This is a genomic window from Algoriphagus yeomjeoni (genome assembly GCF_049821175.1).
GTDB classification, from domain to species: Bacteria; Bacteroidota; Bacteroidia; order Cytophagales; family Cyclobacteriaceae; genus Algoriphagus; species Algoriphagus yeomjeoni_A.
The window spans coordinates 1-57,671 of sequence record NZ_CP187512.1; the positions used below are offsets into that span (position 1 = coordinate 1).

Genomic DNA, 57,671 nt, shown 5'->3' on the forward strand with positions numbered 1-57,671 from the left:
ATGAGTTCAGAAGCTAGCGCCGTTTGGAATGAATGTTTACGTGTTATCGAGCAACACGTCAATGAGCAGAGCTTTTCAACTTGGTTTAAACCTATCAATCCCGTAAAACTTGAAGGCACTTCGTTGACGATTCAAGTTCCTAGTCAATTTTTCTACGAATGGCTGGAGGATAATTATGTGCAAGAGCTGAAAATCGCTATTAAAACAACCCTGGGGCAAAGTGGGAGATTGGAATACGCAGTGGTTGTAGATCGAGGTAACTCTTCGAATCAACCTTATGTAGTTTCATTTCCCCAAGGGAATTCAGCAAGTAATAAGAAAGCGCAAGTTCAGACTGAGCCTGACAAGACTCCTTTTGAGATGAAATCGCTAAATGCAGAAGCATTGACGAATAGTAATCTAAATCCTACTTACACTTTTACCACCTATATAGAAGGGGATTGTAACCGGCTTGCACGATCTGCAGGATTTGCTGTTGCCACAAAGCCAGGAATCACTTCCTTTAATCCCCTGATGGTTTATGGTGGAGTAGGTTTGGGAAAAACGCACTTAGTACAGGCGATTGGGAATGAGATCAAAAACGGTCCGGATAATAAATTCGTGCTGTACGTTTCCTCTGAGAAATTTGTAAATCAATTCATGGACTCCATCAAGGATGGAAATGTGAAAAGTTTCACCAATTTCTACATGCAAGTGGACGTGTTGATCATTGATGATATTCAGTTTTTGGCTGGAAAAGATAGAACCCAAGAAATGTTCTTTCATATTTTCAATCATTTGCATCAAAGTAAGAAGCAAATTATCATGACTTCAGATTGTCCGCCTAGGGATTTGAAAGGATTGGAGGAACGATTACTTTCCAGATTCAAATGGGGTTTGACGGCAGATCTACAAATGCCTGATTTCGAAACGAGGGTTGCGATTATTAGAAGGAAGATGCAGTCTGAAGGAATTATTATTCCTGATGATGTAGTAGAATACCTGGCTTACACAGTAGATACCAATGTGAGAGAGCTCGAAGGGATTCTTATTTCATTGATTGCACATGCTTCACTGAACCGTGTTGAAATCAGTCTTGAACTCGGTAAAACCGTGATGAAAAACATCATCAAGGACATTGAAACTGAGGTGGGAGTGGATTTTATTCAGAAGACAGTTTCTGAATATTATGGAATTGCGCTGGATGACTTGAAAGCAAAAACAAGAAAAAAGGAAATTGTGACTGCTCGGCAAGTTGCGATGTATTTTTGCAAGGAATTCACCAATCATTCTTTGAAATCAATTGGCTATCACTTTGGAGGAAGAGATCATTCTACGGTCATCCATGCGGTGCAAACAGTGAATGATATCATGGAAACTGATACTTCTTTCCGAAATGCAGTGCTAGAGCTGAAGAAGAAATTCAAGATGCGGTCATATTAATCTGGACGTTTTTAGCTTTTAACTATTCGTTAAGCACTTTACCCATCGTATCTTCAAATCGCTGTAAAAGCCTAATGTAACGTTTCTGAATATTATCTATGAATTTCTCTTGCGTATCAATGTCATACACTGGGCTGTATTGAATTCTATCAATCACGATATCCAACCATGCTTTCCCATCATCGATTAATTCAGCGTGAAAAGCTTCCACTGTCAAATCCCTAGATCCGGAAAAAGGCCCTTTTCCTATTTGCTTGAAATAATGGGTAATCACATTCAGCGCCAACTCGTGCGTTGCTTCAAAATGACTTAGGAGATCTCTAGCTTGGGACTCGGTGAGTTTACCATTTTTTGCTCTCTTCCCGTAGTCGGTTAGGTCCACTAGTTCCGTACTAAATTCCTCTAAAAGAACTGCGCAGGATTTTGAGTTAGTTTTCATAATATGGGGCTATATTCTAATACTCTTAAAATAATAAAATATGATGAATATTATATATTATTTAGTGAATGTTATTTAAATGTTAAAGAAGAAAAGCAGGTTTTGTATTTTTGGCACGGAAGAAAAAAAATATTTTTTTATTAAAAACTGCAAAAGTAGGGGTGGCAATGAAAAGTCTGCTTTTTTGAATTTGAGCTTCAATTAGTGAAGAAAATTTAAATTTTATCAGCTAAAAAATTTGTTTGAGGGTCATAATCCATAGAAAAGTAATCTAAGAAAAGGCATTTTGCCAAATACTGGTAGTTCCTACAGTCTGATGAAATTTGTACGGTTTCCGAAATTACATATATTTGTTCTGTACGATTATGAAACATTAACGTTTCAACTAAATATTAATCAACCAAATTAAACAAAACCTTTATGAAGAAAATTTTACTATTTTCTTTCTTGATGGTCCTTACAGGTATTGCCTGGGCCCAGACCCGTACTATTGAAGGTACGGTGACGTCATCGACGGATGGAACCACATTACCCGGAGTAAGTGTCCTCGTGAAAGGAACTCAAAACGGAACGATTACCGATATCGACGGTAAGTACCAGCTCACTGTACCAAGTACAGGAGGAGTGTTGGTATTCTCTTTTGTAGGCATGACCTCAACAGAGATTGCGATTGGAAACCAATCAACCATTGACGCGCAGTTGGCAGATGATGTGACTCAACTAAACGAAGTGGTAGTAACCGCCTTGAACGTAGAGCGTGAGAAAAAGACCTTGGGTTATGCAACTCAGGAAGTAACTTCTGACAACTTACGTGTAGCTAGAGAGACAAACTTGAACGAAGCACTGGCAGGTAAAGTGTCAGGTGTACAAGTAATTTCTGGTTCAGGTGCTAAATTTGGTGAGGCAGCTGTCCGTATTCGTGGTGTAAGAGGATTTGGATCAAACTCTCCGCTATATGTAGTGGATGGTATTCCTACAGCAGATCCTGCTACTATCAACATGGACAACGTGCAGTCTATCAACGTATTGAAAGGTGCGAATGCATCCGCTCTTTACGGTTCTAGAGCTCGTGATGGTGTGATTTTGATCACCATGAAAAAAGCTAAGGCAGGTAGAATGAACATTGACTTCAACAACACTACTACGTTTGAGAATGTCTCTGTAATGCCTAAGTATCAGAACCAGTATGGTGGAGGTTACTCTCAGGAGTTTCAGACTTTTACCTTCAATCCGGCTACTGATGACCCAGCTTTGGCAGGTCTAAATGGAGCTTTGATTCCTGAATTTTATGCTGATGAGAGCTGGGGACCTAGAATGGACGGTCGTCAGGTAGCTCAGTGGGATGCTTTCACGCCAGGTACAGACACATATGGTCAGACTAGACCATGGTCTCCTAATCCTGACAATGTGAAAAACTTCTTTAACACGGGTGTAGCTCTTAACAACAGTTTGTCAGTAAGTAAAGCAGGTGAAGGTTATAACATCACAGCTACTCTTTCTAACGTAAACCGTACTGGTGTACTTCCTAACACTAAGCAAGAGAAAACTTTCTTGAACTTAAATGCAACTGTAGATCTTGCCAAAAACTTGACTTTGACTACACTTGCTAACTACAACAGAACTAATGTATTTGGTAGCCTTACTGAAGGTTATCAAGGAGGTAGTATTGGACAAAACTTCAACCAGTGGTTCCAGAGACAATTGGACATGGATTTGTTGAAGAAGTATTACAGAATGCCTGATGGAAGATACACTAGCTGGAACATCAACTCAGCAAGAAATTCTAGACCATTATACTGGAATAGCCCATACACTGAGCAGTATGCCAACTTCTCTGAAAACACTAAAGATACGTATAGCGGTAAGTTCGGATTGACTTATGAGTTGATTGATGGACTTTCTGTATCTGCTAATCTAAGTCGTTATTTTACTTCATATTTCTCTGACGGACGTACTGCTTCAGGAACATTAGATCTTGATTCTTATGGCCAAAGTAAATATCAACAAAAAGAGGATAATTATGAGTTTTTAGCTCAGTACAGTAAAGTGACTGAAAACTTCTCTGTATCAGCTTTGATTGGTGGAAACATTAGAATGGAAGAGTACAGTTCAAATAGTATTTCTACAGCTGGTGGACTTTCTGTTCCTAACTTGTATAATATCAGTGCATCTGTTGATAGACCTAATGCTTCTAACTACTTCAGTCAGCGTCAGGTAAATTCAATCTTTGCTCAAGCTAGCTTTGGTTGGAAGGAAATTGTTTTTGTGGATGGATCTATTCGTCGTGATTACGATTCTGTTCTACCTACGACAAGTAATGCATTTACTTATCCAGCGGTTTCTGCTTCATTCATTTTCTCTGAATTATTGCCAAACACCAACATCTTATCATTTGGTAAACTACGTGCTGGTTATGCTGAAGTAGGAGGAGAGCTTAGTCCATATCAATTGGATCCGGCGTTCTCATTAGGAACTCCTTATAATGGGAATCCAACGATGACTTATCCAAATTCTTTGATTGATCCTAATCTTCGTGCTTCCACTACAGGTGCACTTGAAGGTGGTATCGAATTAGCTTTCTTGCAAGGTAGAATTAGAACTGATTTCTCTTACTACTACTATGATAACTCTAATGAGATCTTAAGCACAGAGGTTCCTAGTACAACAGGTATTTCTTCTTACACAATCAACGCAGGTAAAACCTTTACTAAAGGATGGGATGCGACAATCGGAGGTACTCCAGTGCAAACTGCCAACTTCAATTGGGATGTTAACTTCAACATTGCAAGAAGTAGAAACGTAATCGAAGAAATTTATCCAGGTATCGATGCGATCCAACTTGTTAACGGTTTCCTTGGAAACCGTGTAGCTGGTGGTTGGGGATCAATTTCAGCCAGAGCTAAAGTAGGCGAAGAATGGGGAACTATCATCGGTGAAAAATTCCAAAGAGACGAAGCTGGAAACATCCTAATCGATGAAGATGGCTATCCAATGACTGAGCAAAACCAAGTTTTGGGTACAGTACTTCCTGATTATACCGGTGGTATTTTCAATAGAGTGACTTACAAAGGTTTTGAATTGAGTTTCACTATTGATTGGCAAATGGGTGGTAAAATCAACTCTATCACCAACATGTTTAACGCATACTCAGGTCTAGGTGAAATGACTGTAGGTAATAACGACAGAGGTACTCCAATGCGTGATCCAGTAGCAGATGGTGGTGGGTTGAGATTCGACGGTGTTTTTGCTGACGGTACTGAAAACAACATCTATCTAGAAGCATCTGAATACTTTAAATCTCAATTTGCACTTCATGAGGCTTGGGTTTATGACGCAAGTTATGTGAAGCTTCGTGAAATCAGATTGGGTTACAGCCTTCCACAGTCGCTTCTTCAGCGCACAAATTTTGTAAGAACTGCTTCCTTTGCAGTAGTTGCAAACAACCCTTGGTTGATTAAGACTAATGTACCTGGTTTGGATCCTTCTCAAGTGAGTGGTGATACTAGAAACTCCAGAAACAATGGTGCATGGGTAGATTCAGGTCAATTGCCTGCTACTCGTTCTATCGGTTTTGACATTCGTCTAGGATTCTAAATTAAAGAAACATGAAAAATTCAATTTCAAAATATATACTTGTAGGGATGATTGCCGTAGGGGTGACATCTTGTGATCTGGGAGATTTTGGTGATACCAACGTCAACCCAAATCAAACTACGACAGCTATCCCTTCTTCCCTTTTGACCAACTCAATCAACGGGCTGAAGGGTACTATAGATGATCCTACTGGATCTCTATATTCCCAATATCTGGCAAACTCTCAATACACCAGTGCTGATAACTATCAGACGATTATTTTCAATTACGGTGGGTATTATAGTGGAGTGTTGATGGATTTGGAGCAAATCATCATCATGAATAGTAATGAGGAAACTAAATCTGAAGCTTCCCTTTATGGTTCAAATGCGAATCAGATCGCTGTTGCTCAAATTCTTCAGTCTTACTATTTCAATTTCATTACTGACAGATGGGGTGATATTCCTTATTCTGAGGCTTTGAATATTGATGAGGGAATTCGTCAGCCTTCTTTTGATCCTCAATCAGAAGTTTATGCTGGGGTTTTGGCTACTTTGAAAACAGCTCAGGCTAATATTTCTTCTACTGCTCCTGTACAAGGTGATATCCTTTTTGATGGGGATATGGACATGTGGAGAAAGTTTGCTAATACCATCAGAATGAAAATGGCGTTGAGAATGTCTGAGGTGGATCCTACCACAGCAGCTGCCGAATTTGCTTCTGCTATCAATGATGGTGTGATTGCATTAGACAATAGCGAGAACATTTTCTATGCAAACTTGCCTGAAGCAGCTTTCCAGAATGCTTGGTATGCACGTTTCCTTACTCGTCGTGATTATGCTGTTGCCAATACTTTGGTGGACAGAATGCAGACTACTGCAAACGGTGGAGTACTTAACGTATCAATGGATCCTAGACTTCCTGAATATGCAGATCCTACTGACATTGGTGGTAAGTATGTTGGTATGCCTTACGGACTTAGTGAAGCTAGAGCTGGTGCTATTTCTAACTCAGATGTTTCTTTCTTGAATGCTGATTTAAGAGCACAAGCTGCCCCAAACTACATCTTTACATCTGCTCAGGTATTGTTTTCAATGGCTGAAGCTGTACAAAGAGGCTGGATTTCAGGTGATGCTGAAGCGCTTTACTACCAAGGTATTGAAGCTTCTCTTGAGCAATATGGTGTAGCAGATGGATATGCTGCTTACATTGCTAATACGTACGTGCAGTTTGATGCATCTAAAGCTGTCGAGCAAATTGTCACTCAGAAATGGATTGCTAACTACCTAAATGGTTACGAATCATGGGCTGAATGGAGAAGAACAGGTTATCCTGATTTGCAGCCAGGTGAGGATGCTTTGAATGATAGTAAGCAAATCCCAGTACGTCAAGCTTATCCTTTATTTGAGCTGAACCTTAATTCAACCAACTACGACGCTGTAGTTGCACGTCAAGGTGCTGATGGATTGGATACACCAGTATGGTGGGATAAATAATACTAACTAAATATCATAAAATGCCATCTACAATTTGTGGATGGCATTTTTATGCTTCATATTCTATATGAAAGAAAAACTACTTCCACTACTTGTATTTTTAGTACTTTTTAATACAACTTTTCTCTTGGGTCAATCAGTCGAAAAAACTATTGTCTTTGATAAAAATTATGTAGAAACACCACTTCCAGAAGTTTTGGAAGACCTTGAAAACCAATCCGAAATTCGTTTTTTCTATAAAGAAGAATGGGGGATAGATGCTTTCTTAGTCAATGGAATTAAGGGGCAAGATGCAGTTGAAACCATCAATAGCTTGCTGAGCACGTATGGTTTTAGTATAGTTGCCTATAAGGATCTCTTAGTCTTGGTAAACCAAGAAGGCCTTGATGCCTACCGATATGAGCAATGGGATGAAGATGATCTTAATCTTAAAGAATACCAATTAATAGGTACTGGCAAACCGGAGAATTCCAATTTGCCTGTGACCCTCACCGGTCAAATCACAGACGCAGGTGAAAATGAAGCATTAATAGGAGCTAGTATTCAAGTAGTAGATAGTTCCGAAGGAGTAGTGACGGATTTGGATGGTAACTATGAATTAACCATCATCCCGGGTAAATATAAATTACTTGTGCAATATGCTGGATATGAGCCAAAGTCTATTGATGTTCAGGTAATTAACTCCGGTGAATTAAATGTGGCACTTTTTAATGAAACATTGAAGCTGGAAGAATTCACGATCACTGCAAGGAGTCAGGATATTTCAGTTTCTGAGAAAATTGCTGGCAGGGAGATATTGGACATTGCAGTGATAAAGAGCTTACCTACGTTTATGGGAGAAGTAGATCCTATCAAAAGCCTGATTTCTCTACCAGGTGTCAGTTCTGTGGGTGAAGGCTCTTCGGGATTTAATGTGCGAGGTGGTGATCCTGGCCAAAATCTAGTGATGATGGACGGCGCAATAGTTTACAATAGCTCACATTTATTTGGCTTTTTTGGGGCTTTTAACTCTGATCTGATTAGAGATGTGGAAATTTACAAGGGTGGCGGTCCTGCCAATTATGGGGGAAGAGTTTCTTCTGTGCTTAATGTAAATCTCCGAAATGGGAATTCTCAGGGAATCGATGTACAAGGTGGTATAGGATTGATTTCATCCAGGCTCTTGGTAGAAGGTCCATTAAATAAGGATAAAACAACTTTTCTCCTCTCAGGAAGAACAGCATATCCTAACTGGATGCTGAAGCAAATGAAGGATCCTGATCTCTATCAAAGTGCAGCTGGATTTTATGATGTGAATTTCAAAATAAACCACACCATCGATGAAAATAATGTCCTCACTTTTTCCAGTTACCTAAGCGATGACAATTTCGAATTTGCTTCCGATACAGCATATGTATGGAAAACCAAGCTTGGAATTCTAAAATGGGCACATCGATTCAGCAACAAGTTCCTGATGCAAACGCAGGTGGTAGTAAGTGATTTTCAAAGCAATATTAGAAATACTCAAGAAAGCTACGACTTCGACTACACTTCGGGTATTGTAAATTATCAGGGGAAAGTCGATTTCTCATATGAATTGGGCACTGCTCATAAATTGGATTTTGGCATAAGTTCACTTTACTATTCCTTTAACAATGGGGATTTTAATCCGGGTTCAGAGAATACTACCTCTGATGAAATCCACATACCTGAAGAGTATGCTTTGGAAAGTGCTATCTATCTAAATGATGAATTTGTTATATCACCTAAGGCTTCGCTTGTCTATGGTATTCGTGTATCTAATTACCTGGCCCTCGGTGGAAGCTATTATGATTTTGATCCAAACCAGCCTAAGTCCTCTGCGACGATTACAGATACCTTGAGTTTCGGTCAAAATGAGGTAGCCAAAACCTACATTGGTTTCGAGCCTAGAGCATCTTTTCGCTGGCTCGTTACACCTTCCAGTTCTTTGAAGCTAAGCTACTACCGAACTAATCAGTACATTCATTTGATATCCAATACGGCTGCTATTTCTCCGGTGAATTATTGGAAATCCTCTGGCTACAATCTTTCGCCTTCAATTGCTGATCAATATACTATTGGCCTCTTTAAAAATTGGAAGGATAACCTTTTCGAAATATCAGTAGAGGGATATTATAAGAATATTCAGCAGGTAGTAGATTATAAAAATGCAGCTTCTATTTTGTTGAATGAGAACCTTGATGCTGACCTCATTCAGGGTGAAGGCCGTGCGTATGGTGCAGAGTTCTTATTACGGAAAAATCGCGGAAAGCTAACAGGATGGCTGGGATACACCTATTCGCGAAGCTTGAGGAAGTTTGATGAGTCCGCATTTGAAGAGGAAAAGATTAATGGAGGTGATTTCTTTGCTGCCAACTATGACAAGCCCCATGACATTTCCTTGGTAATGAATTACAAAGTAAGTAGAAGGTTTGCGATGAACTTAAACTTCGCCTATTCTACGGGAAGGCCGATCACAGTTCCAGTTTCTAAATTTCAATACGAAGACATTCTTTCTGTCTTGAATTTCTCAGACAGAAATCAATATCGTGTACCGGATTACCATAGACTAGACTTGTCTTTTACCCTGAAAAGTGGTCTGAAAAAGGAGAAAGCAATTGACGGTGAGTGGGTATTCTCTGTGTATAACGTCTATGGCCGGAAAAACCCGTTCTCAGTGTACTTCACGCAGCGAGGAAATGCATTTCAGCTTTCGGTTCTGGGTAGTGCATTCCCATCTATCTCTTACAATTTTAAATTATAAAGATGCGACAGAGTTATATTATTGCGCTTCTATTGATTCTGACGGCATGTATAGAGCCGATTTCTTTTGAAACAGGCAGTGAGCCCAGACGTCTGGTGGTGGATGGATTTATTTCTAATATTTCATTTGCCGATCAATCCCAAAAACCTGCTCCGCCGCGCCGTTTTTATGTGGCAGTAAGATGGAGTAGTGAGGTAAATAACGTGTTGGATGAGGTGATTTCGGATGCCACAGTGACTTTGATTTCATCTGATGGAGATAGTTTTGGATACTTCTGGGATGAAGCAGAACAGCGATATCTCATCAGAGACGTGGATTTTTCTGCAAAAGAAAATGTGGATTACAAGGTTCGTATTCAAACCTCTGAAGGAAAAGTGTATGAATCGGATACCGATAGGTTGCATCCCGCTCCAGCGATTCAGGAGATTAATATGGAGTACAAATCAATCTTGAAAAGTATATCAGTAGGGAATCAAACAGAGATTGTAGAACAGCGGGGTATCCAAGTTTCGGTTCCTTTGGAGGAACATGGTGGAGCGGAATACTATTACCGCTGGAAAATAGTCCCAAGTTGGATATTTGAAACATCTAGGCTTCCCGAAGAAAATATTAATAAGCGTTGCTATGTTACCAACCTCTATGAATATCAGTCAATTAGTGTTTGGGAAGATAAAACTGGCGGCCATAATCGTGATCTGTTTTTCTTGGAAACTGATGACAATGAACAGGTTCAATATGGTTATTCTAACTTGATAACTCAATACAGTCTTTCTCCTGAAGGCTATGAGTTTTGGGATCAACTGGCTACTCAGCAGCAGAGTGGAGGAGGGATTTTTGATCCTCCGCCATTTTCTTTGGTTACCAATATTCAGAATGTGGATAATCCAGAAGAAGCCGTGTCGGGGTTTTTCTATGTTGCTCATGAATCTTCCTACAGATGGAAGCTTACCCCGGAAGACCTACCTTATACACTTACTTTCATAGATCCGTGTGAGCCTGTTCCAGGTGTACCATTTATTCCTCCAGCGGGATGTACCAATTGCCTAGAATACAGGGGTTCATATACAGAAAATACCAACCAACAACCGATATGGTGGGATTAATAAAGAAAATATTACCGTTAGCATTGTGTTTTGCAATGTTAATTACAATCGCAGCTTTGGGACAATCAGCCTCATTTCAGGTGAGAATGCTGGTCTCTTCGTCTGTGTATGTGAGTGGGGATTTAGTTGCATTGCAATTACAGACGCTTGATTCCGAGGGAAGGCCAATTTTGGAAGGTAGCCTGATTAATTTGTACCTAGTTGACCATTCTGGAAGTACTGTTGCTATAGAACGCTTCAATTCGGCTAAGCAGGATGCTGATCAAGCTTTTTTGTTGCCTGAAGAATTGATTACGGGTAATTACAAATTAATAGCGCAGATCCAAGGCTCCAAGTTTCAGACAGAAGCTCTGATCCATGTCTATAGCCCAACGATTTTTTCCTCCACAGCTTTACCGGAAAATGCAAATCCAGAGCTAGGGGCTGAAGTAGTAAATGCAGCAACTGTGGATGAAAATATACAGTGGAAAGTAAATGAAGATAGTTTTAGTATTTCTTCTGAAACCTTAGATTTCGGGGTGTTGACAGTAAAGGTTTTTGACCCATTATTAGAGGGATACCCTGTTTCAGGCGTTGTTAAAAAGTTAGAATTAGCGGAGGCAAAAAAAGAGTCTTTTCAATTGATTCCACCTTCTAAAGATCCAAATTCCAGAATCTCAGTGTTTTTTCTGGATCAAGGAATGGTAGAAGAATATAATATGCGGGATAGTGCATCTATCGAAGAAAAATTAATGCAGCATCAAGGCTCTTCTGCTGTTTGGGCTTATCAGTTTGATAATTTGGGGGAACCAATAGGTGAAGTGACTGTGAATATTTCTGATTGGAAAAACAAGAAATTCAGCTCGTTTGATAATACAGTGCCCTTTGATGATGTGGTTGTGAATATCTTGGATCATAAAAGAAAGCGGAAATATATAGACCAGATCTATAGGACTGATTTTGATAATTATGAGCCATTCTGGCAAAAATCAGATCAAGTAGCTCCAGATCAGGTGTATTTGTCTGATGATTACCAAGGAATCGCAACCTTGAGAGAAGCATTTTCCGGGATTGTTTCCAAGGCATCAGTCAAGCGAAATAAAGACAGCTACGAACTCATTCTTTCACCGGCAAATTCTGGTTTTCGATATGAGAAAGGCCCATTGATTTTATTCAATGGATCGCCGATTTTTCAATTTGGCGATTTGATAGAAACACCTTGGCACCAGGTTTATTCGATTTCAGTATACAATTCATTTCAGTCACAAAATCGCTTTGGAATACTTGGAAGGTTTGGGGTTGTAAGTATAGAGATGAAGCCTGAATTCGACGATCCATTTGGCGCTAATAAGGCAGCCTACCCATTCTATTTGGGGATAAATGATTTGGTGCAAATCAACTCAGAGGAAACTGATCCCACAACTCCAGATCTGAGACCAGTGCTACTTTGGATCTCTGGCCAGTCTATCACATCTGAGAATTCCCAGACTTTTGAATGTGAAGCCTCAGATGTACAGACTAAGCATGTGATTTGGGCAGATCTACTACGTAAGGATGGGAAATCTATACAATGGACACAAACTCTTAAGGATCAATCCTCCAAGGAGTAAATTACCTTACGCTGTAACTTTGCATAAATGGCTGACCATTGGAGGCTACTCCCTCGAGTAATAATCTTCCACTGAATTTCTCCAAATATGCCCCGACTTTAGTAGGGTCCTTTGCTGGCTCATTGTTAATTTGAGTGATGACAAATCCCTCTCTCAGCCCAAGCTCTCGGAGATAGCCTCTGGTCAAACCAGAGATTTTGATACCGTATTCCACACCAAATTTATCTTTTTCTATCGTGTTGACAGCTTCCAGTCTTGCTCCAAGAATCCCTGAGCTATAAAACTCACGTTTGATCACTCCGTTGCCGCCTTCTAAATTTTGAAGTTTTAGATTGGCGGATTTCGGACTGCCATTTCTCAAATAGGTTACTGGAAGTTGCTCACCTGGATAATAATAAGAAAGTGTTTCTTCAAAGCTGCCTTTTCCTGTTATCGGTTGAGACCCAAGTTTGGTAATCACGTCATTTCGTTGAAGACCTGCTCTTTCTGCTGCGCCGTCTTTGATCACGTGAGTGACTATTACACCATCCAGCGTTTTGATATTCATTTCTTCCGCCAATTCTGGCGTGATTTCAACTGCTTCAATTCCAGGAATTGCTTTTTGGACTTCTCCGTATTGAATCAGGTCATTAGATACTTTCATTGCGATGTCCACTGGTACAGCAAAGCCATAACCAGTATATGAACCCGTTCTGGAAAGAATTGCAGTATTTATCCCGACTAGTTCTCCATTCACATTTACCAAAGCTCCACCGGAATTTCCAGGGTTAATCGGAGCATCAGTTTGAATGAAACTCTCTAAAGGAAAATCACCACCTAAAATATTGATTTGCCGCTCTTTGGCAGAAACTATTCCCGCAGTGACGGTGGAAGTTAGATTAAATGGATTACCGACAGCTAGCACCCATTCTCCGATTTTCAAGTCGCGACTACTCCCTCGTTTAATTGATGGGAGGTTTTCGCCTTCAATTTTCAGAACAGCTATATCTGTGTTTTTATCGGTACCGACTAGTGTAGCTTTATAAGTTCTTTTTTTATGCACCACCTCGATCGTCTCAGCTCTGTCGATTACGTGATTATTTGTTACGATATAGCCATCTCCAGAGATAATTACTCCCGAACCAGTACTGACTTGCTGCGAAGGGGCGCTGCCACCTCCGAAGAAGTAGTCAAACATGCTATATCTTCTTGGATCCGTTCCGGAAAAGTTCTTGATAAAGACGACTGACTCCGTGCTGTTTTCAGAAGCGTCCACAAAGGAGATTGGAGCATCAGCTGTAGAGCGGGAGGAAATAGGCTGATATTGAGAAGCGAAACTTACTTCTGTTTGATTAGTGTTTGGGAAATCAGAGAATTCCTCTGTTTCATTGAAATTGATAGTTGTCCAAACTGCAGCTCCGGCCAAGCCTGCCAGAAAGGAAACTCCGGTTGTTTTGAATAGACTGTTCATAAGGTGAATCTTTTATCAATTTGACGTCTGCGAAAATATTCCGTTGAATAAATTCACATTTTTTAAGTTCCTAAACAGGATAAACGCTGCATTTTATCCTTTAATATTATGCCATTCAGCAAAAACTGACGATTTGTACGAGGAAAAATGGGAGCATCTTGTAATTTTGTCAGCTATTGAGAAAACCCTTTTTACTTGACAGGGTTTTATTTCCTCAACAATTTCAAACTGAATGACAGAACCCAAACGCGTAGCCATCCTGGGCAGCACCGGAAGTATTGGTACTCAAACTCTCGAGGTAATTCGACAGCATCCTGCAGACTTTATCGTTGAGGTTCTTACAGCCCAGAACAACGCAGATTTACTAATTGCCCAAGCTTTGGAGTTTTCTCCAAACGTCGTAGTAATCGGGAATGAAAGCCTGTATGAAAAAGTTCGCGATGTCTTGCAACCAAAGGATATCAAGGTGTACGCTGGCAGCAAAGCAATCGCTCAGGTGGTGGAGATGGATACGATCGATGTAGTGTTGACTGCATTAGTGGGTTATTCAGGCCTGATTCCAACCGTAAATGCGATTAAAACAGGAAAGCAAATCGCCTTAGCCAATAAGGAGACTCTCGTAGTAGCCGGAGAAATTATCACTGCTCTCGCAAAAGAAAATCGGGTGAATATTTATCCTGTGGATTCAGAACATTCGGCAATTTTTCAATGTCTGATTGGCGAATTCCACAACCCAATTGAAAAGATCATTCTAACTGCTTCTGGAGGTCCTTTTAGAGGAAAAGATAGAAAATTCCTAGAGACAGTGACGCGTGAACAAGCTCTCAAGCACCCCAATTGGGATATGGGAGCAAAGATTACCATTGATTCAGCTTCTTTGATGAACAAAGGTCTAGAAGTGATTGAAGCAAAATGGCTTTTTGGGTTGAAAACCGAACAGATAGATGTAGTCGTACATCCACAGAGTATCATTCATTCTATGGTCCAATTTGAGGATGGTTCTATCAAAGCGCAACTCGGATTGCCGGATATGCGTATTCCAATTCAGTTTGCCTTAAGCTTCCCTGATCGATTGAAAAGTGATTTTGAGCGTTTTGACTTTATGAATTACCCTCAATTGACTTTCGAGCAGCCCGATCTAAAGACTTTTCAAAACCTTCAATTGGCTTATGACGCCCTTGCAAAAGGGGGAAATGCACCATGCGTGCTGAATGCTGCCAATGAAATTGCGGTAGCAGCCTTCTTGAATAAAGAAGTCGGTTTTCTGGAAATGTCTGATTTGATTGGCGAAACTCTCGAAAAAGCTGAGTTTATTGCACATCCAAATTTGGAAGATTATGTAGCGACGGATAGGCGGGCTAGAGAAATTACACAAGAACTAATAACGAATAAAGTATAATGGATACCTTAATTATGGTGGGCCAATTACTCCTGGGATTATCAATCCTTGTGGGGTTACATGAGTTGGGCCACTTGCTTACCGCCAAGATGTTTGGCATGAGAGTAGAGAAATTTTCTATAGGTTTTCCTCCGAAAATCGCTGGTTTCCAGTGGGGAGAAACTGAATATTCTATCGGTGCAATTCCGCTGGGAGGATTTGTAAAAATCTCCGGAATGGTGGATGAGTCCATGGATGCTGACCAAATGGCTGGTGAGCCTCAGCCTTGGGAATTTCGCTCCAAACCAGCATGGCAACGTCTTATCGTCATGCTGGGCGGGATCATAGTCAATGTCGTTACCGGTATCATCATTTTTGTGATCCTGGTTTACAATAATGGGGAAACTTACTTTTCCCGAGATCAAGTAGTTGAAAACGGTATCGAAGCATTGGAAATCGGTGAGTCTATTGGCTTGAAAACAGGGGATAAGATTTTGGATATTAATGGTGAACCTTACCAATCCATTAACGATTTGACTGCTGGTTCGGCTTTGCTTAGCGAAAATGGGTATTACACAGTTGACCGTGATGGAGAAATCATCAAAGTAGAAATACCTCGAGGTTTTATCAATTCCTTCAACAGTCAGGAAGCAATCAATAGCTTTGTTGAAATCCGTTACCCTTTCGAACTGAAGGTAATAGATGAAGGAGGAGCTGCTGATAAAGCTGGAATCACCACAGACGATAAGATCTTGTCAGTAAATGGTCAGCCTATCACTTACTTCGATGAACTGAAATCTGTTTTGGCAGATGCCAAAAGCCAAGAAGTAGATATTGAAATATTGACTAGTGCGAATGATACTGTACACAAGATGGTGGCAGTGACAGATCGAGGCACCATAGATATTGCTGTGACTCCTTTGATCGATATGGTTCAACGCAAATACGGTTTCGCCGAAGCGTTGAAAAAAGGAACTACTAAAGCATTTACTGTGGTAATAGTGAATGCAAAGGCGATGGGTAAGATGTTTACAGGTGAAGTTTCTACCAAAAATGTAAGCGGACCTATCGGAATGGCAAAAATCTACGGTGACACTTGGAACTGGACTAAATTCTGGACAATTACAGGGTTGATCTCCATGATTCTTGCTTTCATGAACTTACTTCCTATTCCAGCTTTGGATGGTGGGCATGTAATATTCTTACTATATGAAATGATTTCTGGCCGGGCACCATCCGATAGATTCTTGGAGAATGCGCAGAAAGTCGGAATGGTTATACTCCTCGCTTTGATGGTATTTGCGATCGGAAACGACGTGCTGAAGCTATTTACTGGAGAGGGATAAAATCTTAACCTGCCATTCTGACCACTTCGGTCTCTTGGCATGCACCTTGACCTTTTAGGAAGAACCTTCGTATTTTGAGGGTTCTTCTTTTATTTTAGCATAAAACCGACAGCTTAGCTGTCATTCTGTCTATATGAGCCAATTCGAAAATTCTGTGTTTCAAAACTTAATGGTCGGTGAATATGCCGGTGAGGGAGATCTGATCCAGCTGATAACCGACGAAGAGGATGATTCACAAGGAAAGGAAGTCCTTGAGGAAGAGATTCCAATACTTACGGTAAGAAACACAGTCCTTTTTCCTGGAGTAGTAATTCCCATAACAGTAGGAAGACAGCGGTCTATCCGCCTGGTGAAGAAAGCGCAAAAGGGAAATAAATTGATAGGAGTGTGCGCTCAGATCAATCCAAATATCGATGATCCGGGATGGGAAGATATCTACCAAGTAGGTACGCTTGCCAAAATCATCAAAATGATCGTGCTTCCTGATGGTAATACTACGATCATCATACAAGGTAAAAAGCGTTTCAAAGTCAGTGAGCAAATCACGGATGATCCGTATTTTATTGCGAAAGCAGAATACCTGGAGGAGAATTTCCCGAAAAGCTCCAAGAAAATTCAGGCACTTGAAGAATCTTTGAAGGAGTCTGCTACCCGAATACTTCACTTGAATCCAGAAATTCCCCGTGAGGCACAAGTAGCTTTAGATAATATCGATAATACCCCTTTCCTTACACATTTTCTTTCCTCCAATATCAATGCTCCGGTGGAAGCCAAGCAGCGATTATTAGAAATCAATGATGGCGTGGAGCGTGCAACGCTTTTGCTAGAATTTATGATGAAGGATATTCAGATGCTGGAATTGAAATCTGAAATTCAGAAGAAAGTACATACAGACATCGATCAGCAGCAACGGGATTATTTCTTACGTCAGCAGATGAAGGTGCTTCAAACCGAACTTGGGGATGAAGGTCCAGAAAAGGAAGTGGAAGATTTGCGTCTTCGAGGTGCCAAGAAAAACTGGCCTGCTGAAGTGAAAAAACACTTTGAAAAGGAACTTGATAAAATTCTTAGAATTAATCCTTCGGCAGCGGAATACCCAATCGCATTGAATTATGCTGAAACCATGGTGGAATTACCATGGAATGAGTTTACGCAGGATAATTTTGACCTGAACCATGCTAAGAAAGTCTTGGATGGAGATCACTTTGGACTGGAAAAAGTCAAAGAAAGAATCATAGAATACCTTGCTGTATTGAAGTTGAAGAATGACCTAAAGGGTCCAATTCTTTGTCTTTACGGCCCTCCAGGCGTGGGTAAAACTTCCCTAGGCAAATCAATCGCTGCGGCACTTGGCAGAAAATACATCAGAATGTCTCTTGGAGGCATGCATGACGAAGCTGAGATTCGCGGTCACCGTAAAACCTACGTGGGCGCTATGCCGGGTAAGATCATTCAGAACATGAAAAAGGTCAAAATCTCAAATCCGGTTTATGTGCTGGATGAGATTGATAAGCTTTCTTCAGATTTTCGTGGCGATCCCTCTTCAGCATTTTTGGAAGTGCTGGATCCAGAGCAAAACAATGCTTTCCTGGATAATTACCTTGAAGTAGAATATGACTTGAGTAAGGTCCTTTTCATAGCCACTGCCAATTCACTGGATACCATTCAACCTGCTTTGAGGGATAGAATGGAAATCATTGAAGTGACTGGCTATACGCAAGAGGAGAAGGTAGAAATAGCGAAGCGTCACTTAGTGCCAAAGCAGCGTAAAGAGCATGGGCTAAAAGCCAAGCAAATTTCATTTGATAAGGGCTCTTTAGTGAAATTGATTGAGGATTATACCCGAGAATCAGGTGTGAGAAGCTTGGAAAGAGCAATTGGAAAAGTGGTGAGAAATATTGCCAAATCAATTGCTATGGAAGAAGAGTACAATCCTAAAATCACAGCAGCGACAGTTAGAAAAATCTTGGGTTCTGAGATTTTTGACAAAGAGTCCTATACTGATAATAGCATTGCAGGAGTGGTGACAGGCTTGGCTTGGACCAGTGTGGGCGGTGAGATTTTATTCATCGAGACTAGCTTAAGTAGAGGTAAAGGGAAGCTTACCCTTTCGGGACAGTTGGGTGATGTGATGAAGGAATCCGCCATTACAGCTCTATCTTATTTGAAGTCTAAAGCTGATAAACTCGGCATTGACCATCGTGTTTTTGACCAGTATGATCTTCATATTCACGTGCCCGCCGGAGCTGTTCCTAAAGATGGACCATCTGCAGGTATCACCATGCTTACAGCGATGGCTTCTGTTTTCACCCAGAGAAAAGTAAAGGCTAAAGTAGCTATGACTGGCGAGATCAGCCTAATAGGTAAAGTTATGCCAGTGGGAGGAATCAAAGAAAAGATCTTAGCTGCTAAAAGAGCTGGAATCAAGGAGATTATCTTGTGCAGCAAAAACAAGCGTGATATCGAGGAAATCGATGAGCAATATGTGAAAGGAGTTGATTTTCACTTTGTAAATAGAGTTGAGGAAGTATTGGATATTGCTTTGCTTAAAACCAAAGTCGATCACCCACTTCATTTCAATTTGCAATCCGAAAGCGGAAAAGAAAACTAGTCTGGATGCGAATACTATCATTGATCGAGTATTCGCATTCTTTAAAGCAAACCTACAATAGGCTCAGATTAATACTTTAACCACTACGATCTGAGTACATTTTAAGCTAACAACATGGGAAAAATACTTTCACTTACTCCTAGACAAATAGTCGCAGAGTTGGATAAATATATCATTGGTCAGAAAGACGCCAAGCGTAATGTAGCAATTGCACTAAGAAACCGAATCCGTCGCTTGATGGTGAAGTCGGAAATCCAAAAGGATATTGTGCCAAATAACATCCTGATGATTGGTTCTACCGGTGTGGGTAAAACTGAGATTGCCAGAAGATTGGCAAAAGTCGCAAATGCACCATTTACCAAAGTGGAGGCTTCTAAGTTCACTGAGGTGGGCTATGTAGGTCGTGATGTGGAGAGCATGGTAAGAGACTTGGTGGAGCAATCTGTTGCTTTGGTCCGTGAGCAGAAAAATGAAGCTGTAAAAGCAAAAGCTGCGGATGCTGTAGAAGAAATTATCCTCGATATCCTGATACCTCCAGTGAAAAGTGCTGGTTTTACCCGGGCTATTCCAGTGGATGCAGAGGAGAATGCAGAGCCAAACAATGATGCCGAGTTGAACGAACGAACTCGGGAGCGATTCCGAGAGAAGCTTCGCGAGGGCGAATTGGATGAACGAAAAATCGAGATCAGTGTAAAAGCTGGTTCTCCGATGGGCGTAGGAATGATTGGAAATGGAATGATGGACGATGCCAGTATGGCAGGACTTCAGGATATGATTTCTAATATGATGCCTAAAAAAGTCAAAAAACGTAAGGTGAGTATTTCTGAAGCTCGCAAGATTTTGCTGGAAGAAGAAATGTCCAAGTTGGTTGACTTTGAAGAAGTGAAAGAGGAGGCAATCAAACTTGCAGAAAACAATGGGATTATCTTCATCGATGAGATTGATAAAATTGCTTCTAAGTCAGGCAAAAATGGAGGAGGACCAGACGTAAGCCGCGAAGGTGTGCAGCGTGATTTGCTGCCAATTGTGGAGGGATCGGCTGTAAATACCAAGTATGGAGTGATCAATACAGACCACGTGTTATTTATTGCAGCTGGTGCTTTTCACGTGGCTAAGCCATCTGATTTGATTCCAGAATTGCAGGGTAGATTCCCGATTCGAGTAGAATTGCAGAGTTTGACTCAAGAGGATTTCTCAAGAATTTTGCGCGAGCCCAAAAATGCACTCACAAAACAGTACCAAGCTCTATTTGAATCCGAGGAAGTTTATCTTGAGTTCAATGATGAATCAATCGAGGAGATTGCTAGATTGGCATTTCTAATTAATCAGGAAGTGGAAAATATTGGAGCCAGAAGACTGCACACAGTGATGAGTCATTTACTAAACGATTTCTTATTCGAAGTGCCGGATACCATTACCGCAAATTCTAAAATCATGGTAACCAAAGAAATGGTACAGGATAGATTGAGTTCTTTGGTACAGAATAGAGACTTGTCGCAGTATATCCTTTAATCCTGAAATAAAATAATCTCTTTATAATGAAGAAATCCCTGCTGATACTTACAGGTCATAGCAAAGGTCTAGGACGAGCTATTTTAGAAACTTACTTAAGTAAGGACAATTTTGAAGTGATAGCTATTTCTAGAACAAAACTGGGATTAAGTAATCCTAATCTATCCGAAATCAGCATAGATTTCGGGGATTTGGATGTGTTGGAAAATGAACTTTCCAATTTATTTCCATCCGATGAATTCGAAGAAATAATATTGATCAATAATGCAGGTTGGATAGGGGAGATCAAGCCTGTTGGTAGCCTGCAGGTGAAAAACCTGAGAAATAGTGTCAACATCAATCTGCTGGCGCCTATGTATCTCACGAATGCATTTGTCACCGCTTATAAAGATTCTCCTGCAAAAAAGATCATTTGTAATATCAGTTCTGGAGCAGCCTCCAAGCCTATGGAAAGTTGGGGAGAATACTGTAGCACCAAAGCTGCTATTGCCATGTTTACTATGGTTGCTGCAAAAGAAAACAGAAATTCTCATTTTAGATTTTTTAGCGTAGCTCCCGGTATCGTGGATACTCAGATGCAAGAAGAAATCAGGCAAGCAGATGAGTTGGATTTTCCACAGATTGACCGATTCAAAAGCTATAAGGAAAATGGGGATTTGTCCTCTCCAGAATTGGTCGCTTCCAAGATCACTTATCTATTGGCGAATGAAAATGAATTCCAGGATGTCATTCAGGATGTCAGGAATTTTGACTTGCCTTGATATCATTTCTTTGGATAATCAATAAACCATGTTTTGGTGTTTTCAGCGCGAACCTGAATCCAATGATCGGTATCAACTAGCCAGCCATATAATCCAGAAGTGGGCAGGTTATCAAAGTTTCCGCTGAAATAGTCTATAAAGTCATTCATTCCAGGATTGTGGCCTACCACAAAGATCAAATCATATTCATCATCTTGCCTCTGGATACATTTTAAAATCATAGCTGCAGACGCATGATATAGGTTCTTTTCGTAAACTATCTTCGAAGTGGAAATATCAAGTACTTCAGCAAGAATTTCAGCAGTTTGGGAAGCTCGGATCGCTGTTGAGCTGAGTATCAAATCGGGGAGTATCCCTTTTTCTTTAAGTCGTAGTCCCATTTCAGGCACATCATTTAATCCACGATCAGCTAAGGGTCTATCGTGATCGCTCAGTTTAGGGTTATCCCAAGCTGACTTTCCGTGTCTCACCAAAATTATTTTCTTCATTTCCTGAAAATAAGAATGATTATTTTGTTTTTTTTAATTGAATATTTACTTTTAACGCTCTTTCAATTCCAATTTATCACAAATTATTATGTTTACCGGAACAGTAAAATTTTACAATGAAGCCAAAGGGTTCGGATTTATCGTTGACGATGAGTCTCAAAGCGAAGTATTCGTACACGCTACTGGCCTTTTGGATCAAGTCGCACAGAATGACAAAGTAACTTATGACATCAAAGATGGCAAAAAGGGACCTAACGCTGTCAATGTCAAAAGAGCTTAATTATTATCTTTTTTGCTAGCGAAAAAACTATCCCCTGGAGTTTAATCTTCAGGGGATTTTTTGTTTTCATTAGCATCAGTTGAATCTTCTTTCGGCTCTATTTTGATGGAAGCTGGGCTGATGTCTTCTCCTGGTTTTGATATTTTTTCCTGCCAGTTTGAAGGAACAGATTTTAAATAAAGGTCTCTTTTTGGGAATGGGATTTCAATGCCATGCTCTGCGAATTTCTCAAAAATGGCACTCATTACTTCGCCTCGTACGTCGATCCAGATATCCATACTTTCTACCCAGAAAAGTACCCGGAAGTCTACAGAACTATCGTTAAAGGTCTGCATATATACCCGGGGAGTGGGTGCTTTCAGGATGCGATCTCCTTTCATTACCTCTTCTAGTACTGATTTTACTAGCTTCATATCTGATCCATAGCCCACTCCAATGATTAATTCTACTCTGCGTTTTTTGTCAGAAAGTGTCCAATTGATCAAACTTTGGGAGAGAAGGTCACCGTTTGGTACTACGATCTCGGAACCGTCATAAGCCTGAATTTTGCTAGCTCGGATACCTACATCTTTTACCGTCCCGGCATTCAAACCCACTTGGATTTCATCGCCGATCTGTATAGGGCGCTCGAAGGCTAAGATTATTCCAGATACCAGATTGTTGATAATCGTCTGCAAACCAAAGCCTATGCCTACCGATAAAGCACCTAGGACGATGGCTATTTTGTCAAAAGGAATTTTGGCAGCAGTCATGCCTATCAAAAAACCTATTGTCAAGACAGCTAGCCGAATCAGCAGTACAGAACTACCGAGTCGCTGTTTTCTTGATGCGCCTGTTTTTTGATCTTTGACGGACGCGAAATAGGCAATGTTATTTGCGAGGAAGGTAGAAACATACAGAACTACAGCGAATAGAAGAATGCTTCCATATTGAAATACAGTATCGCCTAGGGTTCTGTCTTTCAATAAGAATTCTGAAACGCTAGTATATGCCTCATCAAAAAAGCCCAAATGCCAAATTAATCCATATAGCCAAATAGCCGTAGCGCCAACGTAAAGAATTCCTTTCATTCGCCTTTGCAAATCTTGGAAATCAAAATACGAGGTGAATACGTCGCTCTCTTTTTTGCTATGCTCTATGAATAAATAGATAGCTTCCAGAAAAACATTTACAAATAGGAATAAGCCTATGCCACGATAAAATAATATTACGCCGGTGACAGAATAAGTTTTTGAAAGACTGAATCGTCCTAAAAGATTGCTGAAAAAGGCGAAAGTTTCGATAACGATAAGAAATATGGCGAGGTATTTTAAAAATGTATATCGCTTTTCGTTATTGGATAAGACTTGTTTCAAAACCAAAACTCCCATACCAACCAATACTAAAGATGAAAGCAAAATATACCATCGCTCCTGATAAACTACTATCCAGTTTAAATTGCTAATAGCCAATATTATATAGGGTAAGAGGAAGGTGAGCCATATTTTATTGATTCCTTGGCCAAACTGCTCTTTGATTAGAAAACTGGAGGCAATGACTAAAGACAAGGATAATATGGAGATGAAAACCAAAGGAGGCTTACTGAATATTATCAAAAAGATGGGTATAAGAATTATTAAAGTAGAAAAGAAGGTGTGTTTATTGAAATACTTTACCCGATCTAAAATGAGCGATGCAAAGTCTTTCTGACTGCTTATTTCTTGGATTGTTGATTTGATCTTCCAATACAGAAGACCAAAAAGTACAGCACAGATTAAAAAAGTATATACATTCCTCTCAATATAGGCTTTCATTAGATCAATATTGAGATCAAAGGATCTTAAAGCCATTGCATATAAATCTTTCGATATCGGATAGTTTATGGGTTCCCAAGCGTAGTTGATCTCTTTGGTCCAATATTGCCGGTCAAGATTTTTCTTGGTCTGATCTAGATATTGCTTCAGTGCTAAGAAAACCATTGCGTTTTCAGAAACTCTAGCCTGAAATCTCGCCACCAGAATTTCTTGTTCTAAGTAAACACTGTCTATAGTTTTCATTGCTTTTTTGAGCATGTTCAGCTCGGTATTGATAGCAGGAACTAAAGTGGTATCGCGGAGCGTCATAGCAAAGAGTGAGTCCGACTTCATGGAATTGAGTTTATCCCCAACGGTGGATAGTAAGTCTACTCTTTCTTGGATTTTCTTCTGAATTGCCTTGTTTTCATCAACTACAGTGGAAACCAGGTTCTCCATGCCAATCAAATATCGGTGGTTTAGATACCCGGAGTCTGATTCAGTTTTGGTTTTGACTCTCTTAGCTACAATATTGATAATAGCTAGCCTTTCAGACATATCTGTGGTGTCCATGGCCTCTGCCAGTTCTATATTGAGCTCGCTCAGATCGTAAGCATATCGCTGGGCCTTGTTGATCACCCGAGTTAAAATTGCCCCACTGGTTTTTGTTTGAGTGAGATTTACAGAATCAGAGAAAATAAAGAGGCTGTCAATCAGCTCTTTACCTGTACCTTCTTCTGATGAAATACTTTCCGTAGTGGAACCTTGAGCAGATACTAATTGAATCATCTGCATGTATAAAAGAAGTGTTATTAGTATTTTGTACATAGGGCTGAGTTTGAAAATTTAAGATAGAGAATAAAGAAGTAGCTACGCAGACCTAAAACAACATGAAGCTTGATTGAGTTAGTACACTACAAGTTATGAGATTAGAAATTCAAATCATGAAGAACCATGAGCACTGAATACACGTGTAATTTGATGTCAAAATTTCGGTATTCAGATTAATCTTTTCTGGGTTTTTCAGAATAGTCAAGCAAATAGTATGATAAAGTAGAATATTAATTAATATCTGTAAAAATTGGTTAATTCCTGTTAATTTGAATGTCCGGGCACTTTTTCAGGTGTAATATTTGGTTCTTACCGTGCATCACTCGAATAACATTTAATACTAAATTAAAACTTAATAAATATGAGCAAAAGACAATTCTTTCTGGGAATGCTTCTTGCCTCTTTGATCGGAGGCATAATTGCCTTAGCAGGCGTAAGCTTTCTAGTACAACCACCAAATGCGACAAGCTTCGACGATAAGCAGCCGGCAAGTTTTGTAAATCTACTTTCCGGAGAAAATTTTACAGTTCCTGATGGGATTAATTTTGTCGCATCCGCAGAAGCTGTCGTGCCTGCTGTCGTGCATGTTAAAAGTCAAGTTACAGTTGGAACCAGAGGCAGAAGCCAAAGGGATCCAATTCAAGAGTATTTTGGAATACCTCCAAGAGATGATCCGAGAAGAGGTGGCCCAGAAGGCCGGACAGTTATGAGTTCTGGTTCAGGAGTTATTATTTCCCCTGATGGCTATATCGTAACGAACAACCACGTAGTAGAAAATGCGGATAGGTTGGAGATTTCACTTGACAACAATAAGCGTTTTATCGCTAAAGTGATTGGAACAGACCCTACCACAGATTTGGCTCTTTTGAAAATAGATGCCGAAGGGCTGCCTTTCGTGAGATTTGGTGATTCGGACAAGACTAAAATTGGAGAATGGGTTCTTGCCGTTGGTAATCCTTTTGATTTGAACTCTACAGTTACCGCCGGTATTATCTCCGCAAAAGCCAGAAATATAGGTATCCTGAGTAATGTAGAAGATAACCTTTCAGTAGAAGCTTTCTTACAAACTGATGCTGTCGTAAATCCAGGAAATTCTGGAGGAGCATTAGTCAATCTTGCTGGTGAGTTGATCGGTATTAATACTGCGATTGCGAGTAGCACAGGTACATTTAGCGGTTATTCATTTGCTGTGCCAAGTACATTGGTGAAAAAAGTAATGGATGACTTGATGCAATATGGTACTGCTCAGCGCGCTTTACTTGGTGTTGGGATCTTAGACGTGAGTCAAGATTTAGCAGAAGGTCTTGGAGTTGATTTTCCTGTAGAGCAAGGTGTTTATATCAGAAGCGTAAACGAAAATAGTGGCGGTGAAGAAGCTGGACTTAAAACTGGAGATATCATTATAGGAGTAGATGGAAGACCTACAAATAACGTGGCTAATTTGCAGGAAATGGTTGCTAGAAAAAGACCAGGAGATAAAGTAGAAGTAGAATATATCCGTGATGGTGAAACGTATAAGACTAAAGCTACACTGAAGAATTTTGCTGGTACAACAGATATTGTTGAAAAAGTAATCCCTAAAACCTACGAGTTTCAAGGGGTGATGTTTGAAGAAGTATCGGATAAAGTCAAAAGTTCTTTAGAACTATCTGGCGGAGCATTGATTTCCAGAGTTAGCGGAGAGAAATGGAGAGACGCTGGAGCTAGACCTGGATTTATCATTACTTCTATTATCACAGAAAGTGGAAGAGTGAAAATATCCAGTGTAGATAATCTGTTAGAAATATTGAATGATACGGAAGGTGATCCTATAGTAGTCTTGGGTATGTTCCAAGATGGTACTGAGTATTATTTTGAAGTTGATTAAATGATTTTAAAATCATAAAATTAAACAGGCTGGTGATTATTCATCAGCCTGTTTTTTTGCTAGCTATGTGGTCGGGATAGTATATTGGTATAGATTTCCTATTTTACTTTTCAATCAAACCCACACAACCAATGAAAAAGTACCTCGGCATGCTTGCTAGTATGTTTTTTCTAGTAGTATTGAGCGTCACTGCGCTTGCTCAAAGTCCATCAACGATTCTTGCCCCAGTAGGGAAACAACCGCTCCAAGGTTTTTCGGCTTCTAGATTGGATAGAATTGACCAAATGCTGGATCAAACCATAGCTGATAATCAGGTCCCTGGCTTGGTGGCCTTGATTGTGAAGGATGGCAAGATTGTTTATCACGAAGCCAAAGGGTTGGCGGATGTTCCTTCTGGGACGAAGATGGCGAAAGATCAGATTTTTAGGATTGCTTCTCAGTCTAAAGCTATTACCTCGACGGCAGTTATGATGCTATGGGAAGAGGGAAAATTTAGGTTAGATGATCCCATTTCAAAGTACATTCCGGAGTTTGCTAATCCGAAAATCTTAGCTGGATTTCGCTATGCAGATTCTTCTTATTCTACCAAGCCTTCTCCCCGTGAGATCACAATCAGACATCTCATTACCCATACTTCAGGTTTAGGATACGGTGTGATTGATGGGAATGAGCAAATGAAAATGATCTACCAAAAAGCAGGAATAGTGGATTTGTTCACGACTGAGCCAGTGAAAATTGGAGATAATATAAAAAAGCTTGCGAAGTTGCCACTTCACCATGAGCCGGGTACAAAATATACCTATAGCGAAGGGCTAGATGTGTTGGGTTACTTTATTGAAGTTGTATCAGGAATGCCATTTGACCAGTTTTTGAAAACACGGATTTTTGATCCCATGGGAATGAATAATACGGGGTTTTATTTGACCGATGCACAAGGAGAGAAGCTGGTTACAATTCACAGAAAAGTAAACAACGAGTGGGAATCGTTTCCGGTGACTTTTTATGACCCTGATTATCCAAAAACTGGGGCAAAAACATTTTTCTCCGGTGGAGCAGGTCTCTCTTCTACAGCTGAAGATTACGCCAAATTCCTTCAGATGTACTTAAATGGAGGAGCTTATAACGGGACTAGATTCCTGAGTCCAACGACCATAAAAACCATTATGAGTAATCAAGTTGGGGATTTACTTGGAAATAGTGGCAAAGATTATGGCCTTGCTTTTGGATTGGTTGATGAAAACGGGGTTGCTCAGGGCGGAATCGGAAGTCTAGGAACCTTTGACTGGGGTGGATATTTCAATACCCAATATTTTGCCGATCCAGTCACAAATACCATCGGAATCTTAATGAAGCAAACTCAAGGTGGAACTGGAGATGAATCTGCCTGGAAATTCAGACAGATGGTTTTTTCTGCAGTTGAATAACAAGCTGGTAAGAAAATTAAGAACTAGTGTTAATAATCTAATCTTCCATTCGTGTGACATGAACGGAGGCACAGGAAGCAAAAAGGGAAGTCGCTAGACTTCCCTTTTTCTGTAACCGGAATGGTGTTGGGAAAGTCAATTTAGGCAGAACCCTTTGTGCTTTCTTTGTGTCTTTAGCGGCTAAAATTAAACCTTATCTACCGCCAATTTATACGTAGGGTCTTCGATTACATTGATATCGATCAGCTCATCTGCATTCGCAAGCAGCCTTCTGCAATCCGGGCTTAGATGCTTCAAGTGTACTTTTTTACCAACTTTTTGGTAGCGCTCGGTCAACTTGTTCAAAGCTTCAATCGCAGACATATCTACCACACGACTTTCTTGGAAATCAATAATCACTTCCTCGGGATCGTTTAGCACATCAAATTTCTCATTAAATGCTGCAATAGACCCAAAGAATAACGGTCCAAACATTTCGTAATGCTTAACTCCGTTTGCATCCACCTTCTTTCTAGCACGGATTCTTTTCGCATTATCCCAAGAAAAGAACAAGGCTGCTAGGATCACTCCAATCAATACGGCCAATGCCAAATTGTGAAGGAATGCTGTAATTAGCGTCACCAAAACCATCAAGAACACATCTGATTTTGGCATTTTAGTAAAGGTGCGAAGACTTGCCCATTCGAAGGTTCCGATAGAAACCATGATCATCAGTCCAGTCAATGCAGCCATTGGCACTTGCTCAATTAGGCTAGAACCGAACATGATGAATACTAAAAGCATCACTGCTGCTACAATTCCAGAAAGTCTTGCTCTTGCACCAGATGAAATATTGATCAAACTTTGACCGATCATTGCACAGCCACCCATTCCTGAGAAAACACCGGAAAGCATATTTGCGACCCCTTGAGCAACTGCTTCTTTATTACCTCTTCCTCTGGTTTCGGTGATTTCGTCAATGATATTTAGCGTCAGCAAACTTTCAATCAAACCTACACCTGCCACAATAGCTGCATAAGGGAAAATGATCTGTAAGGTTTCCCATGTCAATGGAACAGCAGGAAGATGAAAAGGAGGAAAGCCACCTTGAATGCTGGCAATATCTCCCACAGTTTTTGTGTCAAGGTTCAAAAGACTAACTACTCCAAATACTACTAAAATAGCTGTCAAGGAGGATGGTACCGCTTTGGTCAGCTTTGGTAAACCCCAGATGATCAACATCGTCAAAAGCACTAATCCTACTAGAATATACATGGTGTTGCCGGTAAGCCAGTTACCGTCTACATCTTTGAACTGATCTAATTGAGACATGAAAATGATGATAGCCAGACCATTTACAAATCCAAAAATCACTGGATGTGGAACAAGACGCATCAATTTCCCCAATCTCAAAGCTCCTGCAGAGACTTGTAAGATCCCTGCTAAAACTACCGCTGCAAATACATATTCTACGCCATGCGTGGCAGCTAAGGATACAATTACCACAGCAACTGCCCCAGTAGCCCCAGAGATCATGCCTGGCCTACCACCAAGAATAGACGTTACGAGCCCCATCATAAATGCCGCGTAAAGACCTGTAAGTGGGGAAAGTCCAGCGATAAAAGCAAAAGCTACTGCTTCTGGAATAAGTGCCATAGCAACGGTAAGTCCAGAAAGAACTTCCGTTTTATAATCTACTTTTTGGCTGAAATCGAAAAGGTTGAAGTATTGTTTCAAGGTGTGAATAGGTTTGGCGACTGAGGTCGTGTGTGTTGAAAACAAGCTGCAAAGATAGACAAAAACAGCAATTCGAAATATTATTTGGCGCGCCGCTTATTTAATAACTTCCTTAAGCCGATTAAAAAACAAAAAAGGATAGCCAATCTCGGCTATCCTTTTCACTTTGGTTTGATTAGACTTAATTGTTTCCTCTTGTTCTTGAAGTACTTCTAGAGGTAGAGCTACTCGAGGTCCTACTTGAACTCTTAGCAGGAGAAGAAGATCTTGCTGGAGCACTTTTTACCTGAGGAGATCTACTTGGTGCAGACTGTGTTCTTGATTGCGTAGATCTAGTTGGCGTAGTTGATTTTACCACAGGTCTGGAAGAGCTGCTAGGCTGTGTCCTAGATTGAGTCGAACGCTGAGTCGGAGCAGATTGAGTTCTTGGCTGACTTGAGCGCTGTGTTGGAGCTGGCTGAGTTCTAGATTCATTGGTCCTTTGAGTAGGAGCAGGGCTCTGCGTTCTCGTAGGAGCTGTTCTAGTCTGAGGCTGTCTACTAGTCGGAGCAGAAGTTCTTGTTTCACTGCTTCTAGAATTGCTAGGTGTTCCTGCACTTTGTCTAGATGGCGCAGAAGTTCTAGTTTGGCTTCCAGAATATGGCTCAGTTTTGAATTTCCCACCTCTTGAAGAAGGCGTGGTTGTTCTCACCCGAGTAGTCTCAGAGCTTCTAGTAGGACTTGTTCTTTCCGTAGCTCTGGATGATCCAGCAGAACTATTTGCCGATCTTCCAGATACAGTTTCAGTTCTACTATTTCCTCTAGATGGTGCCGTTGCAGGTTGAATTCTGCTTTGTCCATTAGAAAGTACTCTGGAAGGTCTTGCGGCTGTGGTCGTAGTTCTACCGTTATTCAGGTCTGGTCTGTATGCACTCACCGTATTTCTATCTACAGATACTCTTCCCGCAGAGCGAGCTGATTCCACTCTATGCACTGGATAATTTGTTCTGGTTACTCGCTGAATTTCTCTTCTTGAAGGTCCAGCGTAGTATCTATTGTTATTATAGACCACAGTATTATTGATGATCGTAGTGTTATTGTAGATTTTCACCCTTCTACCGTATGGTACATAGTAGTTGTACACATTGCGATATGCAAATCTATGCTGAGGTACAAACAACCAGTAAGATGCAGGGATGCCGATTCTGACATTTATGGAGAAACCAGGCCCCATGGGTGCCCAACCGTAATAGCCGCCACCAGATCTCCAGTCCACCCACGCTGGTCCCCAAGTGTAATCAGGGATCCATGCCCAGCTTTGGTAGTTGTTGTCGAAATACCATCTGCCGTAGTGAAATGTCGCCCAACCCCAATCGTAATCAGAGACCCAAGTGTTTCCATATTCCGTCATTACCCAGTGTCCATTGGACCCATAAGGGTGGAAATCATTTTGAACTGCGGGTAACCAAACGTAGCCATAGCGACCGTCTTTAACCCAATCACCATAAGGCATCAGTTCATCATAGAAGACTTGAAATGAGACACCGTTCATGTCATCTGCTGAGGCTTGAGATGGGCTAAGCCAAAGTAAAGCGACGAAGCCCATCATCAAGTTTCTCATCCATTGTGGTACTTGTAGCGTTTTCATAATGCGTGGTTTAAGTGATTAAATAATTGGTTAGGTACTTCTTTCAGGTAGTTGGTTTTTCAATGCTTCCTATTAGGTAGATGCAATTTTCCAATAAAAGGATGCATGCATACTAAAACCAAAATCAGGCCAACTTTTCAAGACTTATATCAAAAGAACTAGTACTTGGCTTGGTTTTACGTAAAAAAATGAGTGAATGGTTGCGTAAAATCTTAATTATATCTTAATATTAATGAAAAAAATTACTACTTAAATAAAATATTTGCTTAACCCTTTTTGAGCTTTTAAATATTTTTTTGGATAGATATAAGCTTTTGCCAGAAAAACCCGGGATTGTAGAATAGGTGCACTATGAAAACAAAAAGTATTTTTTCTTGAAATAGTATAGTCGGAAGTGAAATAGTTGTGATTTGGGAAAAAGTTGTTCACCTCAGAAGGTTGCTTTCTTCATTCTTAGAATAAAAAGTTATCCTCGGAAGGCGATTACCTATGTTCCGAGGATAAATGTTTCTCTTTTAAAGATGAGTAACTGACTGTGCTACACCCATCACGGTTGATAAAGCTTACCAGCAACCAACTTATCTCCTGAAAGGTCAATTTCAAATAAATGAGGGATTCGGATGGTTCGGCCATTTTCGCTCCTATGACTGTGAACGGACATCAGCATCTTTCCTTCCAACGTCTTAAATAACATGCCGTGACCGAAATTAGGCGGAGTAATAGGGTCCTTCTCCTGAATCCAAGGGCCATCTAGGGTGCCACTTTCCGAATAAGCTACTCCTTGGGTATAATCGCTGTAAACCCAACTGGTCCAAATCATTCCTAAGCGTCCGGTTTCTGTTTCAAACAAATAGGGACCATCGGTTACTTTGTTCGGTTTGTCGTTTCCGTTTTTATCTTTTTCCCGGCTCCAAGGCGAATCACTGGCACGGAACAGGATTTCGCCGGTACCAATCGAACCGCTTAAATCCGGTTTCAATTCCAGTTTTTCCATCGTCCCGTTTCCATTTTGTAGCCATTCATGGCAAAAAATCATGTAGGGCTTCCCGTCTTTGTCAACCCAAAAAGTCCCATCCAGCGTAGGCATGCTTGCTGGCAGGTAAGTAGGATCTTGCATGGGCACGTAGGGCCCATCCGGCTTGTCACTCACCAAAATATGGCTGGCACGACGTTCGATTATATTCTCACCTACTGTATCGATCTTTACCGCCCGGTTCGTAAAGGTGCCAAAATAGTAGAACTTGTCTTTGTAGGCATGAAGTTCTGCTGCCCAAATCATGGGATTGGGCCCCATCCATGAGTTTGGATCGGTTTCGGCGACTTTATAAGGACCATCCCAACTTTTCAAATCTTTGCTTTTCCAAAGCATTCCCCCAGTTCCGGTCATATAGTACATCTGCGTGCTGGAATCCGCCAGAATAGCTGGATCACTCAAAATAATAGAATCCAAGGGAACATTTTTTCTTACCTCACGAGTCCGCGGTTGTTGCGCCAGAGTTGCCAAAGGAAGGAACAGAATGATTACTAAAGCCAAGCAATGATTTTTCATGGGGTTACTAGGGTTATAAAAGGTTTGGGAAAAAGAAATTTCTACTTCAGGCAAAGTATAATTTTAAGATAGCAGGATTTCAGGAATTGCTGGGAAAGAATGTCAGAAAGCTGAAAAGTTGAGAAGGTAAAATTTTAGCTCAGATGGCTTACTTAAGTTTGTTCAGAGAAGTACTGCTTAGTAAAGATTTCATTTGAGTAATCGCCAGTTTGTTCAATTGTATCAATCGCTCATTTTGGGATAACCCTTGTTCTATGAATATGGCATTGATGCTTTCCATATTGCTTAAAATTACCAATTGCTCTATAGTTGCTAAGTCTCTGATATTTCTCTTTGCCTTTGGATTTTCGTCTCTCCACTGCTTTGCCGTTTTGCCGAAAAGTGCCATGTTTAGCATATCAGCTTCATTGGCGTAAACAAAGCCAGTTTGTGATTTAGTCAATTCCTTGGGAAGGAGATTGGCTTTGATAGCATCTGTATGAATCACATAATTAACTTTAGCCAAGGTTCGCTGCAAATTCCAATCGAGTTTTAATCTATCGTTTTCATCTGCTTTGAGGCGTTGGAATTCTTTGATTAGGTAAATTTTGAATTGCGGGCTAATCCACATTCCAAACTCAAAAGCTATGTCGGGATGGGCGTAAGTTCCGCCATATCTACCAGCTGTAGCTTTCAATCCGATTGCATTGGTTTTCTCAACCCATTCTTTCACACTCAGTTTGTAGCTATTCAGCCCGGCCTGACTTTTAATTATGGCGAATTCGCCATAATTAAAATCGGGATTGTACACTGACTCCCATATTCCGAGATATTCTACGGTATTCCTATTACGTAGCCAATCAGAAATAAAAAAGTCACCGTCTTTGGCTTTAAGCATATCGGTCAGGGAAATAAATTCCTTTTCACCATCAATAAGTATAGATATTTCCTTGCCTTCAACCTGTATCTTCTTATTCTTTGCCATATTCATTGTAAGATACAAAATCATGAAAAGAATTTAGTGATTGCTTTTCTGAGTAAACTCGTCTGATAGATAGTTAGAAACATACATAGACCAATTTCAAACTGATAAGGATAGAAAGGTGTAATTACAAATTACACCTAGAGCAACGCCTAGTAAACGCTCAGTGTGGGAAGGAGAATAAGAACTACAAAAGCCAGATAAAGGGTTTTAATGGGTTTACTAGGGTTATAATAGGTTTGGAAAAAAGAAATTTCTACTTAAAGGCAGAGTATAATTTTAAGATAGCAGGATTTTAGGAATTGCTGGGAAAGATTCTTGAAAAAGGCAGAAGTACTGAATAGGTGGGGTTACTGCTTTAAGCTTATATTAATTCAATTTCAAATTCATAAGGATAGAAAGATAGGATCGAGCGTTTAATCTTTACCGAAGATATAGGTCACACAAGGTGTCCTTGATTTAAAAACACCTTTCTCAAATGCTTCCTGATGTCGTTTATTTAATTTTCTGAATCTTTTATATCGTTTCCTATTAACTGTCTTCATTGTCATGAAGTCATAGGAACTTGCCAACATCATAATAATCTCCAGGTTGTCGCAGTTGTCTAGAACCTGAACCGTTGTCAACTCGAAACCTATAAAGCTGAATAGCAATTGTTCTGTCCCAATGGGGAGTTCTATTTTAAAATTCCCGTTCATGTCAGTTGTCCCAAGTTGTACGCTGTCGCGATTCTGAATTCTCACCTGTGGAATGGTCGTCAGTTCGAATTCGTCAATGACTTTTCCAGTAATTGTTCGTGTCTGTCCAGTTGAAATAAATGGAATTAAATAGATTGTCAGAAGTATTAAAAGCCTCATTCCTAGTCTTGGGTAAATTGTACACCGCCTTGCGCCCAACGGTTTGTAGCTATAATGGCTGGGTGAAGTTTGTGACTCACTCTTTAATAAAAATCAATTTCAAATTTGATTAAGATATTAAGGTGTAATTACAAATTACACCTAGTGACCTCAGCGCCTAGACTACGCTCAGAGGGGTGGGGGGGACTTCAACGCTTAGTCTACGCTCAGTGAGGGATAAATTGAATACAGCAAGTTCGTCAAAGTCCACCCAATAGTAATTGAGAAAAACCCAAGTGTCTGATTGATATTTTTAATCTTGTCTGTCGTCATAGCATTGGGCATAACGGTTTGCAGCTAAGAAACGTGGTGCTTTTCGGAGCGATTCCCTGTCCGCCCGTTACTAAGATAGCCACGAAGAACAAACCTTGCTGAAACCACCGACCGCCCCATGTTTTCTTAGGTGCTGTGTGTGCCTTGAATGGTGAATATAGACCAAAAAGATGGTCGTTCCAACGGGTGAAAGTCCCTTAAGCGCGGGAGTCGTTACCCGAAGCTAAGCAAGTGGCAAGGTGGTTTATTGCGAGGTATGCACTGAAGTAAGCCAGACTGCGGTGTCTGTACTGACGAACAGGAACTCTATACTGAGGCTATGAGGCTGGATGAGGTAGCACATCATGCCGAAGTCCCAAGCTCTGGAAACAGAGATAAGTCAAAATAGTAGATAGAGCAGCGATAGGCACAAGGATATTCATCTTACCGAGGGAGGTCTCTGGGTGTCTGGAACGTCTAAGAGAAGTCAGCCGAAGTCATAGTAGTTACGAGGAACGAGCCATAAGAACTATGGAGGTCTCACAGAAGTAACGAAGGACTGAACGTATTGTGAAGCGAAAATTCGTATAGGAATACAATGTATAGCCTATACTTAAAAGTAGCGGAAAGGTATCATCGGTGTAAAGAGCGATGATACTATGCTTTACGAACCGCCGTATACGAGACCCGTACGTACGGTGGTGTGAGAGGCGCACCGTGAGCCTATGGCTCACGGCCGTCTACTCGATTAGCCACCGTTTTTATTTTAATTCTTTTACAAATCCATAAGTTGGAACAGGTGTTTTTCCGTCTGGCATTTCACTAAATGCTTTGTAGAAAATGTAGTCCTTGTCTTTTTCAATCCCGTTAAAAGTATTGGTAATCTCCGAATGAATTTTCTCATATTCAGCTTTAGTCTGAACTGTGTCTTTTAAGTCCAAGTTGGTTAAATACTCAATCATTGGAAAATAACCATCGGCGGTTCCTTGTGGATAAATAGTAAGTATTTTGGGTTTAGAGTCAATTTCTTCAAGGGTCATTGGAAACTTGTACTTAGAGTTGATTTCTGTCATTACCTTGTCGTAAAACTCTTTCATTTCATCTTCTTTTTGGTATTGCCAAAATTTATTGGCGGGATTTGCGACCCTTGAACTTAGAAACAGACTGTTCGCGGCATCCATTAAGTACCCATTTTCATATTCTGATTTGGCTTCAGAATACAATTCTGGTGCTGTTTGTCCATTGACCTTGTATTGTCCGAATTGAAGAATATTCAGTTTCCAACCTTCTGGATATTTGCCGTAAATGTTGGTTAAAATAAATTCGTCAAGTCCACTTTTGGGAATTAAAAGTGAAATGAACATTGCTTCGTTCAAGGCCTGATAGTGAATGAGATAGTCATTGAGTCCACTAACTCCTGATATAATTGTATTTCCAATCCCTGTTGTTGAATTCTTTGCTTGAAATTGGTTTAGAACTTTATAGTCAGTAGTTGTAATTACACTACTCGCTTGCTCGATCAATTGGTCAATGTTGTCTCCGCTTTTTTCTAATAGTTTGTCGGACATTATTGATTTCAGGAGGTCAGTATTTTTGGTTGTAATTGCTTCCATTACTTTTTTATCCAACGTCCCAATTTCATTTTTTAAGCTCTGCTCAATATTCTCATCTTTCCAAGTCCCTGTCGTTCCAACATTGCAGCTTTGTAGTCCAAAAGCTGCTAGGATTGCCAAAAGGATTAAGTTTTTCATTTTCGTCATTCTGTTTTTAATGGTGGCTAACGGTTTGCATATGGCTTGTGGCGGTTTTCGAAGATAAATCATTCATCCATGGATAATCTTGATCCGAAGATCATTTTTCGAATGTAGGAGAATCCAGCCATAAGTTATATGCTCTGTTGTGCTCAGGTTTCTTTTATTTTCTTCTTGTCACCGATAATCAGGTAAGTCATTCCATTTGTCAAGCATTGTTGCATAGAAGGATGCTGCTCGGGTTGTTTCGTAACCAATTCCTAGCGCTCCTACTTCTAAATCCCCAAACATGCTGACAATTGTTTCAATATCATCAGTGTCCAAGTCAACTAGGTAAAAATCTGTTTCTTGAGTCACTTGATCGTTATGTGATAACGGTTTATCAATTTTATTGTCCGTTATTATTCTCTCAATTTCAGCAACAAGTCGTTTGTTTCCGGTTTTATCAAGCTGCTCTTTCGTCACCTTGAGAGTTCCGAAGTCAAGAACATTGTCTTCTTTGATGATCCTTTTATATTCTTCTGCTTTCATTTTTAACTAGAGCACAACGTTTGTATATCCCCAATTGGTGATATCTACCCTATTTGGGCAGGTATCCACAGGTAGTTGGTGATATTTCTCATTTATTTGTGTTTAGTAAACTTAGTTAAATATTCAAGTTGTGCTAAGATTTCTATCCTTCAAAAACTGTCTATTAGACTCTTCAAAATACACCCTCTTTCTTCCTCCCACAACCCTTAGTTAAAAAAACAGAAACAATTACTCAAAATCCTCTCATCCCTTCCTCAACAAATCCATCACCGCTTTTCCATGTCCATCAGGCGTAGTGAAGAATGGGCGCTGCTCGATCTCGTAGTTTGTCTCTGGAGCTATGCCTAAGGCATGATAAACAGTCTGGTGGACACCATCGATTTTGATTGGGTTTTCAATGCTTTTGCAGGGACGTTCGTCAGCGGTTTTGCCATAGATGTGACCCTTTTTGATACCCCCGCCAAACATCAGCATGGAGCAACCATCGGTGAAATGTCGGTGCATTCCATAGTTTTTCATGTCTTCTATGATATCTGGTACTTCCACCTGGTCCTTTACTTTAAGGTCTGGTCTGCCCTCAGTCAGCATATCCCGGCTAAACTCAGAGGCTACGATGACTAGGGTTCTGTCCAGTTTACCACTTTCATCCAGATCAGAGATGAGTTGAGCGATAGGTGCATCGATCATTTTCTTCATTTCTTTCAAGCGGGTATGACCATTGTCATGCGTATCCCAGCCTTTGAATGGCTCATACTCGGAGGTAACCGTGATGTATCGCGCTCCCTGATCTACCAGTCTTTTTGCTAGAAGACAGCCCAAACCAAACTTGCCATTATTGTACTTATCATAGCTTTCCTTAGGTTCCAGACTCAGATCAAAGGCTTTCGCTTCCGGAGAATTCAGCAGAATATAGGCTTGCTCCATGGATCGCTTCAGGGATTCCTTTTGATAGTCGGAACCGTATTCTCCCATCGTTCCCGCAGAAATCAGGTCTTGGTACAGTTGGTTTCTGGATTCAAAACGCTGCGTTGACATCCCGATAGGAGGTCGCACGCTTTCCAAGCCTGCACTCGGATCAGGAATCAAAAATGGCCCATGCTCGGAACCCAAAAATCCTGCACTGTGAAAAGCCTTCAGTTCCTCGCCTTCTCCTACAGAAAATCGCTGACCTATATTGATAAAAGAAGGAATCACTGGATTCAACGGGCCGAGTTCCTTGGAAATCCAAGCACCCAAATGCGGAACGACCACGGATTGTGGAGGCTCGTAACAGGTGTGGAAATGGTATTGATGACGGGTATGGAGAATATGTCCAAGATCTGCGGCCACATAGGAGCGGATCAACGTTCCTTTGTCCATGATTTTTGCCATGGATTCCAAGCCTTCGGAAAAGTTGATTCCGTCCAAGCTGGTAGGTATGGAAGGGAAAGTGCTGAGCACTTCTTTGGATTCCATTCCTTTTCGAAATGGAGTATATTTCTTTGGATCGAAGGTTTCGGTGTGCGCCATTCCCCCAGCCATAAAAAGTAAGATTACCGAATCAGCCGTTGCCGGGATTTTGTCCGTTCCGCAGGAAGAAAGTAACCCCGCCAATGGTGCCCCCATACCCATGGTTGCCATCGCCGCTGCAGAGGTTTTTTTGATAAAGTCACGACGGTTAAGTGGTGTTTTCATGGTTTGGTTAACTATCATTTTCCCGCAGATTATCGCTGAAAAGAACCGCAGATAAACGCAGGTTGACTATACTAAATTTATTTACTACAACACAAGATCAGCGAAAATCAGCGATAGTTGTCTGCGCTGATCTGCGGGGAATTTTTGGTGCTTCATCGGTCATCCAACACCCGACATCCCTCAATTCACCATCTGAAACTCCGGCAACAGAATCACTGCCCAGAATAAATCCTGGATTTGAGCTACATCTGGTTTTGCTCCCAAAGCGGCCTTAGCAATAGCCAGTTCTTTCTCGTTTGGCTTTCGGTTTAGAGCTTTTAGGTATAATTCCTCCGTGATCTGTGTAGGATCGCCGAGTTCAGTCTTCCATTTTTCTGCACCTTTCTGCAAAGCTGTATTCAATCGCTCTCCGTTTGTAAGTTCGAGTGCCTGTAGCAAACTTCCCTGTGCATCTCTGCTCGTGGATACAATCTCGCGATTTGGTCTGCCCAAGGCTGTGAGGAATGGATTGTTTGCTACTAAGGATGCTCGCGCAAAAGAGGGTTTGCTCAGCTCTGGCTTCTGGAGTTCAAAAGGATTGTATTTAATAGCCTCATCTGGGAAAAGTGGATAAACAATCTCACTGACTGCATCCGAGAACTGCTCGGCAGTCATCCGCCTACGCACCATTCCGTTGAATTTGTAATCATCCGCCATCAACTCATCGTAAGATTTATAGGCGATGGATTGGGATTGATAGATTTTCGAACTTGCGATCTGGTAAATCAGGGCCTTTAAGTCATAGCCATTTTCCACAAAATCTGACGCCAGCCAATCCAGCAAATCCTGACTCCAGGGTTCATTGTCCATCTCGTCAACAGGCTCCACCATTCCTCTTCCCATCATTTGCTTCCAAACGCGATTTACGATCGTGCGGTACATTCTTCCATTTGCCGGCTGAACCAGTCGATCTGCGAGCTGTCTCAGCTTCTCGGCTCTATTCGCAGCACTATCTATGTCGCCCAATTCCTCCCAGAGGATTTTGGTCTTAGCCATTTTGCCAGTTGGTACTTCACAGCGACTGACCTCGAGCGTAGAGTCTGCGAAAATGTTTGCGAAAGCATACGATTCTTCCAGTTTCCAATCCGAGATAAAACTGTCATGGCAGGAAGCGCACTTGAGGTTCAATCCTAAAATCACCTGCCCCACATTTTGCGCAGCCTGCATTTCGGTACGCTGACTGGCATTGACGGTTCCGCGCCATTTGATTCCCTCGATAAATCCCTTTGACTTTTCGGTAGGATTGAGGAGTTCCTTGACAAATTGATCGTAGGGTTTATTATCTCTGAGCGAAGTATACAACCAGTCCGTGATATTATATCGCCCATTGGTGATGTAGCCAGTTCCGGTGTAGTCATTTCGAAGTGCATCGTTCCAAAATGTTAGCCAGTGAGTGGCATATTCATCCGATTGGTTCAATAGATTCTGAAGCCAGATGCTTCGTTTGTCAGGTCTAGTGTCATTTCTGAATTCGTCCAATTCTTGAGGACTAGGGATCATACCCGTCACATCCAAATAGATTCTTCTCAGGTAGGTTTTATCGTCTACTACGTCTTTCCATTCCAGTTTATTTTCTGAAAAATATTGGTCTACCCACAGATCAATAGGATTGTCCAAGCCAGTTTTGTAGGTGGGCAAAGTTGGGTTTCTGGGAGCTAATTCGGCCACTCGATACACGGATTGTTGGGCTGCTCCATCCGGCCAAGGAGCGCCTTTTTCTATCCAAAGTGCAATCAATTCCTTTTCTTGGTTGCTAAGCAACTTGCCTTTGGAAGGCATGACATCATCGTGGTTTTTGCGCAGGTTAATTCTTCGGATGATCTCACTTTCTCCTGGATTTCCAGGAATTAAGATTTGGCCATTTTCACCGCCAGCGAAGACAAACTCTTTTTCATCTAATCTTAATTCCCCTTCAATTTTTGCTCCGCTATGGCATTTGTAGCAATTATGAGCTAAGACCATCCGAACTTCCCCGATCAGCTTCATTTCTGTTTCCGGTGTAAGTTCGGTCTGGTAAGCGACAAGGTTTATCGGGGTTTTTTCAATTTCTTGTTCATCAGATTCATAAGGCAAAACTTCGCTAAGGAAATCCTCTCCATGAGTAAGTGAGCCTCCAAAATGACCCGTGACGGAAACACAGATGGCAGTTAGAAATAAGGAAGACCTGAATACTTTTATCTGAGATCGAGATGGCCTGCGTGGGATTTTTGAGAGAAAATATAAGGTGATTATACTCAAAACGGCAGTTCCAATTCCTATCCATTGATGCAAATCCAGAAGTTCGCCAGTGGTCCCTTCATTCGTTGCTAGCAACCAGCCCATCGGAGCGGCGATGATTGCACTTGTGGCTCCGATTAGGGTTAAAATCATTGTCCCAGGCCTTAGTTTGAAGTTGTACCTCCGTCTTGTAAATAGCTCCATCAATGCCGCAATCACAAGGAGGGCGATGGGGAAATGGACGATTAGCGGATGAAGTCTACCAATAAAATTCCACAGCCAAAAAGTAGTTTCTTCAGATGCTTCTGCTTGCCCAAAAGCTGAGAAATTAATAAAGAGTATACTGCCTATAAATAGGCAGAATAAGGGAGGGGAAGAAGATTTTTGATGGTTATTTTTCAATGCTTTCCTATGAATGGGAATTTAGTAATAAGTACTCAGGATGAGTAGCTTACTTTTCTGTCAATTGAAAAATAATAGTTTTGTTGGGTAAACCTATCCTGTTTGCCTATTGATTTGATAAATGGACAAGTGTTTGGTAAATGGACTTAAGGTAAAAAAAGAGGAAGCCCTGTTTCATACCGAAACAAGGCTTCCAAAATATTTATTTTCTAAGAGAGAAAAGTAGCGCTCAACGTCCTAAATAATTGTCGTTCTAAAGGATAGATTTGACCAGTCCTCCTTCCACTCTAATGGAAGCACCGTTAGTCGCAGAAGCCAGCGGACTTGAATAATACACCACAGTGTCAGCCACTTCTTCCACTGAAGCAAATCGCTGAATCAGTGAAGTAGGACGCATGTCTTGGAAGAATTCCTTTTCTACTTTGTCTTTGGATTTTCCACTCGATTCTGACAAGTCTTCAATGAACTTACCGACTCCTCTCGATTTGGTTGGACCCGGTAAGATGGTGTTCACGGTCACATTCGAGCCCTTGGTGAGCTCTGCCAAACCTCTTGATATAGCCAATTGGGCAGTTTTGGTCATGCCGTAATGAATCATTTCATCTGGAATGAAAACGCCTGATTCGCTGGAGATAAAGATAATTCTACCCCAATTTTTTGCGAGCATTTTTGGAAAATACTGTCTGGAAAGACGGATTCCGCTCAGGACGTTCATTTCAAAGAATCTAAACCAATCTTCGTCAGGAATATCAGCAAATGCTTTTGGCTCAAAAATCCCTGCGTTGTTGATTAAAATATCAACCTCAGGAAGTGCTTTAAGCAACTTATCTACCTCCTCGACTTTAGTGAAATCAGCTGGTATTCCACTTACTTTGTCAGAACCTGTGGCTGATTTGAGCTCAGCAGTTGCCTTGTCAATACTTTCTTGGGTTCTGCCATTTATAATCACAGTAGCTCCTTCTGTCAAGAACCTTTTTGCGATAGCAAAACCAATTCCTGCTGTGGATCCCGAGATGAATGCTTTTTTATCTTCTAATTTTAAGTCCATTGTTTGTGTGAGTTTAAATAGGTTGGTAAAATGTAGCAAAATGCTATATGACACAGTTAACTGAATAGAAGATGAGATAATTCGGATGAGGTGAAAAATATACACCGCCCTACTTTCAGAGCTTAGAGTATTCATGCCTCTAGAATAGCTCTGTCTTATCGAGCTGGGCTATGAGTTATTGGGCTTTAAGCCCTTTTGTGGTCTAATTCTAGTATGGCCTCTGCCTGTCATTTGCGTACTCAGCGGTTTTTTAAAAAAAAACTTACACTTTCACCTTCACCAATTGACCCATCACCCAATTAGCTCTGGCACCACTAATTCCAGTACTTTGGCAAGTATTAGTCCCAAGAAGATCTCCCACGATAGTTTTGATTAGCGGTTGCTGAATATGTTTGGGTAATTCAAAGGAGAATTTTTCAACTCCCTTCTCATCAGTTTCTAAGATGAATTCTCCTTTACCAAATGTCTCAAAACTGACTTTCCCTTTACTGCCGTAAATTATTGTTTGATCTATTTCTGCATTTTCGGAAGTTGTGAAGCACCAGTTGCCAGTTCCAAGTACTCCGCTTTCAAATACAAAACTTCCAACGACAATGTCTTCAGCGTCATAAGTTCCGGCTTGATTGGAGCAAAAACCTGAAGCATGGGTAATCTTCCCGAAGAAAAAATCCATTAAGTCCAACTGGTGTGAGGCCAAGTCAAAGAAATAGCCTCCTCCGGCCAAATCAGGATCAACTCGCCAATTTGTTTCCACCTTAGTGATTAAGCTCGCGTCTAGCTTTTGCTTGAGATTGATATGAACCGTGCGAATTTCTCCAAGAGTTCCATCAGTTATTAATTCCTTTATTTTACGGAAATGAGGTAACTCTCTACGGTAATAGGCTACGAACAAAGGCACATTTGCTTTTTCACAAACGGCAATCATATCCAAGCATTCCTGGTGAGTCCTCGCCATCGGCTTTTCCACATACACAGGTTTTCCTTCGGCTGCGGCAAGTGAGGCCAGCTCAAGATGTGCATTTGGAGGAGTGGCTATGTAGATCGCGTTTACTTCAGGGTCGTTGATCAGATCAGTTGCAGAAGTGTACCACTTTGGGACTCCATGCCTTTTAGCGTAATCTTTCACTTTCTCTTCGGACCGGCGCATCACTGCGACTATTTTGCTATTAGTGATGAGATTCATGGCGGGTGCGGATTTGACTTCGCATACATTTCCTACGCCTAGAATCCCCCACCTTACTTCGGTATGTTGGATTTTGCTCATATTTTAAAAATAGGGGATAAGCATTAAACAATAGCCATTAAACCTGAGATTGTTATTGCTTAAGCTAGATTTTGCTTTAACGGCCACTGATAGTTGGATTTGAGAGTTTGAGCTTGAAAAAATAGATTAAGTTTACTATTATTTCTTTATCCACAGAAGGTAAAGGAGCCCCCTTTTATTAAAAGCAAGGGCGGTTGATAAAGCGAAAACTTCATAAAAAAACCAGGCTCAGAGTTACCCGAGCCTGGTTTTTTTTGTTTTGAACTAATTTTAATGCCTTATAGAAATGGAATTTAGCTTCTACTGTGCTGGTGGAGGGCTCCTTCTTTTCATCACCAAACTATCAGCTGGATAAGTGGCCTTCAAATATGCCATTTGATCCTTGGCCCAATCGACGATAAGCTGTCGATCCTCATCGGAAAGATTCGCTTCTGGATGTAGCCCAAAGTAAGTGTATGACTCCAACGGCATTTCTTTTTCTTCTACCATCTCAATGGTTTCTTCAAACTTATGGTTCTGATAGGCAAGTGGGCGATTGGTGAACTCATCAAAATTAAGATGTCTTTTACCATCCTCTATATGGTGATTTAGCCAATAACCAACAGGTTCTATACTCGCATACCAAGGGTATTCAGATTTATTTGTATGGCAATTGTTACAAGCATTCACCAGTAACTTATCGACATTGTCCGGAACATTGTAACTCCCAGAGAGAGGTGCCGCAGCTGGAGTACCCTCATTTTTTTCATAGGGGATAAACTGGATGGCTACTAGAACAACTAAGAGAACTATTCCGATTTTTTTTAACATGGCTGAAAGATTTTCTTGTTAGACCTGTGGTAGTAGGCAAAGTTTAAATTATCATTAAAAACTGTTAATTTTTGGATAAACGAAACCCATGCTAGTCCACTACTTTTTGTGCCAGGATTTCCCCTTGTTTTTAGAATAAAAACTTCCTTTAGGACCTTCTGCTAACAATTCCTTGCCCCCGTCAGCTAGTTCTGAAAATTCTCCCGGGCTTGCAGGATTTCCCATGTATCGTAAACTCCAAGTTTCACCTTCATCTACAGAGAATTCAAGTTTAAGCGTATTGGTGGGGCAGATACGAATTAGCTCTTTCCCCTTTTTAATCATTTGTGCCATTTATTAATTATTTAAATCTTGCCAATCTAAGAATGCTTGTCGTTTAAAAAAAAACTAAGCAAAGTATTTATGGATAAAATCCAATTTTTTTAATACCTATTTATAGAATATTTCTTGATTTTGATTCTCAAAATATTCCATTTCTCGCTCAGCACCTAGTTAAGATTCACCTTTTGAAATAAAATCTAGAGTCCTGAATGAGGTAAATTCTTGAATTGGATGTGTTAGTGTATTTATATAAAATATCGAAACCCGTTCAATGTCAACTTGAACGGGTTTCGAATGATTCAATTTTAGGGAAAAATTACATTTCCCAACCTTCTCTGTATGTTCTTCCAACAAACTGATTGGCGTCTTCAAAGTTGGTAATCAGGAGTTTATCTCCGTCCCAAAGTAATTTCTTTCTTCCATAGAATTCCATCTGACCTCTGGCATTTTCACGACGAAGCATATAGCTGCGGATGGCAAGGTTGCCCATTAACACTGTTTCGGTCATAGGTCCTGCATAATCAAATGAGGAAGTTAATCCTTTATGCTCTGAGCTTCCGAATCCAGCTTTACAAGCATCAACCCATTTTCTCTGATGTCCGTATTCCGGCTCAATGTTTTCTTCAGTTTGAGGACCAAACTCCTGAGTGCCGTCATTCAAATATAGTTTTGGCATCAGTGGAGAACTGTCATTAATGTTAGTAGCGATTATTCCTTTTTCACCGATGATCAAGACGCCATTTGCTCCTCCGCCGATTTCCTGATCAGCAGGAATAATATCCGGATGAGCAGGTTTGATACCGCCATCCATCCAAGTCATATTGATTGGAGATTTGCTTTTGGCAGTTGCTGCAAAATTCAAAGAAATAAATGAAGATGCTGGGCAGCCGTCAGGATGATAATCTGGTGTCCACATTCCGCTATAAACGGACCCTACACTACACTCAGCATCAGTAGGGTAATGTAAGCCTAAGGTTCTAAATGGAATATCGATTAGGTGGCATCCTACATCGCCGAGAGCACCAGTGCCATAATTCCACCAGCCTCTCCAGCTGAACGGATGAAGTTCTGGTGTATAAGGGATTTCAGGAGATGGGCCTAGCCACAAGTCCCAGTTCAATGCATCTGGTTTTGCACTTGGGTTTGGCTTAGGGAAAGCACCGCCTTGAGGCCATACGGGTCTGTTCGTCCAAACTTCTACTTTGGAGATCTTACCTATTTTATCATCATCCACCCATTTCTGGACTAGTTTCAATAATTCGTTTGATCCGCCTTGGTTACCCATCTGAGTTACCACCTTTTGGCTTCTTGCCATCTCAGTCAGCATTCTTGCCTCCTTGATGTTATGCGTCATTGGCTTCTGCACATACACGTGCTTGCCACGCTCCATAGCATATTTAGCTGCCGGACCATGGACATGATCAGGGGTGGAAATCGTGACTGCATCGATGTCTTTTTCGGTATCGAGCATTTTGCGGAAATCCGCATAAAGTTTTGCATCAGGGAATCTCTCTACCGAAGCTTTGGCAGAACCTGAAAAATCAACATCACAAAGTGCAGTTACTCGTTCTCGACCATTGACAGAGGCATTTCTAATATCACTGGCTCCTTTTCCGCCAGCTCCGATAGCAGCTAGATTCAATTGGTCACTTGGAGAAATAAATCCCACACCGCCCAACACGTGGCGGGGAACAATCATAAAGGAAGATGCAATTGCTGCATTTTTGATAAAATCCCTTCGGGTTTGTCCCTCGGAATTTTTCTTGGGTTTGCGCATGAGGTTATTAGTTTAAAGTCAAATAAGTAGTCTAAAATAGGAATTTATTTTTTTGCAGGAATCCTGTTAGTTGTTAAACAATGATTATCAAATGATCAGTGGTGATTCCTGAATTTCCCTGAAATTTCACTTTTTCGATTGTGAGGGCTTTAACTTGTTACTTTTTTCAAAAAAATTAATTTATGCTTAGAAATCCGGTTTAAAATTAGTGTGCAATCGATGGCTCAACTGTTTGTTTACCAGTTTTTTGGTTAAAGTTTTATTTTATGTTTTTTCTTTTTGTCGAAAGAAAATATCAAGAAATAGTAAAAAAACAGGATAAAGCAGGTAGTGCATGCCAGAATTTCCTACTTTATTTGAAGCATTGAAATGAAATAGCATTGAAATAAACAAACTCAACTAGCCTAAAATGAAAATAGGAGTTTTAAAAGAGACGAAGGAGGGTGAGAATAGGGTGTCACTTAGTCCGGATGTCATCAAGCAATTGATCAAAAAGGAATTTTCGGTCATTGTAGAGTCTGGTGCTGGTATTGGATCCAATTTTTCTGATGAAGATTATAAGCAGTCCGGCGCTACAGTAGGAAATGCCGCAGATATATATGCCGCAAATATTTTGCTTAAGGTCAACATCTTTACCAAAGAGGAAGTAGCTCAAATGAAGAATGGTGGTGCTTGCATGTCCATTATGTACGCCTACAATCATCCGGAAATACTTGCCGAATTGAACAAGAAATCCATTACGTCTTTCTCGATGGATGCGGTACCAAGGATTTCCAGAGCCCAAAAGATGGATTGTTTGAGTTCTCAGGCCAATCTAGCAGGTTATAAATCGGTGATTTTGGGAGCAAATTACCTGGAGAAAATTTTTCCTTTGATGATGACTGCTTCGGGTACGATTACGCCTGCCAAGGTTTTAATCTTCGGTGCTGGGGTAGCTGGATTACAAGCTATCGCAACCGCCAAGAGACTTGGCGCAGTCGTGGAAGTATCTGATGTGCGTCCCGAAACCAAAGAGCAAGTGGAATCGCTTGGAGGTAGATTTTTGACCGTAGAAGGAGCAGAAGAAGTGAAGGTGGAAGGTGGCTACGCGTCTGAGGTTTCTGCGGAGTTTTTGCAAAAGCAAAAGGAACTCATCCAAAGCAAAATCAAAGATTCGGATCTGGTGATCACTACGGCACTGGTAATGGGTAAAAAGTCGCCGATTCTTGTAACTGAAGAAATGGTGAAAACCATGAAAAAAGGTGCTGTGATTGTGGATATGGCTGTAGAATCTGGCGGAAACTGTGAGATCTCCGAAAAGGATAAAATCGTGCAAAAGCATGGGGTGACAATTATTGGTGAATCCAATTTGCCTTCGCTTCTTTCTACCAATGCCAGTCAGCTCTATGCAACAAATATCAGTACGCTATTAATGCATCTAGCAACTAAAGATGGATTCAATCTTGACCGGGAGGAGGAAATCACCAAAGGTGTTTTGATCACATTTGAAGGTCAAGTAGTTCATGAATTCACTAATAAAATTTTAAATAAGTAAGAATTAACCTTTTCAAATTATGAGCTCAGAAGCACTGATTATTCTGATTTATATACTTGTTCTGGCAAGTTTTCTGGGGTTTGAGCTAATTGCAAAAGTTCCCCCAACCTTGCATACGCCATTGATGTCTGGTTCGAATGCTATTTCCGGGATTACCATCGTGGGAGCGCTTTTGGCTTGCAACGAAATGGGCTACACCACTATCAGCAAATGGCTGGGCATGGTAGCCTTAGTTCTTGCCACCATCAACGTAGTCGGCGGCTACACTGTCACAGATCGTATGCTTAAAATGTTCAAGAAAAAATGAGTATAGCCATAGAATTAGCGTATTTGATTGCCTCAGTCTTGTTTGTGCTGGGGATGAAAATGATGAACAAGACCAAGTCGGCCCGACAAGGTAACCGACTTTCGGCGCTTGGGATGTTTATAGCCATTGTGGCTACTTTGGTACAGATTGATGCGATTTCCCTAGTGGAGATTTTAGGCTGTATAGTTTTAGGTTCAGCGATTGGCTTGTATTATGCCAATAAAGTTGAGATGACCAAAATGCCGGAAATGGTGGCGATTTTCAATGGTTTTGGTGGCTTGGCTTCCTTCTCTGTTGCGCTTTCCGATTACTTCCTTCGCACTGAAGTCAATATGGAATCTATCGAGTTGGTGACGGTAATTAGTATCATCGTTTCAGTATTTATTGGTGGTTTGACCTTTACAGGTTCATTGATTGCTTACCTGAAGCTGAATGGAAATATTTCAGGTTCACCGATCACCTTCAAAGGGCAGCATGCAATCAATCTGGTTTTGTTCTTAGGGTTTTTGGCGGCAGCTGTCTTTACGGTAATGGATCAAACTGATCCTATGCTGATCATTATACTGATAGTGATTGCTTTACTACTAGGAGTTTTGACGGTGATTCCTATCGGAGGAGCAGATATGCCAGTAGTGATTTCTCTGCTGAATTCTTATTCAGGAATGGCAGCTTGTGCTACGGGTTTTATCCTAAATAATAATGTGCTGATTGTCGCTGGTTCGCTGGTCGGAGCATCAGGAATTATCCTTACTCAGATCATGTGTAAAGCCATGAACCGATCCTTGATCAATGTGTTGCTGGGAGGATTTGGACAGACCGTGAATGAAGCGCAAGGTGATGGCCCATCTATCACTGTGAAAGAAATAGGAGTGGAAGAAACGGCCATGTTGTTTGATGGGGTTTCTTCAGTGATCGTAGTTCCTGGATACGGAATGGCTGTGGCGCAAGCCCAGCACGTGATCCGTGAACTCATGGAGCAATGCGAGAAGCGTAAGATAGACTTCAAGTTTGCTATCCACCCAGTTGCGGGTAGAATGCCGGGCCACATGAATGTGTTGCTGGCAGAGGCAAATATTTCCTATGACAAGCTAATCGAGATGGATGATATAAACGATGAATTCCCGAATACAGATTTGGTGCTTATCGTAGGAGCAAATGACGTAGTAAATCCAGCTGCTAGGAACAATGCTCAAAGCCCGATTTATGGCATGCCGATCTTGAATGCTGATAAAGCAAGAACGGTAATTGTCTCAAAGCGAAGTATGGGTAAAGGCTATGCGGGAGTAGAAAATGAGTTGTTTGGCTATCCAAATTGTCTAATGCTTTTTGGAGATGCGAAGCAAACCATTACCAAAGTGGTCTCAGAAATGAAAGAAATGTAATTACCTATTTATCTCAAACCTATAGACCAAAGGGCTATCTGGATTTTCAGATAGCCTTTTTATGTTTAGATCGATTTTGAAACAGCCTCTTTTACTGCTACATATTTTTCCTTTAAATCTGCTATTTCAGTTTCATTGAAGGCACTTAGTGGCATTGCTAAAACTCCTTGGCATAGGCCTTCAAAAGACAGGGAAGCCTTCAACCCTTTCAAATAATTTGATTTGTACGAGCCATGGCTGTATAGATTCTTACTAAGAAATTGGACAGTTTCATTCAGGACTTTTATTCTTTCCTTGTCCTGATATTCTGTAGCTTCAAAAAGTTTGACATAAAGAGATGGAAAGAGATTTGCTCCGCCAGATACACCTCCATGTCCACCCATGTTCATTGTTTCTACCAAAATCTCCTCTGGGCCTACCAAAACCGTGAATTCTGGGTATTCCCTGAAGGTGTCACAAAGACTTTCAAAGTATTTCTGATCTCCGGAACTGTCTTTTATTCCAATAATATTCGGGTGTTCTACAAGTGCCTTTACTGTTTCTAGGTCAATATTTATCCCAGTGTGAGAAGGCATGTTGTAGAGATAAAGAGAGAGTTCCACTTCATCAGCCAACTTGGAAAAATAGAAAACCAATTCTTCCTGCCCAATATTCATATAAAATGGATTTGTCGCAACCAGAATGTCCGCTCCAGCTTCTTTGGCAGATGCAGCTAAATTTAAACTTTCCAGAAATGAACAGTCACTTATTCCCACTAACACAGGAATTCTTTGATCTACTTTTTTGCAGGTCAACTCAATCAGGCGTTTCTTGACGCTTGAACTCAAGCTGGCAAACTCACCTGTTGTACCTAAAATAAAAAGTCCATGAACTCCACCGGAAATCATGTGCTCAATCAAGAGTTCTAGACTTTTTTCATCCAAAGAAAAATCCGGGTTTAACGGCGTAATCATAGGAGGAATAATACCTCGAAAAGGTTGCGGAAAAGACATAAAATACGTTTGAAAAGGTTATTCTACAGATAGTGAGACATACTTTATTTTCTCTCTATTATAAGTGTAAGTTAGATGAACTATGCCGTCCTCTGCCTGAATGATTGCGGGATAGCTGAACTCACCTTTGGGCTGATCTTCCAAGACATAAATCTCATCCCAATTCACTCCATCAATAGACATCATAAGAGAAAGCTTATTTCTTCCATCCTTGATTGGATTGCAAAGCAAAAGTTGCGTTCCATTTTGCAAAGTCACCGCATCAATTCCAGAGTTATTGTGAATCAACCCTGTTGATTCTACTTTAGACCAGGTTTTGCCTCCATCCATTGACCAAGTTGAGCCTATCACATCTTCCTGAGTTCGGGCTAACATTTGAAGCTTGTTGTTTGGATATTTCAAAATAGTGGGTTGGATCGCGTGAAATTCACCATTGTCGATTTCTGTTTTTTTCCAGTTCTGACCTTCTGCAGTAGTAGTTTCCACATGCATGCTCCAGACACCGTTGGTTTCGAAGCTAGATGGGTGGAGAAGAGTACCATCTCCTAAAAGCACAGCTTTGTTTTTTACTGGTCCAAGCATTCCTGGTGGTATTTGAATTGCTTTTGACCAGGTTTTTCCCTCGTCATCAGAAGTTTTATAGAGCCCCCACCATTCTCTTGGGTTAGGTCCTTCTTTGTAGAAAAGGAAGATTTTTCCAGCAGGACTTTTATATAAAACCGGATTCCAAGTCGGATTTCTGAAGACTTCGTTTTCCACCCCATCAGCTACCATTTCCGGAGTTGACCAAGTCCCATTTGTTAAAAGGGAAGTGTAAATGCTCACATCTGGATGTCTTTCATAGGTTCCTCCAAACCAAGCCGCCAATATCCCTTGTTCAGTCTCAATTAAAGTTGATGCATGACAGGAAGGGAAAGGTGCTGTTTCGTAGATAAATTCTGATTTTAGGATTTTAACTGTTGGTTTTTCAACCTCATTGTTTAAAAAGCCTAGAATCAATGCGATAAAAATAGTAGAGACTTGAAACATATTAGTTTTGAATTGTATAGGTGTAATTCAGGTTTAAATTAACAAAAAGGAGGTAATAGTTGGATTGACTGTCTTGTACTCACCTGAATGATTATTTATTCTGAAAGTTGAGTTCTGCAAAATCCATGAAATGGCGCCAGTCTTCCACGGTTAACCCGTGCTTTCCATCTCTAATATGATATCCGGCAAAGCTTTGAATAATGGGCCCCTCTAATTCTTCAAAAGCTGAGGGGAACTCTACAGGTTTTTTATAAATATCCCTGTAAATTCTACTTCCCAATTGCATGGACAAATATTCACCTTTAGGGTCTGCCCACAAATCTTCTCGGGCACTAGAATAATAAATGGCTCTTGGCGCCACCATCATAGCTAGCATATGTTGATCAATCGGTAAGTAGTTTTCCTGATCATTGTATTTTTTGAAATTGTCATTGAACCAGTGTGGGAAGGACGTATTTATAATTTTCACTGTTTCACCAAACTTTCGCCTGGAAAGTGCTGCTCCACCGCAACCTGATTCATTAGGGATCACTACTGCCCAGCGATTATCATTTACGCCAGTCCAAAGTGCTGTTTTCCCGGCTCTGGAGTGCCCTACTAAAACTGATTTTGTGGCGTCGATCATCGGTTGCTGCTCGAAATAATCCATAGCTCTCATGGCAGCCCACCCCCAAGCTCCGAATGTTCGCATGCCATTGGCTTTACTTAGTTCCTCAGGATATAAAGTAGAAAGTATGCCTTCGGAGAATTTTTCTGCATCATCAGGAGCTACCGTTTCTCCATGAAAAGAGGCAGTTGCAAAGCCTCTATTAACAAGTTCCTCAACTGGCCAATAACCTTCTTCAGCGATTCTGCCATCACTAAATTTTGGTCTATGATTGATCAATAAAATTATTGGAACTTCCCGTTCACTAGATTTTGGAAGGAATACATTTAATCTCATGGTATGAGATTTTCCATTTCTATCAACTGTAATATCTACCTCCTTGAAAATCGCCAGATCTGGATAAGGGTTGGTGCTTTCTGAGACTTCTTTGAAAGAAATCTCATCGAAATCTGTTCTAATTGGACCGTAAACCTCCTCTGTGAATAAATTCAATAACTCTGGCCTACGGATATTTTCCCAATCTGAAATACTTTGAATCAATTGCCCAGTTTTGCTGACAAAGGGATCTGGAAGAAATAAAGGTGGAACTTGAGCTTCATCATAATTTGCTGCCCGCTGAGCCATAACAAAAGAGTTAATTAAAACGAATATAGACGCTATAAATAGGATTAATTTTTTCATAATTAATTGGAACTGACAGCTTCTAAATGCTCAGGAACGAATTCGTCGAATGGATAGGACCTAGGCAATACTTCCACGCCACTTGTCACTTTCATAGGCGCTTGTCCCGCAAAAGTCACCTCCATAAAATATCCTCTATAGCCGCTCTCTGGCTCTGTCATTTTGAATTCATAATTTCCATCTGCTGCTGATTCTAGCTCAGTTGCTTTCCAATTTGGTCCAAAAACATCAACCCTAAAATCTCTTGCCTTATCATTATAGGCGCTCCATACTTTAACTGAAATAGGTTTATCGGCAGGATCTGCTTGAAATGAAATGAGATCTACTTCAATTTTCCATTCGTATTTAGGTCTAGGGTTTTGGTTTAAAACAGCGGAATAAAAAGAGATCATATTGGGTAATGCATCAGAATCTCCTATGTCATGGCCGAAATTCGGCACATATTGAATATGCTTTTCCCCAGGCAAATCATTCCAATAAAATTCCCAGCTATCTGGCTGAAAGAATTGGTCTCCTGCTGCGTTAATCAAAAGCTTGGGCAATTCCATTTCAGTTGCAAAAGTGTAGGGTTCTGTGATTGCCAAAAGCCGGTCAAATTCTGGAGTTCCCATCCATTCCATTACTCCTTCATTTACATAATTATCTACGGCTGGAGCCCAGAATCCATAGTTTTTCCAGTGATGCTTAAATGAAGGTTCTAAGTTTAGCATGTCTATGACGATTGGAATAATCGCAACAACCCTATCATCCACAGCGGCAGTAGTCCAGGTGGTCCAACCACGTTTCGATGCTCCAGCCACGACGTAGTTGTTGAGGTTTTTGTCATAAAGGCTTTTTACTACCTCAGAGGTTGCATCCATTGCGAGTTTTACCGCTTTGGTCATTGGCAGGCGAGCCAACCATATGGCATCTTCGTCTTTGGCTCCTCCTTCCAGAAACTTTCTCCAACCATAAGCAATAATGGCATCTTCATATCTCTCTCCTTCGGGATCATTGGCAAAGGTTAAGGGCTGAAATGGAATATTATGAACCTGAGCAACAATGGAATTTGTCTGCAAAGCAGCAGTTAGGATCAATTCATCAGGATTTTCCGGCAAGTTGGTATTGGTGCTCCCTCCGCCAATCCACATCATGCCGGTTTCAAAAGGAGTATCTCTCGGTACCACTATGGACACCCAATGCCACCATTCTGTCTTATCTACCAAATCAGAGGTTAGCCAATTCTGAGAGGTCATCTTCAGAACGTGATAGTCATAATCAGTTCCAGTGGCCGTAAGGACAATCTCAAATTTGAATGCAGAATCAGGAGCCATTACATAATCTTTCAATAGGTTTTCTGACGGGATTTCTTCAGCTAGTATTTTTTCTTCTGGTTTTTGGCAGGAGGAGAAAACAAGGCAGATAGAAAAATAAACACAGGTAAAAACCAGTGTGGGACGTGGAAAAAGTAGTTGCATTTGGAATTGGGTTTTTGTTAGTAGCTAAAAGCTAATTAATTAATAGCTATTCGGCAACTTGAATTTGATAGCGAAGGAATTCTCGGGATAATCATCATTCCTTCCTCAAGTTGGAAGAGTTTATTTTCTGAGTAATTCGGGAAAGAATCAGACTGTTTATTTTGTTATATGTTTCATTTGTTTTACTAAAATATTATAATTTTTCTAATTTGAAAATATGATTCTTAGTAATAGAAATATCGTGTATATAATATTGAATTAATATAAACAAGGTTGTCGGGTAAAAAGAGAATAATTTTTTAACATAAAAATAATTTAATAAATTTTATTTTTTATTAGAACATTTAATTTTCTCCTCCTTGAGGCTCAGGAAGACGTTTTAGTCCGCTTTTTTCAATCGTTTCTCTCCTTTCTGATTTCCCCAAACTCTATAAGAGGAAATGATTACTGATTAACCTACGTATCTGAAAATTGTGTATATATATTTAATGTAGGCCTAAAATTCCCTTAACAGGACTGTGTTTTTTATATAATACTTTTGTGGTTAAATATTGGCTAAGCTAATTCAATTGGTTTAGTTGTTCCATTCGAATTGTTCTCTTTATATACACAATAAATTTTATGAATACAAAATTACAATTATCTAAAATTATTTATGGGTCCGCATTTGTGTTGATGTGGACAACTTTCGACAGTTCTTCGCAAGTATTCGCGAATGGGTTGGAGTCTGACCGAAGACTTTCTACCACTGGTTTGATTTCGGCTGAGCAGTCAGTGACAGGAACAATCACAGATGAAACCGGTCAACCACTACCAGGCGCAACGGTTCAGATCAAGGGAACTGTGAATGGAACCGTAACAGATCTAGATGGTAAATTTACTATAGAGGTGGGTGAAGATGCCATCCTTCAGATTTCATATGTAGGGTATATCCTTCAAGAAATCTCTGTAAATGGAAAGTCTATCATTGATGTACAGTTGCAACCTGATGCTACTCAACTGGATGAATTAGTTGTAATAGGCTACGGTACCCAAAAAAGATCGGATGTTACTGGAGCGATAAGCTCTGTTAAAAGTGAAGATTTCAATAGAGGTGTGATTACAAATCCTGTTGATCTGTTGCAAGGCAAAATGGCTGGAGTAAATATTACTTCTACCAGTGGTGAGCCTGGAGCAAACCAAAATGTGATTATCCGGGGAATCGGAAGTTTGCGCTCTGGTACGCAGCCACTTTATGTCTTGGACGGGTTTTTATTGGATAACTCTGGAACTGGAGTAGCTTCTAACCCACTCAACTTTCTAAATCCCAATGACATCGCCAGCATCGATGTCCTGAAGGACGCTAGTGCAACTGCGCTCTACGGTTCTCGTGCCTCAAATGGGGTTGTGGTAATCACCACCAAAAAAGGCAAAATGGGGAGTTCTCAAGTAAACTTCTCTGCCGGAGCGTCCTGGTCTAAAATGGCAAAGCAAATCGATGTTTTTGGAGCGGATGAGTTTAGAGAGCAAGTAATTGCAGTAGGTGGTAATCTGGAAGATTTTGGAGGAAATACCAATTGGCAAGAGGAATTGACTCAGGTAGGGTTTTCTCAGGATTACAGTTTATCTATGAGCGGAGCCAATACCGAACGGTTTTCCTACTTCGCATCTCTTGGTTACCAAGAGCAGGAAGGTATTTTGAAGAACAGTGATTTGAAGCGCTATTCAGGTAAACTAAACGTAAATCAGAAGGCTTTTGATGGCAGGATGAATATTGACTACAATCTTACTGCTGCCTATACAGAAAACCTTCGACCAGTAATTACAGGTACGATTAGCGATATGTTGGGCCTTAACCCAACTATTCCAGCTTTTACCGATGGTGAACCCACTCTTTTGAATACCAATGCACTTAATCCGATCAAGAGATATGATTTGTACAGTGATGATGCGGCAAACAACCGGATTTTAGGGACTATTTCTCCATCCTTTGAGATTTTTGATGGCCTAACCTATAAGTTGAATTTAGGTGTGGATTATTCCACTACAAACCGATACGTACAGTACAAGCCTTTTACTGAGGTAATCAATGAATCCAATGTATCCGACGGTACGTTGGACGAACTTATTTCCTCGAATACCAATAGCTTGGTAGAAAACACACTGACGTACAACTGGAACAATTACAAACACAATTTTACGGTATTGGCAGGACACTCTTACCAGACTTTTCTTGACGAATTCAGAGGTACGTCTTACCGCGGATTTGCAGCAAACAATATAGAGCCAAGATATCAGGATCATAACAGTACGAGCGAGTTTCCTACTACGGTCAATGCCTCTGCGACCCGAAATGAATTACAGTCATTCTTCGGTAGATTGAATTATGTGTATGCAGATAAATATTTGTTCACGGCCACTTTCCGGGCAGACGGTTCTTCCAAATTTGGAGATAACAACAAATACGGATACTTCCCGTCTTTTGCTTTGGGTTGGAATTTGAGCAAAGAAGCTTTCATGGCGAATTCCGTTTTCAATAACCTAAAAGTACGCGCGAGCTGGGGACAAACAGGAAATCAGGAAATTCCATCCAGAATCACTAAAGCCAGCTATTCTGAAGATCGATTGGCAACTGGTTCAGGCAGTTTGAACACATATCCTATAGATACAGACGGAACCACCTTAGATAGCTATCCATACGGCATTGTATTCACGAGATTGGCAAATCCGAATTTGCAATGGGAAGTCTCTACTCAAATTGA

40 protein-coding genes (1 of these 40 running past the window's edge) are annotated in these 57,671 nt (G+C 40.7%); 18 read left to right on the forward strand and 22 right to left on the reverse strand.

Annotated elements, in window-relative coordinates; translation table 11 throughout:
• Entirely contained in the window at window positions 1–1,422 is a 1,422-nt protein-coding gene (gene dnaA, locus ACPUEN_RS00005) for a chromosomal replication initiator protein DnaA (RefSeq protein ID WP_425637795.1), read from the forward strand.
• A gap of 22 nt (window positions 1,423–1,444) precedes the next feature.
• Here the strand turns inward: dnaA and ACPUEN_RS00010 are convergent, their stop codons facing one another.
• Window positions 1,445–1,861, reverse strand: coding sequence for a nucleotidyltransferase substrate binding protein (locus ACPUEN_RS00010; RefSeq protein WP_425637796.1), 417 nt, complete (start codon window positions 1,859–1,861; stop codon window positions 1,445–1,447).
• A gap of 420 nt (window positions 1,862–2,281) precedes the next feature.
• Here ACPUEN_RS00010 and ACPUEN_RS00015 point away from each other — a divergent pair, with 420 nt between their 5' ends.
• The 5 genes from ACPUEN_RS00015 (at window position 2,282) to ACPUEN_RS00035 (ending at window position 12,386) form a co-directional block, all read left to right on the forward strand.
• Window positions 2,282–5,455: a SusC/RagA family TonB-linked outer membrane protein gene (locus ACPUEN_RS00015; protein WP_425637797.1), complete on the forward strand. Its 3,174-nt coding sequence runs from the start codon at window positions 2,282–2,284 to the stop codon at window positions 5,453–5,455.
• 11 nt (window positions 5,456–5,466) lie between these two features.
• A complete protein-coding gene (locus ACPUEN_RS00020) occupies window positions 5,467–6,930 on the forward strand; it encodes a SusD/RagB family nutrient-binding outer membrane lipoprotein (protein ID WP_425637798.1) in 1,464 nt (487 codons plus the stop codon).
• A 67-nt stretch (window positions 6,931–6,997) separates the two neighbouring features.
• Window positions 6,998–9,694 carry a TonB-dependent receptor gene (locus tag ACPUEN_RS00025; RefSeq protein WP_425637799.1) on the forward strand — a complete coding sequence of 899 codons (2,697 nt, stop codon included), beginning with the start codon at window positions 6,998–7,000 and terminating at the stop codon, window positions 9,692–9,694.
• A 2-nt stretch (window positions 9,695–9,696) separates the two neighbouring features.
• Window positions 9,697–10,797: a DUF4249 domain-containing protein gene (locus ACPUEN_RS00030; protein WP_425637800.1), complete on the forward strand. Its 1,101-nt coding sequence runs from the start codon at window positions 9,697–9,699 to the stop codon at window positions 10,795–10,797.
• Window positions 10,785–12,386: a hypothetical protein gene (locus ACPUEN_RS00035; RefSeq protein WP_425637801.1), complete on the forward strand. Its 1,602-nt coding sequence runs from the start codon at window positions 10,785–10,787 to the stop codon at window positions 12,384–12,386. Before ACPUEN_RS00030 ends, ACPUEN_RS00035 begins: the two co-directional genes overlap by 13 nt.
• A 1-nt stretch (window position 12,387) precedes the next feature.
• Here ACPUEN_RS00035 and ACPUEN_RS00040 read toward each other — a convergent pair whose 3' ends face one another.
• Window positions 12,388–13,836, reverse strand: coding sequence for a trypsin-like peptidase domain-containing protein (locus tag ACPUEN_RS00040; RefSeq protein ID WP_425637802.1), 1,449 nt, complete (start codon window positions 13,834–13,836; stop codon window positions 12,388–12,390).
• Between the two features lie 232 nt (window positions 13,837–14,068).
• Here ACPUEN_RS00040 and ACPUEN_RS00045 point away from each other — a divergent pair, with 232 nt between their 5' ends.
• The 5 genes from ACPUEN_RS00045 (at window position 14,069) to ACPUEN_RS00065 (ending at window position 21,444) form a co-directional block, all read left to right on the forward strand.
• Entirely contained in the window at window positions 14,069–15,235 is a 1,167-nt protein-coding gene (locus tag ACPUEN_RS00045; RefSeq protein WP_425637803.1) for a 1-deoxy-D-xylulose-5-phosphate reductoisomerase, read from the forward strand.
• Window positions 15,235–16,560, forward strand: a complete 1,326-nt coding sequence (gene rseP, locus ACPUEN_RS00050) for an RIP metalloprotease RseP (protein ID WP_425637804.1) — start codon at window positions 15,235–15,237, stop codon at window positions 16,558–16,560. Before ACPUEN_RS00045 ends, rseP begins: the two co-directional genes overlap by 1 nt.
• 133 nt (window positions 16,561–16,693) lie before the next feature.
• A complete protein-coding gene (gene lon, locus ACPUEN_RS00055) occupies window positions 16,694–19,171 on the forward strand; it encodes an endopeptidase La (RefSeq protein ID WP_425637805.1) in 2,478 nt (825 codons plus the stop codon).
• A gap of 114 nt (window positions 19,172–19,285) precedes the next feature.
• Window positions 19,286–20,683 carry an ATP-dependent protease ATPase subunit HslU gene (gene hslU / locus ACPUEN_RS00060; RefSeq protein ID WP_425637806.1) on the forward strand — a complete coding sequence of 466 codons (1,398 nt, stop codon included), beginning with the start codon at window positions 19,286–19,288 and terminating at the stop codon, window positions 20,681–20,683.
• Window positions 20,684–20,709: 26 nt separating this feature from the next.
• A complete protein-coding gene (locus ACPUEN_RS00065) occupies window positions 20,710–21,444 on the forward strand; it encodes an SDR family NAD(P)-dependent oxidoreductase (RefSeq protein ID WP_425637807.1) in 735 nt (244 codons plus the stop codon).
• A gap of 2 nt (window positions 21,445–21,446) precedes the next feature.
• On the opposite strand, the gene ACPUEN_RS00070 is transcribed toward ACPUEN_RS00065, so the two are convergent.
• Window positions 21,447–21,932 carry a SixA phosphatase family protein gene (locus tag ACPUEN_RS00070; protein WP_425637808.1) on the reverse strand — a complete coding sequence of 162 codons (486 nt, stop codon included), beginning with the start codon at window positions 21,930–21,932 and terminating at the stop codon, window positions 21,447–21,449.
• Window positions 21,933–22,020: 88 nt separating this feature from the next.
• Here ACPUEN_RS00070 and ACPUEN_RS00075 point away from each other — a divergent pair, with 88 nt between their 5' ends.
• Complete coding sequence (locus ACPUEN_RS00075; RefSeq protein ID WP_111613281.1) at window positions 22,021–22,212, forward strand: cold-shock protein; 192 nt, start codon at window positions 22,021–22,023, stop codon at window positions 22,210–22,212.
• Between the two features lie 41 nt (window positions 22,213–22,253).
• Here ACPUEN_RS00075 and ACPUEN_RS00080 read toward each other — a convergent pair whose 3' ends face one another.
• A complete protein-coding gene (locus tag ACPUEN_RS00080; protein ID WP_425637809.1) occupies window positions 22,254–24,812 on the reverse strand; it encodes a mechanosensitive ion channel family protein in 2,559 nt (852 codons plus the stop codon).
• Between the two features lie 364 nt (window positions 24,813–25,176).
• On the opposite strand from ACPUEN_RS00080, the gene ACPUEN_RS00085 reads away from it, so the two are divergent.
• Both ACPUEN_RS00085 and ACPUEN_RS00090 read left to right on the forward strand, forming a co-directional pair.
• A complete protein-coding gene (locus ACPUEN_RS00085) occupies window positions 25,177–26,682 on the forward strand; it encodes a trypsin-like peptidase domain-containing protein (RefSeq protein ID WP_425637810.1) in 1,506 nt (501 codons plus the stop codon).
• A 131-nt stretch (window positions 26,683–26,813) separates the two neighbouring features.
• A complete protein-coding gene (locus ACPUEN_RS00090) occupies window positions 26,814–28,106 on the forward strand; it encodes a serine hydrolase domain-containing protein (protein WP_425637811.1) in 1,293 nt (430 codons plus the stop codon).
• 186 nt (window positions 28,107–28,292) lie between these two features.
• Here ACPUEN_RS00090 and ACPUEN_RS00095 read toward each other — a convergent pair whose 3' ends face one another.
• The 14 genes from ACPUEN_RS00095 to ACPUEN_RS00160 all read right to left on the reverse strand — a co-directional run bounded on the left by ACPUEN_RS00095 (window position 28,293) and on the right by ACPUEN_RS00160 (window position 46,941).
• Window positions 28,293–29,822: a SulP family inorganic anion transporter gene (locus ACPUEN_RS00095; RefSeq protein WP_425637812.1), complete on the reverse strand. Its 1,530-nt coding sequence runs from the start codon at window positions 29,820–29,822 to the stop codon at window positions 28,293–28,295.
• Between the two features lie 181 nt (window positions 29,823–30,003).
• Entirely contained in the window at window positions 30,004–31,449 is a 1,446-nt protein-coding gene (locus ACPUEN_RS00100) for a DUF6600 domain-containing protein (RefSeq protein WP_425637813.1), read from the reverse strand.
• Window positions 31,450–31,996: 547 nt separating this feature from the next.
• Window positions 31,997–32,998, reverse strand: coding sequence for a glycoside hydrolase family 43 protein (locus tag ACPUEN_RS00105; RefSeq protein WP_425637814.1), 1,002 nt, complete (start codon window positions 32,996–32,998; stop codon window positions 31,997–31,999).
• Between the two features lie 148 nt (window positions 32,999–33,146).
• Window positions 33,147–33,986, reverse strand: coding sequence for a KilA-N domain-containing protein (locus ACPUEN_RS00110; RefSeq protein WP_425637815.1), 840 nt, complete (start codon window positions 33,984–33,986; stop codon window positions 33,147–33,149).
• Between the two features lie 389 nt (window positions 33,987–34,375).
• Entirely contained in the window at window positions 34,376–34,816 is a 441-nt protein-coding gene (locus ACPUEN_RS00115) for a carboxypeptidase-like regulatory domain-containing protein (protein ID WP_425637816.1), read from the reverse strand.
• Between the two features lie 1,052 nt (window positions 34,817–35,868).
• Window positions 35,869–36,858, reverse strand: a complete 990-nt coding sequence (locus tag ACPUEN_RS00120) for a hypothetical protein (protein ID WP_425637817.1) — start codon at window positions 36,856–36,858, stop codon at window positions 35,869–35,871.
• Window positions 36,859–37,035: 177 nt separating this feature from the next.
• Window positions 37,036–37,389: a hypothetical protein gene (locus tag ACPUEN_RS00125; protein WP_425637818.1), complete on the reverse strand. Its 354-nt coding sequence runs from the start codon at window positions 37,387–37,389 to the stop codon at window positions 37,036–37,038.
• A gap of 243 nt (window positions 37,390–37,632) precedes the next feature.
• On the reverse strand, window positions 37,633–39,063 hold the full coding sequence (locus ACPUEN_RS00130) for a DUF1501 domain-containing protein (RefSeq protein WP_425637819.1): 1,431 nt from the start codon (window positions 39,061–39,063) through the stop codon (window positions 37,633–37,635).
• Window positions 39,064–39,243: 180 nt separating this feature from the next.
• Window positions 39,244–41,598, reverse strand: a complete 2,355-nt coding sequence (locus ACPUEN_RS00135; RefSeq protein ID WP_425640216.1) for a DUF1549 domain-containing protein — start codon at window positions 41,596–41,598, stop codon at window positions 39,244–39,246.
• Window positions 41,599–41,974: 376 nt separating this feature from the next.
• A complete protein-coding gene (locus ACPUEN_RS00140; protein ID WP_425637820.1) occupies window positions 41,975–42,769 on the reverse strand; it encodes an SDR family NAD(P)-dependent oxidoreductase in 795 nt (264 codons plus the stop codon).
• Between the two features lie 262 nt (window positions 42,770–43,031).
• Window positions 43,032–44,033, reverse strand: coding sequence for a Gfo/Idh/MocA family protein (locus ACPUEN_RS00145; RefSeq protein ID WP_425637821.1), 1,002 nt, complete (start codon window positions 44,031–44,033; stop codon window positions 43,032–43,034).
• Window positions 44,034–44,333: 300 nt separating this feature from the next.
• A complete protein-coding gene (locus ACPUEN_RS00150; RefSeq protein WP_425637822.1) occupies window positions 44,334–44,843 on the reverse strand; it encodes a heme-binding domain-containing protein in 510 nt (169 codons plus the stop codon).
• A gap of 99 nt (window positions 44,844–44,942) precedes the next feature.
• The gene (locus ACPUEN_RS00155) at window positions 44,943–45,176 is read right to left on the reverse strand and encodes a hypothetical protein (protein WP_425637823.1); all 234 of its coding nucleotides are present in this window, start codon (window positions 45,174–45,176) and stop codon (window positions 44,943–44,945) included.
• A 304-nt stretch (window positions 45,177–45,480) separates the two neighbouring features.
• Window positions 45,481–46,941 carry a Gfo/Idh/MocA family protein gene (locus tag ACPUEN_RS00160; RefSeq protein WP_425637824.1) on the reverse strand — a complete coding sequence of 487 codons (1,461 nt, stop codon included), beginning with the start codon at window positions 46,939–46,941 and terminating at the stop codon, window positions 45,481–45,483.
• A gap of 409 nt (window positions 46,942–47,350) precedes the next feature.
• Here ACPUEN_RS00160 and ACPUEN_RS00165 point away from each other — a divergent pair, with 409 nt between their 5' ends.
• From ACPUEN_RS00165 to ACPUEN_RS00175, 3 genes are read left to right on the forward strand one after another with little or no spacing between them, the layout of a single operon-like run.
• A complete protein-coding gene (locus ACPUEN_RS00165) occupies window positions 47,351–48,475 on the forward strand; it encodes a Re/Si-specific NAD(P)(+) transhydrogenase subunit alpha (RefSeq protein ID WP_425637825.1) in 1,125 nt (374 codons plus the stop codon).
• 19 nt (window positions 48,476–48,494) lie between these two features.
• Complete coding sequence (locus ACPUEN_RS00170; protein ID WP_092896151.1) at window positions 48,495–48,782, forward strand: NAD(P) transhydrogenase subunit alpha; 288 nt, start codon at window positions 48,495–48,497, stop codon at window positions 48,780–48,782.
• Window positions 48,779–50,164, forward strand: coding sequence for an NAD(P)(+) transhydrogenase (Re/Si-specific) subunit beta (locus ACPUEN_RS00175; protein WP_425637826.1), 1,386 nt, complete (start codon window positions 48,779–48,781; stop codon window positions 50,162–50,164). The genes ACPUEN_RS00170 and ACPUEN_RS00175 overlap by 4 nt, the downstream gene beginning before the upstream one ends.
• A gap of 65 nt (window positions 50,165–50,229) precedes the next feature.
• Here ACPUEN_RS00175 and ACPUEN_RS00180 read toward each other — a convergent pair whose 3' ends face one another.
• The 4 genes from ACPUEN_RS00180 to ACPUEN_RS00195 form a co-directional block, all read right to left on the reverse strand.
• Window positions 50,230–51,156 carry a dihydrodipicolinate synthase family protein gene (locus ACPUEN_RS00180; RefSeq protein WP_425637827.1) on the reverse strand — a complete coding sequence of 309 codons (927 nt, stop codon included), beginning with the start codon at window positions 51,154–51,156 and terminating at the stop codon, window positions 50,230–50,232.
• An 18-nt stretch (window positions 51,157–51,174) separates the two neighbouring features.
• Window positions 51,175–52,185: a sialidase family protein gene (locus tag ACPUEN_RS00185; protein WP_425637828.1), complete on the reverse strand. Its 1,011-nt coding sequence runs from the start codon at window positions 52,183–52,185 to the stop codon at window positions 51,175–51,177.
• Window positions 52,186–52,276: 91 nt separating this feature from the next.
• Window positions 52,277–53,473, reverse strand: coding sequence for an alpha/beta hydrolase family protein (locus ACPUEN_RS00190; RefSeq protein WP_425637829.1), 1,197 nt, complete (start codon window positions 53,471–53,473; stop codon window positions 52,277–52,279).
• A gap of 2 nt (window positions 53,474–53,475) precedes the next feature.
• Window positions 53,476–54,930 carry a PhoPQ-activated pathogenicity-related family protein gene (locus ACPUEN_RS00195; RefSeq protein WP_425637830.1) on the reverse strand — a complete coding sequence of 485 codons (1,455 nt, stop codon included), beginning with the start codon at window positions 54,928–54,930 and terminating at the stop codon, window positions 53,476–53,478.
• Window positions 54,931–55,551: 621 nt separating this feature from the next.
• On the opposite strand from ACPUEN_RS00195, the gene ACPUEN_RS00200 reads away from it, so the two are divergent.
• On the forward strand, window positions 55,552–57,671 hold the 5' portion of the coding sequence (locus tag ACPUEN_RS00200; protein ID WP_425637831.1) for a SusC/RagA family TonB-linked outer membrane protein. It continues 952 nt past the right edge of the window; the window shows 2,120 of its 3,072 coding nt (coding positions 1–2,120); the start codon lies at window positions 55,552–55,554; its stop codon lies off the right edge, out of view.

Excerpts from the sequence above, each read along its gene's own strand:
- dnaA (WP_425637795.1), top strand. The coding sequence starts at position 1 with ATGAGTTCAGAAGCTAGCGCCGTTTGGAATGAATGTTTACGTGTTATC.
- ACPUEN_RS00080 (WP_425637809.1), bottom strand. The coding sequence starts at position 24,812 with ATGTACAAAATACTAATAACACTTCTTTTATACATGCAGATGATTCAA.
- ACPUEN_RS00180 (WP_425637827.1), bottom strand. The coding sequence starts at position 51,156 with ATGTCTTTTCCGCAACCTTTTCGAGGTATTATTCCTCCTATGATTACG.
- ACPUEN_RS00075 (WP_111613281.1), top strand. The coding sequence starts at position 22,021 with ATGTTTACCGGAACAGTAAAATTTTACAATGAAGCCAAAGGGTTCGGA.
- hslU (WP_425637806.1), top strand. The coding sequence starts at position 19,286 with ATGGGAAAAATACTTTCACTTACTCCTAGACAAATAGTCGCAGAGTTG.
- ACPUEN_RS00195 (WP_425637830.1), bottom strand. The coding sequence starts at position 54,930 with ATGCAACTACTTTTTCCACGTCCCACACTGGTTTTTACCTGTGTTTAT.
- ACPUEN_RS00070 (WP_425637808.1), bottom strand. The coding sequence starts at position 21,932 with ATGAAGAAAATAATTTTGGTGAGACACGGAAAGTCAGCTTGGGATAAC.
- ACPUEN_RS00040 (WP_425637802.1), bottom strand. The coding sequence starts at position 13,836 with ATGAACAGTCTATTCAAAACAACCGGAGTTTCCTTTCTGGCAGGCTTG.
- ACPUEN_RS00020 (WP_425637798.1), top strand. The coding sequence starts at position 5,467 with ATGAAAAATTCAATTTCAAAATATATACTTGTAGGGATGATTGCCGTA.
- ACPUEN_RS00165 (WP_425637825.1), top strand. The coding sequence starts at position 47,351 with ATGAAAATAGGAGTTTTAAAAGAGACGAAGGAGGGTGAGAATAGGGTG.
- ACPUEN_RS00170 (WP_092896151.1), top strand. The coding sequence starts at position 48,495 with ATGAGCTCAGAAGCACTGATTATTCTGATTTATATACTTGTTCTGGCA.
- ACPUEN_RS00065 (WP_425637807.1), top strand. The coding sequence starts at position 20,710 with ATGAAGAAATCCCTGCTGATACTTACAGGTCATAGCAAAGGTCTAGGA.
- ACPUEN_RS00125 (WP_425637818.1), bottom strand. The coding sequence starts at position 37,389 with ATGAAAGCAGAAGAATATAAAAGGATCATCAAAGAAGACAATGTTCTT.
- ACPUEN_RS00085 (WP_425637810.1), top strand. The coding sequence starts at position 25,177 with ATGAGCAAAAGACAATTCTTTCTGGGAATGCTTCTTGCCTCTTTGATC.
- ACPUEN_RS00185 (WP_425637828.1), bottom strand. The coding sequence starts at position 52,185 with ATGTTTCAAGTCTCTACTATTTTTATCGCATTGATTCTAGGCTTTTTA.
- ACPUEN_RS00175 (WP_425637826.1), top strand. The coding sequence starts at position 48,779 with ATGAGTATAGCCATAGAATTAGCGTATTTGATTGCCTCAGTCTTGTTT.
- ACPUEN_RS00140 (WP_425637820.1), bottom strand. The coding sequence starts at position 42,769 with ATGGACTTAAAATTAGAAGATAAAAAAGCATTCATCTCGGGATCCACA.
- ACPUEN_RS00160 (WP_425637824.1), bottom strand. The coding sequence starts at position 46,941 with ATGCGCAAACCCAAGAAAAATTCCGAGGGACAAACCCGAAGGGATTTT.
- ACPUEN_RS00155 (WP_425637823.1), bottom strand. The coding sequence starts at position 45,176 with ATGGCACAAATGATTAAAAAGGGGAAAGAGCTAATTCGTATCTGCCCC.
- ACPUEN_RS00145 (WP_425637821.1), bottom strand. The coding sequence starts at position 44,033 with ATGAGCAAAATCCAACATACCGAAGTAAGGTGGGGGATTCTAGGCGTA.
- ACPUEN_RS00030 (WP_425637800.1), top strand. The coding sequence starts at position 9,697 with ATGCGACAGAGTTATATTATTGCGCTTCTATTGATTCTGACGGCATGT.
- ACPUEN_RS00010 (WP_425637796.1), bottom strand. The coding sequence starts at position 1,861 with ATGAAAACTAACTCAAAATCCTGCGCAGTTCTTTTAGAGGAATTTAGT.
- ACPUEN_RS00015 (WP_425637797.1), top strand. The coding sequence starts at position 2,282 with ATGAAGAAAATTTTACTATTTTCTTTCTTGATGGTCCTTACAGGTATT.
- ACPUEN_RS00100 (WP_425637813.1), bottom strand. The coding sequence starts at position 31,449 with ATGAAAACGCTACAAGTACCACAATGGATGAGAAACTTGATGATGGGC.
- ACPUEN_RS00115 (WP_425637816.1), bottom strand. The coding sequence starts at position 34,816 with ATGAGGCTTTTAATACTTCTGACAATCTATTTAATTCCATTTATTTCA.
- rseP (WP_425637804.1), top strand. The coding sequence starts at position 15,235 with ATGGATACCTTAATTATGGTGGGCCAATTACTCCTGGGATTATCAATC.
- ACPUEN_RS00105 (WP_425637814.1), bottom strand. The coding sequence starts at position 32,998 with ATGAAAAATCATTGCTTGGCTTTAGTAATCATTCTGTTCCTTCCTTTG.
- ACPUEN_RS00120 (WP_425637817.1), bottom strand. The coding sequence starts at position 36,858 with ATGAAAAACTTAATCCTTTTGGCAATCCTAGCAGCTTTTGGACTACAA.
- lon (WP_425637805.1), top strand. The coding sequence starts at position 16,694 with ATGAGCCAATTCGAAAATTCTGTGTTTCAAAACTTAATGGTCGGTGAA.
- ACPUEN_RS00045 (WP_425637803.1), top strand. The coding sequence starts at position 14,069 with ATGACAGAACCCAAACGCGTAGCCATCCTGGGCAGCACCGGAAGTATT.
- ACPUEN_RS00035 (WP_425637801.1), top strand. The coding sequence starts at position 10,785 with ATGGTGGGATTAATAAAGAAAATATTACCGTTAGCATTGTGTTTTGCA.
- ACPUEN_RS00190 (WP_425637829.1), bottom strand. The coding sequence starts at position 53,473 with ATGAAAAAATTAATCCTATTTATAGCGTCTATATTCGTTTTAATTAAC.
- ACPUEN_RS00110 (WP_425637815.1), bottom strand. The coding sequence starts at position 33,986 with ATGATTTTGTATCTTACAATGAATATGGCAAAGAATAAGAAGATACAG.
- ACPUEN_RS00150 (WP_425637822.1), bottom strand. The coding sequence starts at position 44,843 with ATGTTAAAAAAAATCGGAATAGTTCTCTTAGTTGTTCTAGTAGCCATC.
- ACPUEN_RS00130 (WP_425637819.1), bottom strand. The coding sequence starts at position 39,063 with ATGAAAACACCACTTAACCGTCGTGACTTTATCAAAAAAACCTCTGCA.
- ACPUEN_RS00090 (WP_425637811.1), top strand. The coding sequence starts at position 26,814 with ATGAAAAAGTACCTCGGCATGCTTGCTAGTATGTTTTTTCTAGTAGTA.
- ACPUEN_RS00025 (WP_425637799.1), top strand. The coding sequence starts at position 6,998 with ATGAAAGAAAAACTACTTCCACTACTTGTATTTTTAGTACTTTTTAAT.